We start from the raw sequence: 57671 nt of genomic DNA, 5'->3' as shown, positions 1-57671 counted from the left end.
ATCGAAGCTTAACTTTCGAACCTAGCTTATACTGTTAAAGCCCCGCCATTGGTGGGGCTTTCTGTTTTTTGTGCTTCTATTTACGCCGTGTAGATGCTTGAGTTGGTAAATGATTACCAAGAATGAGCATTGACAGGTAAGATTGGGAGCAAAGTATCTCGAGTTTTTTGGCGACCAATGAAGTTAGACGGTATAATTGCTTCATTCAGTGGTGCCAGGAGTAAGTATGAAGTTTGTCGATGAGGCAGTAATTAGGGTCGAAGCAGGCGACGGCGGTAGCGGTTGTGTTAGCTTTAGGCGCGAAAAGTATGTACCTGATGGTGGTCCTGATGGTGGTGATGGTGGCGACGGTGGCAGTGTTTTCCTGCAAGCTGACGAAAACTTCAACACTTTGATCGAGTTCCGTTTTGAACGTTTTCACATGGCTGAACGTGGCGAAAATGGTCGTGGCCGTGATTGTACTGGTCATAGCGGTAAAGATCTGATCTTAAAAGTTCCTGTTGGTACTCGCGCGGTCGATCATGATACTGAAGAAGTCCTTGGGGATTTAACAACCCACGGTCAAAAGCTACTGGTTGCCAAAGGTGGTTTCCATGGTTTAGGTAACACCCGTTTTAAGAGCAGTACTAACCGTGCCCCACGTCAAAAGACGTTAGGGACACCTGGTGAAGTTCGTAGCCTTAAATTAGAGTTGTTACTGCTGGCTGACGTTGGTTTGCTTGGCATGCCTAACGCGGGTAAGTCGACATTCATTCGTGCGGTTTCCCGTGCAACGCCGAAAGTGGCTGATTATCCGTTTACAACACTGGTGCCTAACTTAGGTGTGGTTAATCCACGTCCTGGGCAAAGCTTTGTGATTGCGGATATTCCTGGTCTCATCGAAGGCGCTGCCGATGGTGCGGGTTTAGGTATTCGCTTCTTAAAGCATCTTGAGCGTTGCCGTATTCTGCTGCACATCATAGATATTGAGCCGATTGACGGAACCGATCCGGTTGAGTCTGCGCGCGCTATCGTAGGTGAGCTTGAGAAATATTCTCCAAAGTTGGCGAGTAAGCCGCGTTGGTTAGTCTTTAACAAAACCGATCTGCTGCTTGAAGAAGAGCTGCAAGAGAAGGTTGATCGTATCGTTAAAGAAATGGGTTGGGAAGGCGATGTTTATACTATCTCCGCCTATAACCGCGACGGTACCAGTGAGTTGGCATTAAAACTCCTCGATTACATTGCGAGTCTTCCACCTGAAGACAATGAAGTCGACCCAGATAGTGAAGTTGAGTTCAAGTGGGATAATTATCATCAAGCAAACCTTGATTCATTGAATGAAGACTATGTTGATGAAGATGATGACGACGACTTTGATGATGACGACTACGACGTAGAAGTTATTTACCAAAGATAATAGTAATCTTTGAGTTTTGAGAGTTCTGTGTACGCTGATACTCAAAATGATATTACTCGGCAAGTTGTGCGTGCTGCACAATTGCTACTGGCCTACGGCGCGGAATCTGATTTAGTTGAAGAAATCAGCCAGCGTCTAGGCCAGGCTTTAGGTCTTGCTAGCGTAGAACTCTCTATTTCCTCAAATTCCCTCGTGTTAACCAGTTTGGTTCATGGTCGCTGTATCACAACTACTCGTCGTATTCGTGAGCATGGCATTAACATGACAGTCGTCTGTGAATTACAACGTATCTGTTTACTCGCTGAAAAAGGGCTGTATGGCCCAAATGAAGTGCGTAAACGCTTGGCGCGGATTGAACCTAAAACCTATCCTCCTAGCTTAGTGGTATTCATGATTGGCCTGTCGTGTGCTAGCTTCTGTCATTTATTTAATGGCGATCTCACTGCATGCGTGATTACTTTTTTTGCCGCGGCAGTGGGTATGTCGGTACGTTTAGCAATTGCTAAGCGGCATTTTAATTTATTAGTCAATTTTGCCATCACAGCTTTCGTCACCAGCATGCTGGCTCAAACGGGTTATTTGTTTGAGTTAAGTGAAACTCCTAAGGCTGCTATGGCCGCGAGTGTGCTGATGTTAGTGCCGGGTTTTCCGATGATTAATGCGATTTCCGACATGGTAAAAGGGCACATGAATGTCGGTATATCCCGCTGGGGTCATGCTACTTTGCTGACCGTTTCTTCTGTGATTGGCATTACGATTGCGATGCAGATCGGCGGAATTTTCCTATGATGGAATTACTGATAACGCTGCTGCACGATGCTTTTTTCTCTGCCATCCCCGCCGTAGGATTTGCTATGGTATTTAATGTTCCTAAACGATTTCTTCCTTACTGCGCTTTAGCGGGAGCCATTGGCCATAGTTCCCGTACTTTAATGTTACAGTTTGGTCTGCCAATCGAGTGGGCAACCTTCGCCGCCGCGGCATTAGTAGGGATTATTACCATAGGGTTTGGTAAGCGCCACTTAGCGCCACCTTTAATGTATGCTGTCGCCGCGATTATTCCTATGATCCCAGGCACTTATGCATTTAATACTGTGATTGCCTTAGTGCAATTGACCGCTCAATCTCAAGTCAGTCCTGAACTGACGGGGCAAGTGATTAGTAATGGCCTCAAAACTGTCTTTATTCTAGGGGCGTTAGCTGTGGGTTTGGCCATGCCGAGTTTGTTGTATTTCAGGACCCGCCCCGTCATTCAATAATTCTATTTCCATAAAACAGGAGTGAGCATGCGCATTGCTATGATAGCCGCGATGGCAAACAATCGAGTCATCGGAAAAGATAATAAAATGCCATGGCATCTTCCAGAAGATCTACGTCACTTTAAAGCGATGACTCTAGGCAAGCCTGTTGTGATGGGACGTAAGACCTTTGAGTCAATCGGTAGGCCCCTTCCTGGTCGACATAACATAGTGATTTCACGCCAAACGGATCTGGTGATTGAGGGGGTGACCTGTGTGACCTCGTTTGATGCTGCTAAACAAGCTGCTGGTGAGTGTGAAGAGTTAGTGGTTATAGGTGGTGGCCAGCTTTATGCCGAGTTATTGCCCTGCGCCGATATCTTATATTTGACGCAAATCAATCTTGAGGTGGAAGGCGATACATTTTTCCCCCACTGGGACGATGGGACTTGGAAGGAAACTGAATCTTTGGCGAGTATAAATGCGGCTGGTTTGGAATATCGCTTTATCAATTTGGTAAAAAAATGTTAAATTACAGCTTCTGTTGTGTACCCTGTGTGTATGGGGCGTCAGTTTATCTAACGTATTGCATCATATCGGACATTTAGTTTTCACGGAAAGAGATAGCCTATTTCGTTATCCTAGATTTCGAACGAGAGCTAAAGCCAAGAGGTCAATATCATTTAGACAATAGATGCAGCCCATACAGAATTGATAATAAAACTATAAGAAAGTATTAAGGAGTATCGGATGCGTCTTATGCCTGTGGCCTTGGCTGCGTTGATTGGATTTAGTTCTATTGCTGTACCAACCTCTGCTGTTGCGGGGGAAGATCCACTCGTAGCGAGTCTTTGTGATTATGTAAAAGCTAACGACAAAAACCGCTTGCGTAAAAAGTTAAAAGAAAGCCGCGTTAAGTTACGTCAGATTTACAGTGGTATCAGTTGCGATGGTGCAAGTCTATTGCGCACCGCTTACGGTGCGAGTGCGAACGATACCGGTGAGTTTGTGGCTAAGCGTTTGTCGGCGACTGAATTGAGTGTTGCTGAAGCTGATGGGATGACTATCCAAGCTTGGGCTGAAGCAAACGGTCATGGTGCTAGCCCAATTACCGCTGCAGTGAAAGAGCGCCTTGGCGCTGCTGCGGGCGGTGAAGAAGAGTAATGCGGATTTGAACTTAGCGGCACTTTAGCTCTATTTGCTGCTACGTTATATTAAGCGTCTAATATCAAGTATCTAGCATTAAGCTAGATAAAAATGCCAAACTTAAGTTTGGCATTTTTTATGGCCTTAATTTGTGCAAAGGCCGGACAGTTCGAGTCGTCAGTAAGATAGGCAAGTGAATTCGTCTCAAAAGAAAGGGCCGCTAAGCGACCCTAGGTTTTAGTGGTGATAAACATTAGACTCTAAATTCACCGACCGAAGCTTGGAGTTCTTCGGCTAATTTGGCGACTTGATGGCTAGACTGAGCCGTTTGATCTGCACCGATAGCGGTTTCTTCTGAAATTGCTGCAATATGCTCTAGTTTTTCAGAAACTTGCTGGCTTACTAAATTCTGTTCCTGCGCAGCATGGGCGATATGGGTGCCAGAATCATAGGCCTTATGCACAGATTGGCTGATGGTCTCGAGGGCAATGTTGGCTTGCTCCGTTTTTTCAACACAGGCGTTGGCTTGAGCACGCCCCATATCCATGGCGGCAACGGCTTGCTCTGCACCTTGCTGCAACACTTCGATCATCTGTTGGATCTCTCGGGTCGACACTTGAGTGCGTGAGGCTAAACTACGCACTTCATCGGCAACTACCGCAAAACCACGACCTTGTTCACCCGCACGGGCGGCTTCAATAGCGGCGTTAAGGGCGAGTAGGTTAGTCTGTTCTGCAATACCACGGATCACATCCAAAATTGAGCCAATAGAGGCGCTGTCCGACTGCACTTTATTAATCACAACACCCGCTTTGGCCACTTCATCGGCTAAAGCCAAAATAGTCAGTTTGTTCTCTTGTGCAATGGCACGCATGTGCTGAGTTTCTTGATCAGCCTGTTTGATTTGCTCAAGGGCTTGATTGGCACTTAAAGACACCTGCTGAGCACTAGAGCTAAGTTCAGTTGTCGCAGTAGCCACTTGGTCAACTTGGCTTTTTTGTTCTTGTATGCCTGAGGTGGTTTGCGCTGTGATTGCTGATGTTTGTTCGGCTGCCGCGGCAAGTTGATTTGACCTATCTAGAATACCTATGATTAAACTGCGTAAGCTATCGACGAGACGATTACAGTTTTTTGCTAGTTCGGCAAATTCATCGTGTCCAGAATCATCTAGTTTATGGGTAAGGTTGCCTGAGGCTAAGACGTTAAGGGCATTGTTCACTTGGCTGAGTGAGCGTTTTAACGGATTCACCACAGCAAAACTCACAATCACTGCGACAACGATTGCTATTAACACGACAATCATGGTTTGTATGCTGGCAGAGTCAATTTTGGCTATGGTGTCATTGCTCATGTTTGCGGCAACAAGTTCGATGTTATCGCTGACATCATTCATGTTGGAATTGATGACTTTCACATCATTTTCAATAATGCCAAGTTTTATCACTGCTTCTTTGGCGTGTGAGAGCTGACTCGATTTTAGCTGCAACATAGATTGCGGACCGGTGACGAGCGCTAATACTTTTTCAATATCTTTAGTGACCGAGCTTAAGGTATCCGCTTCGACAATACCTTGACCGTGACGATTCACATATTCAAGTTTGTTCTTGGTTTCGCTGATAATGTAGTCAAGTTCCTTTGAGATCAGTTCGTGCTTACTGTCTTCGTCATTCGTTACTAAATCTGCAATAGTAGTGATGATATTTCCGAGACTAGTATCAATAGCGCTGGCTGATGCAGCAAGACTCTGCTCATCGGGATTCTGACTGCTTTCTAAATCAACAATATCGAGCAGTTCTGATGAGGCATCATCGGCGGCATTTTCGAGCTTTTTCTTTAGTTCAACTAGCTGTTCTTGCTTGCTCAATGAGGCCTCACGTTCGGCGATCATGGCAATACTATCTCGCTCAAAGGTAGCAAAGCTGCCGCTTAATTGGGCAATTAAAGAAGATAGATTCTGCTGGCTCTTGACTAACTGAGTGAGGGTGGCAATTTCGTTTTTGAACTGAGTCCCGTGGTCTTCGAACACTTTACGAATATTCGGGATATTTGCCGATCTAGGAGTGTTATAGGCAATCAGGATTTGTCTTTGTTGCTCACTCAATGCTTCACTAAGGTGGTTTGTCGATTTTAGCGCGGGCAAGCTTAATTCTTGCATCATAGCAGAGCTGGCTTTTAGGCTATTGTTGGTTAAATAAGATGTAAATCCTAGCAACACGAGTAAAAGTGTGACAATACCAAATCCGCCAATCACTCTGGTGGCTACATTAAATTTCATAGGATACTCCGATTTTTATTATATTTTTCCAAATGAAAACAGGGTGATATTCAGGGTTAGGCGGCTCAGTCTGTTATCGACTTTAAGCTGTTTTAGTTTAACTCTTTTTTAACTTTTTTTGCGTAATTTTTTGGTCTTTTTCAAGATGCCATAAGGTTAAGTGTTCACCCCAGCAACAGCCTGTATCTAAAGCCTTTAATTTAGTATCATCGACCTTGCCCATCAACGCAGCCCAATGGCCAAATACTAAGGTATGACTCTGGCGCAGCGGCGAAGCAAACTCAAACCAAGGTTTGAGTTGTGGATTAGTACAGTTTTCAGGAGGTTGTTTGCAATCAAAATCAAGTCGGCCATCGACATAAAGATAGCGCATGCGTGTTAATGCATTGATGCAATAACGTAAGCGTTCTATGCCAATTGCACTTGGATCCCATTGCTCTGCGGTATCTGAATACATTTGGCTTATTAATGTCTCAAGATAATCATCGTGCTTGAGGGCGCGACTGACGAGTGCGGATTCTTCTCTTAATACCTCCAGCGACCACTGAGGTGGTACACCCGCATGACTCATAATGAGTTGGTGTTCAGGTAATTCACGCATAAGAGGTTGTTGTCTCAGCCAGTCAATTGAGGCTGAGATATCGGGGGATTCTAGAATTTCAGTGAGATTATCGCTGGGTTTAGCGCGCTTGAGCTTACCGTGTAATGCCATTAGATGGAGATCGTGGTTACCTAAAACCGTTTTAGCGGAATCACCTAAGGAGCGAAAAAAACGTAGCGTAGCTAAGGAGTCAGGTCCACGTGCAACAAGATCACCTACAGCCCAGAGTTCATCGCGGGAAGGATTAAAATCGACCTTAGCGAGTAATTTTTGTAACTCAGCGAAACAGCCTTGAATATCACCAACAAAATAATGCGCCACAGTACCCCTTTCCTAACGATATTAATGTAGTAAGCCTGGGGTCGCTAAACGGAAGGGACGGATTGTCGCCTGGAAACGCTCACCCGATTCGCTGACCATACCATAAGTGCCGTGCATTATGCCAAGTGGCGTATCGAGCACAGTACCACTGGTGTATTGATAGGCAGTATTCGGCGCAATGGTTGGCGTTTCACCGACAACACCGGCACCTTGGACTTCACTGGTGTTGCCATTGGCATCAGTGATTATCCAGTGACGAGTTTCAAGTTTAGCCGCTTGCTCACCTAAATTGATGATAGTGATGGTGTAACTGAAGAGGTACTTTTCATCCTCGGGCGAGGACTGCTGCTCTATATACTCAGTTTTGACTTCGACCCGAATGGAGGTGTCCAATGCGCTCATTCTTGTTCCTAGGCTCTGGTATAAGGGCACCTAAGTGCCCAGACATATTTATGCTTTCTTATCGCAAACCATGTTAGCCATAGCAACATACTGCTGCACGCTAATCTGTTCTGGGCGTTGACTTGAGTCAATCCCTAACTGCTCGAACTCATCGTCAGATAACATGTGCTTTAAGTTATTACGCAGAGTCTTACGACGCATGTTGAATGCGGTAGTACAAAGGTGGCGTAGTACGGTCATATCTTTACAAGGGAACGGCTTTACGGCGTATGGCAATAAGCGTACGACTGCTGAGTCCACTTTAGGCGCAGGGGTAAAGCTGTGGGGCGGTACTTCGAGAACCGGAACCACTTGGCAGAAGTATTGTGCCATGACCGTTAAACGGCCATAGGCTTTACAGCCTGGGCTTGCCGATAAACGCAGTACCACTTCTTTTTGTAGCATAAAGTGCATGGTTTCAATCTGTTCGGCAAATTCGAACAGGTGGAACATCAGCGGCGTTGAAATATTGTAAGGTAAGTTACCGAATACTTTCATTTTTTTGCCAGGCACACTCAGTTGGCCAAAATCAAACTGCAGTGCATCACCTTGGTGAATAGTCAGTTTATTTTTAAGGACTGGGTGTTGATGTAAGCGTTCAACCAGATCGCGGTCGAGTTCGACAACAGTCAGATTATCCACAGCATCGGCTACAGGTTCAGTTAAGGCACCAAGGCCAGGGCCGATTTCGACCATCACATGGTGATTATCGGGTGCAATCGCACCCACAATGCGGTCAATCACATTGCCGTCGGTAAGGAAGTTTTGTCCGAAACGCTTTCTGGCCGTGTGGCCTAAATGTACTTTGTTGCTCATTAATAATGTAATCGTTTAGTTCTTTGAGGATAACTCAATGGCTTTATTCAGAGCACAGACAAAACTGCCAATATCGGCCTTGCCTGTACCCGCGAGATCGAGCGCCGTACCGTGGTCAACCGAGGTACGAATATAAGGTAAACCTAAGGTGATGTTTACCGATTTGCCAAATCCTTGTGACTTGAGAACGGGAAGTCCTTGGTCATGGTACATGGCCAAGACGACATCGGCGTCCTGTAAATATTTAGGTTGGAACAGAGTATCGGCCGGTAATGGGCCGACAATATTCATCTGGAACTCTTCTCTCAACTCGTTGAGTGCAGGAATAATCACGTCGATTTCTTCACGCCCTAAATGGCCGTCTTCACCTGCGTGTGGATTGAGACCACAGACATAAATTTTCGGGGAAACTATGCCAAATTTGCTGATGAGATCGGCATGTAGAATCTTGATAATATGCTGTAAGCGTTGGCGCGTTATGGCTTTTGCAACATAGGCCAGAGGAATATGGGTGGTCACGAGTGCCACTTGCAAACCTGGTGTTGTCAGCATCATCACTACATCGGGGCAATTTGCTTGATGGGCAAAAAACTCAGTATGGCCACTAAAGGAAATACCCGCTTGATTGATAATGCCTTTATGCACAGGACCTGTCACGACAGCATCAAACTCGCCACTCATGTTTTTCTCGCCCGCATAACGCAAGGTTTCAACTACATAAGTGCTGTTTTGCTCATCGAGCTGACCGCAAATCGATTCGCTCACTAACTTAAAGGGCGCTATGGTTAATGTGCCCGCTTCTTGCGGTTTAGGAGCTTGATTTGGCTGGTAAGGGCGGAAAGTCACTTGCAAACCGAGTCGTTTCGCACGGCTCGCAAGTAATTCTGGATCCGCACAAACGACTAACTCAGCAGGCCAAGCCTGCTGAGCGAGTTGTACGACTAAATCGGGGCCAATACCTGCGGGTTCGCCTGGGGTAACGGCAATACGTTTAGTGCTCAATTAGAATTAACCTCGATTGGTCTCTGGCTGGAAGATTTCAATGTATGCGTCTGAACGCATTTCGTCTAGCCAGTTTTGCAGTTCTTCGTTAAATTTGCGACGGAAGATCAACTGGTGCGCACGGTTGCTATTGAACTGATCCGTGGCGTCGGTTTTTCTGCGTTCTTCTAACTGAGTGATATGCCAACCGTGAGTCGTACGGAATGGCTCACTAATTTGGTCGTTTTTCAAACTGTTGAGCGTTTGAGCAAACTCAGGTACGTAAATGCTTGGTTCTGCCCAACCTAATTCACCACCTTTTGTGGCCGAACCGGGATCCTCTGAGTACTGACGCGCTAGGTCTTCAAACTTAGCTTCACCTGAGCGGATTTGCTTCAGGAATTGCTCAAGCATGGCTTTAGCGCGGTCTTCTGACAGGATCGGCGATGGCTTGAGCAAAATGTGGCGCGCTCTAACTTCTTCGATTTCTTTGGTTTGTAGGCCGCGAGCATCCATGATCTTAATAATATGGAAACCTGCGCCACTCTTAATCGGGCCGATAATGTCACCCATTTTCGCACCGTTGATCACTTCGGCGAACAGAGTTGGCATTTCGTTGATGTTCATATAATCCCAAATACCGCCTTCGAGTGCTTTAGGACCTGAAGAAGAAGCGATAGCGGTACGACGGAAATCCTCACCACTCTTCAAACGTTCTAATACGATATTGGCGCGTTTGCTTGATGCTTCGAGTTGTTCACTGGTGGGGTTATTAGGCACGTCAATCAGGATGTGGCCAATTTGGTATTCCACATCTTTCATCCCTTGTTCTTGGATGAGTTTGACTAGGCTAGTAATTTCCTGTGGTGATACTTGAATACGGCGTTGTACTTGAATACGTTGAATTTCACCTAGAGTGATTTCTTCGCGCAATTGTTCGCGGTATTGACTGAAACTTAAACCTTCGCTTTCAATTTTTTGTTGCATCTGCGCGACAGACATTTTTTGTTCACGCGCGATGTTTTCAATCGCTTGGTCTAGTTGTAAGTCACCAATATTCAGCCCTATACGACTGGCCATTTGCAATTGTAGGCGAGTTAAGATTAAACGCTCAATCACCTGAGTGCGCAGGGCACTGTCAGAAGGTAACGATTGGTTTGCTGCTTTGGCATTCGCTTTAACAGTGTCAATCATGTTAGTGATTTCACTTTCGAGCACTATGCCGTCGTTAATTTGGACTGCAACGCGGTCGAGCGGCTGGGGGGCGGCCAATGTAGGTTGGCTGATCGCGAGTGCAAATAAAGCAAAAATCAGATGTTTACTGGGTTTCATCCACAAAATCCTTGGCACGTTCTAAGGTCAGGTTCGACGGCTTAATTGAAATAACTTTACCATTTATATCGAAATTACAGTGAGTTGCCCTAATGTAATTTTTTGGCGACGCATTTGAGTGCAAGGTTAGACCTTAAGATCCGCTTTTATTCGCTTTAGCAAAAGGTGAACGGTAAAGCACTCATTAATCTGTTTGGACTCTGAGTCCTTGTTGAGGTTCAGCAATCTATCACAATTCTTTGCTAATTCCTCAGATAAAGCGGTTTTCTGTAGTTAAACAGGCCGTCATTGAGCATATCGGATACGCCTAATGGGCCAGAACCACCGAGTCCCTTAATGATTAAGTTCAGGTAGATACCACTATCAAACTGTTCGCGAGGATCAATTGTGGCAGAACCTATATTGTCGTCATAGTTGGTTTTAATGCGGTAATGATAACTAAGTCTTACTGCGTAACAGCATGATTCGTACTGGATACCTGTGTAAGTTTCAATACTGCGACTTTCGTTAAGGTCATAATACCAATTACCAACAAAGTAGAGGTCGTCACTGATTGGCCAAGCGCCACGAACGCCCGCTTGGGAGATGTTCACTGTATCATTGGTATTTGAGTTCAATAAATCTGGGACATAGCGATAGCTAAATTGCAGCAATTTATTCGCTTCAGGTCTGAAATCTAAGGTGACTTCAGATTTTTTATTGTCACTGGTGTTGGTATCGTACTGAATCGCAGCCCCCATATACCAATCATGGGACAAGCGGGTATCTAACTCTGCAGCAAGTACTGAAGTTGATTGATTAGACTCAAAAATACTGTCTTCGTAACCGACTTTACTGTCTTGCAGGTAAAAAATTTGTCCTAGGCTGAATTTAGTGGCTTCTTGGTTGTGACTATCAAACAGGCGTGTAGTAACACCTAGAGTGACTTGATTTGCATCGGAAATCCGATCCAGACCCGAGAAGCGACGATCACGGAATAGACCAAAGTAGTCGTCCTGTAATTGAGCCGTATCATAAATGCCTATGTTGCGTTGATCTTCGTAGCCGACATAAAGATATTGAAATTGTGGCTCGAGCGTTTGGCGGTAGTTTTGATCGAAAAGCTCAGTAAAACGTTCGAAGTTGATTTGACCATTAATCCGTACCTGCGGGATGGTGCGATTCACTGTGTCGTCAACAACTATGTCTGGATCTTCGTTATGCTGCCAATAATTGGTCTGCATCAACTTAACTTGACTGGTGAGCGAGCCTGAAGGCCCATGTATTGGCAGAGTTACGCTTGGTGACATGTACAAACGAGTCGCCGTATTAACATTGTTGTCCTGATGGGCAAAATTCGTTAGCTCCGAATTGAAACCAAAATCTAAATTGTTCCAAAAATCAGCAGCGCGATAGTTAAAGTTAACCTGAGGCATGACTTGATATGGTTTTTCATCCTCACCCAGTACTTTAATATCTTGTACTCGGGTGCTTAGATCCCAGTTACTTTCGAAGTAGCTGATTTCACCTATGCGTGATAACTGGTTATCGGTTGCACGGTTAACATCTGACTTTAAGTCATTGAAATAATTGTTATCTGATACATCGGTAAAATTCGCTAATACGCGCCAATTTTTGTCGATCGCCCCTTGATGCTGCCAGTTATATAAGTAGCGATTCGGGCTACCATCGATCAATTTGTCATTGCCTAGATATTCTAAATTGACTCGGCCATTTTGGGCCTCACCCGCCAGATAACCAAACTCTGTTTTAGTGAATAAACCACGGTTTGACATATAGCTAGGTGTAAATGTTAAATCGTACTCTGGGGCAATATTCCAATAATAGGGTGCGGAAATTTCGACACCATCAGTAGTGCTAGTGCTAAAACTAGGGTAGAGAAAGCCAGATTTACGTTTGTCTGAAACGGGGACTGTCATGTAGGGGATATAGAATACAGGTACACCACCAATTCTTAGTTTGGCATTCCAAATTTCGCCCCATTCTTCTTCACTGTTGATCTTGATCTTTTCGGCCTCGAGTAGCCAAGACACATTGTCAGGAGGGCAAGTAGTGAAGTTGGTATTCGTTAAAATTAAATTGTTATTGATAGTAATTTGCAGTTTTTCGGCATCACCGTGAACTTGTTGTCCATGGATCCAATATTGTGCGCCTTTAAGGGTGGCACGGTTTGTCCGCATTTGAGCTTGTAAGGATTCGGCTGTAACGGTGAAGTTACTGTCTTGAAAGACTAAATTACCATTGGCATCAAACTGTTCAGTAGCTTGATCTAAAATCGCCTCATCGGCTGCTATGTGCCTATCGCCTTGGCTAAAAACCACATCGCCACGGAAAATCGCCTGCTTCCCCATTTCGGCATTGGTGTTATCAGACGCAATACGAATTTTGTTGAGTTCAGCCGCACTCATCCCTTGGGTTTGAGATACGATACGGGGTACTGGCGGTTCGATTAAGCATTGGGATGCTGAAGCGGTTAGAGAGTCGTCTGCCAGGACTAATTGCGGTAACAGGCTCAGGGCCAGAAGGTATCGGATCTGCATCTTTAGGTCAGTAATTATGATTTCTTATTCTGGACAAGTATGGATGGGGAAAGTTGCAATTGACAAACGCAACATCGCTTAATAAATCTCTCAATTTCTTAGCTGTTTCCAAATTCTATGCCAGCTATAATAAAGCAATTTTTCTTTAAGAGCCATGAAATGACTTTATCCGATCCGAGATTTCTTTCCCTTAATCAGTGGCTGAATGCTTATTTTTCCTGTGAGGTGATGCCTGTATTGATTTCTGGAGACGCAAGTTTTAGGCGTTACTTTCGGATTTCGATGCCTGATGCTACCTTTATCGCCGCCGATTCACCGCCTCAGTTAGTGCCTATCGCCCGCTTTATTGCACTGTCGAATGCTTATTCAGCCGTGGGACTGACAGTTCCAAAAGTAATCCACGCCGATGCCGATTTGGGTTTTATGTTGATGAGTGATTTGGGCGATACCCAACTCTTATCTGTATTGACGGTACAAAATGTGGAAGGGTTTTACCGTCAGGCGCTCGATTTATTACCGCAAGTGGCCGCTGTGATTGAGTGTAAGAATTTTGATAGCGGTTTAGTACAGGCATTACCTAACTACGATGAAGCCTTTGTGCGCCGTGAATTACACATTTTTACTGAGTGGCTGTTAGGAACACATCTTAATTTGTCTTTGGACGCGGCAGAGTTGCAGTTGCTGAATGATACTTTTGATCGCCTCGTCGGCAATGCGCTGTCTCAACCTAGTGTGGGAATGCATAGGGATTTCCATAGCCGTAATCTTATGCTGCAAGCGGACAAGCTGTGCGTGATTGATTTTCAGGATGCTGTCGTTGGTCCTGTGACTTACGATGCGGTATCACTACTACGCGATTGTTATATTCGTTGGCCACAGCCGTTAGTCGCAGACTTGATGCTGTATCATTATCAGCAAGCATTAGCGCTTGGTTTTATTCCCGCACAGACTCCTTTTGAGCAATATCAAACTTGGTTTGATCTCATGGGCTTACAGCGCCACATTAAGGCGGTGGGGATTTTTGCACGGTTAAACTATCGCGATAGTAAACCTGCGTATATGGCGGATATTCCACTGACATTAACGTATATTGTCGACATCTCGCTGCAGTATCCCGAACTCGTGCCATTTGCACACTGGTTAACTCGTCGTGTGTTACCTGCGTTTACTGTGAGTCAGTCTTCATCTGAGGTTAAGCAATGAAAGCCATGATCTTGGCCGCTGGACGAGGGGAAAGGTTACGGCCGTTAACGGATAGTTTGCCTAAACCTATGGTGCCAGTGTTAGGTAAGCCGCTGATTGTTTATCATATTGAAAAACTTGCCGCGATAGGCATAGTCGATATCGTCATCAACCATGCTTGGCTAGGGCATAAGTTAGTCGAAGCTCTGGGCGATGGCAGCACTTTTGGGGTGCGCATTCGGTATAGCGCCGAAGAGAGTGCGCTTGAAACCGGCGGCGGCATTAAACGCGCTTTGCCTTTATTGTGTGAGGACGGAAGCGACGAACCTTTTTTAGTGATTAATGGTGATGTGTTTATTGATGCTTTACCGCCAATCACGCAACTGGCTGCGGATAGGCTCGCTCACTTATGGTTAGTGCCTAATCCTGAGCAGCATCCAAATGGCGATTTTGCTTTGAATGGTCATCAAGTGCAGGAGCGTGGCGATGTTAAGCACACGTTTTCGGGCATGGGTATTTATCACCCAGCGTTATTTCATGACACGCCGCAGGGCGCCTTTGCACTGGGGCCGTTGCTCCGATCGCAAATGGCTCAAGACAGAGTTAGTGGTGCCTTGTTTAATGGATTTTGGTGTGATGTCGGTACCATTGCACGATTGCAAGCGCTTGAACTAAGGTTACAAAGTAACAAGTAAATTTCGGTGCTGGCATATCCATAGGATTAAGCTAGTGCATCAAATACATAATAGAAATCAGGAAATAAGATGCGGCTTTGGGGTAAGTTTTTTGGATTTGTCATTGGCTTTATGTTCGGCCGTATTTTTGGGGCACTGCTAGGTTTGTGGCTCGGTCATCTTTACGATAAGCGTGCGGCATCGGGCGTGGGTTTTCGACAGATTCTAGGGCAGGCTAAGAATCGCCAAGCCATTTTCTTTAATACCACATTTGCAGTAATGGGGCATGTGGCGAAAGCATCAGGACATGTTACCGAAACCGATATTCGCATTGCGACCTTATTAATGGATCAAATGCGTTTAACGGGGGAAGCCCGTAAAGAGGCGCAACAGGCATTTCGTGAGGGTAAATCGGCGGATTTTGATTTGCGCAGCAGCTTACAAGCTTTCCGTGTTATTACGATGGGACGCAAAGAGTTAGTGCAGATGTTCATCGAAATCCAGATCCAAACGGCACTGTCTGATGGTGAATTGGATCCTGCTGAGCACGCTATCTTGATGACGATTGCTCAAGAGTTAGGTTATGGTCGAGCGCAGTTAGATGAATTACTTAAACGCTGGCAGGCGGAGTTTCGTTTCCATCAAACATCGAGTGGCAATAAAACATCGATTACTGATGCCTACAGTTTACTTGGCATTACGAACGAAGCTAGCGACCAAGAAGTTAAACGGGCTTACCGTAAATTGATGAATGAACATCATCCCGATAAGTTAGTGGCGAAAGGGTTGCCACCGGAAATGATGGAGCTAGCTAATCGTAAGGCTCAGGATATTCAAGCAGCCTATGACAGAGTCAAGTCTGAGCGCGGTATGCGTTAGCCTTGATTAAATTGGTTTTTGTAAAAGATAAGGAATTCATTATGAAAAACACTTACCGTTTGTTGCTGTTGGCGAGTTTGTTACCTGTGGCTATGTCTACGCAGGCCGAGGTATTTATCGCTCCTTTTGGTGGTTATAGTCTGGGGGGCGGTCAATTTGATGTGAATCAATATGAGGTCAACACAGATCAAACGGGTAATAAGGCTGATGTGAAGGTCGAGGAGTCGAGCCATTACGGTTTGATGGTGGGTATTGGTACGAATGATCCCGGTAATATTTATCTTTTATATAGTCATCAAGCCTCTGAACTGAAAAGTGGCGGCTTGTTTACGCCAGACTTTCTTACCTCGTTAGATTTAGATTATATCCATTTGGGTGGCACTTTATATTTCCCCCGTGGCGATATCCAGCCCTATGTCACCGCCAGCGCGGGAATCACCCGCATGCTGCCCAGCGGTTGGTCGAGCGAAACGCGTTTCTCCATGGGGATTGGTGGCGGGGTAGAGTATCAAGTGACGCCACACTTTGGCTTGTTTGCGGATATTCGGGGTTATGCGACGTTTATCAACAGTGACACTTCGCTGTTTTGCAATGAAGATGAATGCCTATGGCACATTACGTCGGATGTGATGTGGCAGGCTCAGGCTAACCTTGGGCTCAAAGTCAGTTTTTAGATCTAACGCATCGTCTTAAAAGGAGATTTAGTGGCATGAAAATAGTCGTACTTGATGGTGAAACCTTAAATCCTGGCGATCTCAGTTGGCAATCCTTAAATGAATTAGGCGAGTTTGCGTGTTTTTCCCGCACAAGTGGCGCTGATATTGTCGCGCGAGCCCAAGGTGCTGAAGTCATTCTCACCAATAAAACGCCGTTGACTGCAAAGACGCTAGCACAACTTCCTAGTCTCAAATACATAGGCGTATTGGCCACGGGCACGAACGTTGTCGATATCGCGGCAGCTAAAGCGCAAGGTATAGTGGTCACTAATGTGCCCGCTTATGCTCCTGATGCCGTTGCGCAAATGGTGTTTGCCCATATTCTGCATCACACCCAAGCCGTGGCCGCCCATCATCAAGCTGTGGTCGATGGTCTGTGGGTGAACTGCCAAGATTTTTGTTTTACTTTAATGCCGTTGCAATCTTTAAAAGGCAAGACTTTAGGCTTAATAGGTTATGGCGATATCGGTCAGCAGGTGGGAACACTCGCCCTCGCATTCGGGATGAAAGTTCTTGTCAATACTCGCTCAGTTATCAAGGATTTACCCCAAGGCGTGACGTGGGCGCAACGTGATACTGTGCTTAGCGAATCAGATATTATTTCGCTCCATTGTCCGCTTACTCCAGAAACTGAGCAATTTATCAATCAACAAACCCTCGCCTTGATGAAGCCTAATGCGTTGCTGATTAATACAGCGCGCGGTGGATTAATTGATGAAGCCGCGCTTGCTGCTGCGCTGGCTCAAGGCAAGTTATTTGCCGGCGTGGATGTGTTATCGACTGAGCCGCCCACTGCAGATAATCCCTTATTGCGTGCGCCTAATATCAGCATCAGCCCCCATAATGCGTGGGCGACGAAGGAAGCAAGGCAAAGTCTACTCAATATCGCAGTGGCGAATTTGAACGGTTATTTGAAGGGGGAAGTGATTAACTGCGTGAACAAGTAAAGCGGTATGCGTCTTCCTCTCTTTTCATCATATCGACGTTGAGAGAGAAAGACGTAAATGGTTATTTATTATTGAGTCTTTCTTCTACGCATCCACCACACACCCAATAAGCCTGTGATGGCTAATATGCCAAATACGACGGGCTTTTTCAGCTTGTGGTACAGGGCGTTCCATTCTGCCATTTCATTCGCCTGCGCTCGTTTTACTGCACTGTCAAAATCGGGCGCTTCACATTGCAAACCAAAGTTCTCGGCCCAAGGCACAAAGGGGCCGTTGGCGACGTATTTTTTGTAGTAACGCAGGGCAAGCTCTTGATCTCGATACAATACCCAACCTGTGGCTTGGCAGAGTAGCGCTGCATAGGCTTGGCTGTTGTGGGGCACATGATCCGATGCCTTGTTGGCTAGTTCTGCCGCCGTGTAGCGATAATGGAAGCGTTTATCGGGAATTGCTTGGCTGGCGCTGATCCGCAGCTGTTCTTTCTCAGCCAGTTTGCTCGGTTCATTCCAATCACTTAGATCGAACACACCTTGGTAAATAGTGTAATCCGGGGCTAATTCAAACCCTAAGAGTTCCATGCCTTGGTGGCGGGCAAGTTCGGCAACAGCCCAATAGGCTTTCGCGCTATCAATGCCTTTTGTTTTTTTCGCTGCATTCAACTCTGTGCCATAGGCAAGGGCGCTGGCATTCAGTTTAGGATTAGGGAAGTAAACCGGCGCTTCAGCTATCGCGCCTTCGCGTAATAGCCTGCGACCTAACAAGTAGCGCAAGCGGTTGTTAATTGGCTCAATATTATCGTACCAGTCGCTGTCTTTAGGGTATTCAAAGGCGATAAATGGCACATGTTCGTCGACAAATAACTTAAGTTCAGCCGTAGTGAGTACGCGCTCCGCCACATAGGCGATGTCTTGCCAGTACTCATCACCGCTGGCGAGTAAGTGACTGAGCGCATCGACATATTCGCCACGCTCTAGTGACAACACCCCTTGCTCTGCACGAATACGACAGTAAGTGGCTGTATCTTCATCGGCATTAATGGCTTGTTGCTGAGTTTCTTTAGCGTCAACTGTGGTCGAGATCTTATTGAGTTGCTCAGGGAAGTGACGCGCTGCCTGAGCATAGGCCTTGGCAGCTTCTGCTTGATCGCCCTTTTGTAGCATTAATTTTGCGTTGAGCCACCAAGTGAGGCCGCTCGGTTTCGCTAGCGTTAATAGGCGCTCAGCACTGGCATAATCCCCTAACTGGTAATAAATCGCCGCTAATTTATCGCCATGGTTGAGCTGTAAGCCATCGGTTGGAAATACTTTAAGGAGCTCAGCAACCTTTAATCCCATTTCTGAAAGCTGGCCATTGTAGGCGAATTCATTAGTGCTGCTTTGCCAATAGGCAATCAATAACTGCTGCACGCTCGCCTGTTGCAGTAGCGGCTTAAGTTCAGCAATCTCTTTACCCATCAAAGTGCGGCTTAACATCAATAAGGAATCATAACCGCCGCTATCGCCCTGTACCGATTGGGTGGCATAGAGCTCAATAGCTTTATTCAGTGCATCAGGGGAGAGAGCCATTTGCAGCTCTGACTCAGTTTCACCTGCCCCTTGATTGGTCAATTGCGGGAGCGGCTGGCCTTGGTGTAGCAGGATATAGGCTTGCTCACCTAAGCTCGCTAAACTCAAACGCAGGGGATCGGCGGCGCCTTGTGCGACTTCGGTTTGTAATTGTGTCAGGTAAGCATTGGCACGATTAAAATGTTCAGGATCAGCCGAAGTCTTGCTTAAGATAAGCTCAATACGCGACAGCGAATAGAGTGCCCACAGGCTGCGAGATGCGCGTTCACTTTGTGGTAATTTAATGATTTTGCTGAAATAGTTACTCGCCCTATCATAATCTTTTGCTTCAAACGCTACGGCACCTAAGGTGTACCAAGTTAGCGCTTGTGGTAGATCTTTGTCTAACTTAGCGGCCATTTGCTCGGCTTCAATGGGGCCAGTTGCATCCCGCAAAGTGTTCACTAAGGCCAAATGGGCGTCACTTAACTCGCTGTTTTCAAAGGCGCGAGTTTGTGAAAGATAACGGCTATGCACTTCATCCCAGAGATATTCCTGCGCAGCGGGTGCATCTTGATACTGCCAAGGCAAAGGTTTTGCGAGGGCGGTAAGCTGTTGGCTAAAGGAGGTTTGCGGTAAATAACTGAGATTGCTCTGCCTATCCTGAGTGAGTTGCAAAGGAAAATCGGGGCCGCAGGCCAATAGCATAGGGGAAAATAAGCTTAAACAAATGAGCGTGGTCTTTTTAAGCATAAAAGCCCGATTGGGTGTTGCCATGGTAAACGATAGTTTTGGCTTATGGCGCATAAATTCCCTGTAAATATAATGACTCACAACGTGCCCAGCCTATCACTTTTTGGCCGCCAGGGTTGAGCATGTGTGTTTGAATGTCTCTGTTTGATTGCGGCATAGGCATGATTGCAGTGCGTGAAACTGTTTTGGTTGGTGTCAACGCTGCTGTATTCTCAACTCGCCATTGCCACGTTAACAGCCCATCTTTTTGTATTACGCTATAGCCATTTTGCGCATCATACCCGCTGCAAGCTTGTCCCGCTAGCGACAAAAGAGGAGGAATTTCACCTGCAATATTACCGTGATTCATTAAGCTCAGTTGGAATAGCTGTGGCTTGTGGATTTCCAGATTTTTTGGCTTATTTTCAGCGGTTAATGTCGTTTGGGTTGTGGCCTTATTATCGCTTGAGATCACTAATTCAATCTTGGCGGCAAGTTCACCTTGCTGTGCAACGGCGATTAAGGTGTTGAGTGGCCAAACCCTTTTATCCCCTTCCAGCGGCAGCCGAAACCAGATAATGCCTCTGAGTTTGGCATCTTTTTGAGTGTGTAGTTTTTGCACAAAGGCTTGTAATACTAGAGGGTCGGCCATCAGTTCCTGTACTACATTGGCTAATTGGAGTTGATCGCGCAGCGGTGTTTCACTTTCAACTTTATAACCTGAAGCTGTACTGATGACCGCCGAACCATAGGCGGGGAGCGCAATAAGGTAAGGCACAGTGCTGATATTTGAGAGTTGCTGCACCCACTGCCAACCTTGAGTCGCATCGAATAGTCCGAGGCGAGGATCGCTTACGCTGTGAATTTGTAGCACCAGTTCATCAATATTGGTGAGTAACACGGGAAAATCGGCGCTACTGAGCCAAGCGGGCAGTGCAGTAATGCTGAGTTTGAGTTCTGTGGGTAACTGCGCTTTAAGCTTTTTAAGAAAATCCCGATAGGCTGGCAGTTTACTGTTGGCACTGTCGTGGTCGATTTCAACCCCCGCGATGTCCGTGCCTTTTGCCTGCCAATCTGCTAGTACTTGGTTGATTTTATTAATAACTTGTTCATCATTTAAATGCACGAACTGACCATCTAAGCGAATCACGGCAATTTTGGGCCTAGGATCTGCCTGCAACCAAGCATGATTGACCGCAACTTCAAACCAAATATCGGCACCATTGGGTTTGGGGTGTGCCTGCAGTGCTAAAATACGTAATCCTTGGAATGCACCTTGGCTTTGCACTAATGCCGTTTGATTGGCGGGGCGCCATTGGCGCTGCCAGATATAGACTTCCTGCGCGAGTGGAGCACGAGGCATTACGGTTGCGGAGGTGATTTCTGCTGTATGACTGGCATTTGGGTTTGCCTTGAGTTCACGGGGCTCCGATGCGGGCTGGCAGGCGCTCATAAATACGGCGGCGCTCAACAAAGCAAATAAGAACCATTGATTTCGGCTTATGTTTTTAACCAGATTGCCTATGCCCATACTACTGCTATCGATTCCGTTTTGAGTGAGGCATTACTATGCCCGAAAAATGCCACTTATACATCGCGGTCAAACTTCTGATAATGCCCACTAAGCTTGGTTTTCCTTTTGGTGCCTTGTTAATCAATATCAGAACTCAGATCTCAAAAATCAGGATCGACTTGAAAGCGCATCTGTTCACGGGTGACGGGATGTTGAAGCATCAATAAATCGGCATGCAGATGCAGGCGATTGGCGCGAGTGCCGTACAGATCGTCACCTACAATGGGCGTATTTAGCCCTTCTGAGTGGGCGCAGTGAACTCTGAGTTGATGGGTTCGGCCCGTTTTTGGGGATAGATATACGCGGGTTGTACGTGCCATTTCATCGATATGGCTCAATTCCCAATAGGTTTGGGCCGCTTTGCCAAATTCATGGCAAACGAGTTGCCTCGGTCTATCGTCTAAATCGCCACGCAGGGGTAAAGAGATTTGTCCCGCTGCCTGTTTATCTGCCATTGCTGTAGGGATCCCCGCTAAAAGTGCCACATAACGTTTAGTCACTGTGCGCTGGATAAACTGTTTTTGCAGTTGTTTATGGGCGTCTTTTGTCAATGCGATCACCATTAATCCCGAGGTCGACATATCGAGCCTGTGGACGATAAGTGGCCCAGTGGCATTGGGAAACATTTGCCGCATGCGCGAATACACTGAGTCTTCAATCTCTTTGCCGGGCACTGATAAAAACTCGGCGGGTTTGTTCACAATCGCCATCGCCTCGTCTTGGTAGAGGATGCTTAAGGTTTTGCCTTCGGCGGGGTTCGTCAGCAGCGGATTATCATCGACAACAAGCCCTTCGAGCATATGCCCCAAGATAGGTTGGCATTTACGCAGACAGGCGGGATAAAACTGTTTGTGTTGGCGAATTTCCGATTTTGGCGGCGCCCCCCACCAAAATTCGGCAATCGCCAATGGTTTAAGACCGTGTTTAAAGGCGTAATGTAGCAACTTAGGGGCGGCACATTCCCCTGAGCCTGCGGGCGGTGTTAACTCAACCGTCCCGTTAAATATGCCGTTAAGGCTTTTTTCTGCACCGCGAATATTCAAAAAACGATACTGCTCAAACAGCTTTTGCTGCAGCGCCGCCGAGAGCTGTTTACGCTGTTGTCGTAACGCATCGCGCTCATCTGTCAGTTGGCTTAACGCTTGGCTGATGGCATGGATACGTTCATCCCAATAGCGTTTAATATCTCTTAACTGATTCTTTTCGTTAATGCTTTCTTGGCTGAGTTTAGCTTCGATTGCATTATTTTCACGTAAAGTCTCATCAGTTGGATTGGTAGTCCATTGCACTGCGAGTTGATTGCGCTGCGTCTTGCGGGATTGACGGCCATCAATCATCACTTGCCTGTGGGCGGCAAGCTTGGCTTGTGCTTGGGCTTGCTCAGCGTTGAGTTCGCTCGATAGCCGAGGAATATCGGGGTGATTTTCTACTGCAAGTAGCTGCTCGTTAATTTGGTTGATTTGCAGATTTTCGGCGTGGAAAAAATTGTCCTTAGCCAGCATGTCAAACACAGGTGGAACGAAGCGTGGCCAATGGTTTTGCTCAGCTAACTTGCCCGAAAATGCCGACAAATAGCCCACTTTCCCCTGCGGGTCTTGCACTAAAAGCACACCAAACATTTTACCAATGGCACCGGTTAACTCCCCTGTGAGGCCAAAGTTATGTTGCCAATCGTTTTGAGTCTCTAGGTGGCGTTGTAATTCGTTGGCAGCGATCACGCACAGTGGATGCGGTTCGTAATAGAAAGGAAAGGTAAAACGTTGCGGCAGGGCATAGGCATCAATGGCTTGTGTGAAAGAGGTAAAGCAAGAAGGCTGAAGATGCATATTGGGGTCTACTGTTGGTTTTACTTATCTGGGTTAATTATCGGAGTTAATTATCTGAGTTAAGCCACAACTTAAGATGAGGGCTAGTAAGAAAGGGCGTTAGTTTACTCTGTCGATTTGGGACTGTCGATTTGGGGCCGTCACTTTTTATTAGTGTGGCTCTGTGTTGAAAAAGGGAAATGGCATTAAAGCGCATTTCCCTTTGATGTGTCGCTTGTACTTAAAGCCAATTTTAAACGGTTAAACCCGCTTAAAAGATGACTTTCACTTTACTGGCGCTATCGAGTGCTTTGCTGATTGCGCTGTCGATATCGATATCACGGGCAAGCGCGACACCTAAACGGCGGCGACCATCAATATCGGGTTTGGCGAATAATCTAAGCTGAGTGTTGACCGCTTCTAATGCCGCACCAATCCCTTGGTAGCGGATATTGCTTGAGGTGCCTTCGGCCAAAATTACCGCTGAGGCACTTGGACCATGCTGATGGATATTGGGAATAGGTAGGCCGAGAATCGCTCTAACATGCAGGGCAAATTCCGATAAATCTTGGCTGATGAGTGTGACTAAGCCTGTGTCGTGGGGTCTTGGCGAGACTTCAGAGAAATACACTTCATTGCCTTTAACAAACAGTTCTACGCCAAATAGTCCATAACCGCCAAGGGCTTCGACGACTTTGCTCGCAATCGCTTGGGATTTTGCTAACACTTCATCGGACATGGCTTGTGGCTGCCATGACTCGCGATAATCGCCATCTTCTTGCCTGTGGCCAATGGGCGCACAAAAATGAATGCCGTTGACTGCGCTGATGGTTAACAGGGTGATTTCATAATCGAAGGGAATAAAGCCTTCGACTATCACGCGACCGCCGCTGGCGCGTCCGCCTTCTTGGGCGTATTGCCATGCTTTATGGCTGAGGGCGATATCGCGAATAACGCTTTGGCCTTTACCCGAGGAACTCATGACTGGCTTCACCACACAGGGCACGCCAATTTCACTAATCGCTTGATTAAATTCGGTTTCGGTATCACAGAAAAAATATGGCGAGGTTGGTAAACCTAAGGTTTCAGCGGCGAGGCGACGAATACCTTCCCTGTCCATAGTGAGCTTTGTTGCCCGAGCAGTCGGGATAATATTTACCCCTTCGGCTTCCATGTCCACTAAGGTTTGGGTGGCGATGGCTTCAATCTCTGGGATGACTAAGTGCGGTTTTTCTAACTCGATAACCGCACGCAGGGCATTGGCATCGAGCATATTGATCACATGGGAGCGATGCGCGACTTGCATGGCGGGGGCGTTGGCGTAACGGTCAACGCCAATCACTTCAACGCCTAAGCGTTGTAGTTCAATGGCAACTTCTTTGCCAAGTTCACCGCAGCCGAGCAACATGGCGCGTCGTGCGCCCTCAGTGTAGGGAGTGCCTATCATGTGTGGGTACCTTTGAGATTGTAGGGATGATGAGTTTTATGCTTGCGTTCTATGCCGCAATGATGTGGCTAGTTTAGCCTGAACAGGCTTTAGGATCATGGAGTAAATCGACAAGTGTGTCCCGGATCACTGGGGGCAAAAACGAAACAGCATATCTTTGGTTAATATTGGGGCTGAGGTTGAGAGTAAACTCAAATGTTAATGTCATGTTGGTGGCATGTTTGGAGACCATCCACTAATCTTTGGGATGGAATACATATTATTAATACAAGGAGATGCAGATGTTCTTAGATTACTTTGCGTTAGGTATTTTGTTTTTTGTCATCATTATTATGTTTTATGGTGTCATTGCCATTCATGATATCCCCTATGAAATAGCCAAAAAACGTAATCATCCCCAGCAAGATGCATTGCATATCGCCGGGTGGGTGAGTCTATTCACCCTACATGCTATTTGGCCATTTTTATGGATCTGGGCGACTTTATACCGTGAAGATCGCGGTTGGGGGTTCAATACTGTAATGAAGCGAGAATTAGTTTTAGAGGAGGATGTGAATTCATTGCGCGAGACGGTCAGAGGGCTTCAGACTCGGCTTGAACAGTTAGAGCAAATAACTCCCATGAATATAGCGCCTGCTGTGGATGCGATAAAAACAGACAAAGTTGAGGTATAACATGGATTTATTACTCATACTCACCTATGCGGCCGTGTGTATTGCTATCTTTAAAGTCTTTAAAATTCCGATGAACAAATGGACGGTTCCCACCGCAGTGCTGGGTGGGGTGTTCATTATTGGTACCTTATTGCTCGTGATGAATTACAACCATCCTTATTCTCGTTTTGCCCGTGAATATTTTGTCACTATCCCTATCACACCCGCAGTAAAAGGCTTAGTGACTTCGGTGGAAGTGCAGCCTAATATGCCTGTTAAACAAGGGGATGTGTTATTTCGTCTCGATCCTATTCCCTTCGAGGCCGTTGTTAAACGTAAACGCGCAGCTTTGATGGAAGCAGAGCTCCAAGTGCCACAACTCGCCGCGGCGTGGGAGTCGGCTAAGGCTAATGTAGAGCGCGCTAGGGCCGATAAAGACCGTAATAAATCTGCCTTCGAGCGTTATGAGTTAGGCCGCAAGAAAGGGGGCGCGAATTCGCCTTTTACTGAACTGGAACTCGATAATAGGCGTCAATTGTACTTAGCCTCAGAGGCACAACTGACCGTCGCGAATGCTGAAGAACTGCGTGTCAGGCTGGCCTATGAATCTAATATTGATGGTGTTAATACCAAAGTGGCTGGCTTGCAAGCTGATTTAGCCAGTGCACTCTACGATTTAGAACAGACAGTCGTGCGGGCACCTGCAGATGGTGTGGTAACGCAAATGGCACTTCGTGCGGGAGCGATGGCAGTGCCTTTACCATTACGTCCAGTAATGAGCTTTATTCCCGACGAGCAACGCTACTTTGCGGGGGCATTCTGGCAAAACTCGTTAATGCGTTTGCAGGAAGGTGATGAAGCTGAAGTGATATTGGATGCCGCTCCAGGACAAATCTTTAAGGGAAAAGTGGCGAAAATATTACCCGCTATGGCTGAAGGTGAAGTTCAAATGGGCGGCGCGCTGCAGTCATCGGCTCGTTTATTTCAAAATGGTCGCGTTATTGTGCTGATTGATATCGAAGATGATGCTATCCGTACGCAATTTCCTGCGGGTGTTTCTGGGCAGGTTGCAATTTATACTGAACATTTCCATCATGTCGCTGTGATGCGTAAAGTATTGCTGAGGATGCAAGGTTGGTTGAATTACTTGTTTTTTGATGGACATTAACCCTTAATCGGTTAACTTTTGTCTGTTGTATCAAGTCCAGTTCGCTGGACTTTTTTGTGACACATTTTTGGGTGAATAAAAAGGAATTTGAAAGCATGCAAGATATTCACGATTTAACCTCAGTGCTGCGCTCCAATACGCCAATTGTAGTGATTGAAACCTATGAAGAATATCGCGTGGTTGAGCTGCTTAAGCGGGTCGCCAGTGTGCTCTATCAACCTGTGTTTACATGGAGCATCACCCAAGGCCTAGCACGGGTCGATAAGCCCTTGGCGGCGCAAAAGTTTAATAGCGAACCCACAGATCTGCTCGGGCAAATTAAATCAACCTCGCAGCAGGGAATTTATGTGCTGTGCGACTTCCATCCCTTTGTGGTTGACGCGCCAAAGAACGTACGCTTACTCAAAGAGATAGCCCTTGAGTATGAGACGCTGCAACACACATTAGTGCTGGTGAGCCATGCCTTTGAAATCCCGCCTGAAATCAAACGTTATTGTGCTTATTTTCACTTAACTTTACCAAGTACTGTGCAATTGCAAAATCTGATTTATCTTGAAGTTGATAAAATTCGTCACCAAGGTACGCCGCTACAGGTCGATGATGATGCTGTGGTCAAATTAGCCGATAATCTGCGGGGCGTGACTTTAGACGATGCCCGTCGTCTCGTACGCAAAGCCATAGTCAATGACGGTGCTATTACCTTGTCAGATATCGACGCCATCAATAAAGCCAAGTTTCAGTTACTCGACTTAAATGGTGTGCTGCAATTTGAATACGACACCAGTGATTTTTCACAGGTCGCAGGACTACATAACCTTAAAAAATGGCTCAAGCAGCGCTCGCCCATAGTGGCTGTTAGCGCCATTGACCAAGGCGGCCAGCCGACTCCAGTTCAGCACGTCAAAGCGCTCGATGCGCCCAAGGGGATTTTACTGCTGGGCGTTCAGGGCAGTGGTAAGAGCCTCGCGGCTAAGGCGGTTGCGGGCGTTTGGCAACGACCTTTGCTTAGGCTCGATATGGCAGCCTTATATAACAAATACATAGGCGAAACCGAGAAGAACCTGCGTAATGCACTGGATCTGGCTGACATGATGTCGCCCTGTGTGCTTTGGATAGATGAAATTGAAAAAGGCTTAAGCGGGAGTCGCAGTGATGAGGGCACATCGACGCGGATACTCGGCACCTTACTCACATGGATGGCGGAGCGTAAATCTGAAGTGTTTGTGGTGGCTACCGCTAATGATATTCAAGCTCTGCCGCCAGAGTTGATGCGAAAGGGCAGAATGGATGAAATCTTTTTTGTCGATTTACCCGACGAAGCTATACGCAAAGCCATCTTCTTAATCCACTGTAAGCGCCGTGGAATCGATGTAGCGAGCTTAGATCTCGCCCAGTTATCGGCGCGTAGCCAAGGATTTTCCGGCGCCGAAATCGAACAAGCAGTTATTGCTGCCATGTATACCGCAAGAAGTGTCGAGCGCAGTGTCGACCAAGTGCTATTACTTGAAGAACTTAGTAAGACACGGCCTTTATCTGTGGTCATGAGCGATAAAATCAATGCGCTACGACAATGGGCTGCAGGCCGAACCGTGAATGCCCATGAGTAAGATTTTTGCTTGGTTCCATGGGCGCTAACTAGCATTTTTAAACGCTATATTGGCTTAGTTATTTTCGAGATTCCCAAGGTACTGTTATGAATGATGAGTCGTTTTGCTGGATATTAGTGGTATAAGGATAAGAGATTGAAAAGTATATATGAACTGATTGATATCGAAGACTCTGGCATAAAAGTAGTCAATGAAATGGTTGCTGGTGCTGAGCATTGTGTAGAGATACTGCCGCCTTCAAAGGATCGGGTTGAAGTACTTGAATCCCTTCAGGTATCGACTCGTTCGGTATTAGGGGCTATTGCCTACGAAACCGGTGGGATTTTGATCGACAATGGATGGATTCGATTTTTCGGCTCTGGACATGAAAGATTGTCTAGAAAGCTTACTGATTGGAATAGAAGTGCACATTATCTTTTAGTGGCGAATGACGTAGTTGGTGGATTTTTTGCTATCAACGGCGGCGGTTTAGGTGCAGATGTTGGGAATATATACTATTGGTCGCCAGACTCAATTCATTGGGAAGGGTTAGAAATCGGGTTCACAGATTTTTTTCAATGGTCAGCTACAAAGAGAATCAATGAGTTTTATGCGAGTTTAGGTAAAGATCGCTTTCAAAAAACCTATTCACAGATAGCTACAGATAAATGCCTGAGCTTTTATCCATTTTTATGGGCGAAAGAAGGTTCTATTGAAATAAGCAGCGTGAAAGTGGTGTCAGTTGATGAAATGTATAGGCTGAAATTGGAATTATTAACCTCGGTTAGTTAATTCGTTTACCCGCTGATTTTATGAGTACTTCTGCAATAATTATTTGTTATAAACATCTAATATATTGATTGTTAGATGTAAATCTGCTTATCAGCTCTATTGATTCAACATGGATGGGCTGTATATGCCATCCATGATTAATCACTTCTTCGGAGGGGACAGCACCAAGATCTAGCTGACGTTTTTGGCGGTATCTTGGGCTTTCTCGTTACCGCTTGCATCAAAAATCAAAGCTGTCGCTATCACCAAAAGCTGTCGCGGCAATGCCTAATGAGTGCTTTAGTGTTGGCGTGACAATATCTCTTTAAATGGTTTGAATCTTAGCGGTATCCACTCCCTGTGGTACCGCTAATGCTGCTTATTCCTTTCATGATGACATTAGATATCAAAGGCGAGACTGCCCGGAGTCAGGAATGGCCAACTTAGACGCGTCGGTGAACTCTCACCCTGCGCACCAAAGAAGTAAGCTGTTCTTGGGGTGGCGTAAACCACACTGCCTTTTTGCAACCCGAGTTCCTGCAGATTATGGTGGGTGAATTTGGCTTCCCACAGCTCTTCGCTATGCCAGCCGTGTGGGGCCAATTCCAGTCTAACTTCGGCGCCAATGGGGGTCATGGCGACAATATTGAACGGCAAATTGGCCTGACTATTAGGCTTATTTGACAGCGCTAATTCGTGACTGCGTACATAGAGAACACCATCTTGCTGCAGTGTTTGCTGTTCTGGAGGTGTTAAAAATGCTTGACCATTTTCCCAACGTTTTTGTTGCCAACTGGCTTCAAAGACATTGACGTTACCAAGAAAATCAAACACAAAGCGACTATTGGGGTGTGAGTATAGCTCAGCAGGTGTATTAATCTGCTCTATATGACCATTGCTCATCACTACCACTCTATCTGAGAGCTCAAGCGCCTCATCCTGATCGTGGGTCACAAACACGCTGGTGAATTTCAATTCATCATGCAGGCTGCGTAGCCAGCGGCGTAGTTCTTTACGCACTTTAGCATCCAAGGCGCCAAAGGGTTCATCCAGTAGCAAGACTTCTGGTTGGGTCGCGAGTGCGCGGGCCAATGCAATGCGCTGTTTTTGTCCACCCGAGAGTTGTTCAGGATAGCGCTGTGCGAGATGGCCTAGTTGTACTGTTTCTAGCAGTTGTGTCACTCGCTTATGAATTTCTGCCGCCGAAGGCCTTTGTTTTTTCGGCATCACTTCGAGTCCAAAAGCGACGTTATCGGCGACCGTCATATGGCGAAACAGCGCGTAGTTTTGAAACACAAAACCCACGCGTCTTTCACGCACATGCACTTGGGTGACATCTCTGTTGCCGAATTGAATTTGGCCGCTATCGGCTCCTTCAAGACCGGCAATAATCCGCAGCAGTGTGGTTTTGCCTGAACCTGATGGTCCCAGCAGACCAATCATTTCCCCTTCTTGAATATCGAGATTAAGTGGGGAAAGCGCCTGAAATTGGCCAAATTTCTTGGAAATATTAGTAAGACGAATACTCATAGTTGGCTCTGCTCTTTATTGTCATTGGCGGTTAAACTGCGTTGTTGCCGCCATTCCACTACGGCTTTTAACATTAGGGTAAATAGGGCGATCAGGGCCAGTAATGATGCGCTCGCGAAGGCGGCTTCGGCCTGATAATCTTCGTACAATAATTGCACATGTAAAGGTAAGGTATTGGTTTCGCCGCGAATGTTGCCAGACACGACAGCAACGGCACCAAATTCTCCTACGGCTCTGGCATTGGTGAGGATCACACCATAAATCAGTGCCCATTTGATGTTGGGTAGGGTCACGCGGCGAAAGAGTTGCCACCATGACGCTCCAAGGATCACTGCGGCTTCTTCTTCCGATGCGCCCTGTTGTTGCATCAATGGGATCAGTTCTCTGGCTACAAAGGGGCAAGTGACAAAAATGGTCACTAATAGTATTCCCGGCCAAGCAAACATGATCTGCAGATCGTGCTCATATAGCCATTCGCCCAGCCAACCACTGTTGCCATAGAGTAGCAAATAGAGCAAACCTGCGACGACAGGGGAGACAGCAAATGGAATATCAATCAGCGTGATCAGTAACTTGCGACCGGGGAATTCAAAGCGAGTCACGCTCCAGGCCAGCATGATTCCGAACACTAAATTGATCGGTACTGTGAGTGCTGCCACCATCAGTGTTAAGCCAATCGCATGCAGCGAATCCGGTTGAGTTAAGTGTCCAATATAACGCTCCCAACCTCCGACAAACGCCTGCTGAAAAATACTCACCAACGGCAATAGCAACAATAGCAAGCCTAAGAGCACGGCGAGGGTAATAAGGCTCCATTTGATCAGGGGCGCTTCACCGACTCTTAAGGGTTTAAATGAGTTCATATTTGCTCCTTATCGTCCATGAATGCGGCGCAGATAACGCGCCTGCCACAGGTTTATCAGCAGTAATAGCAGTAACGAGGTCATCAGAACCACTGAGGCAATGGCGCTGGCACCTGCAAAATCAAACTCCTGCAGGCGCACAAAGATCATTAACGAAGTGATTTCACTGATATAAGGCATATTGCCAGCGATAAAGATCACGGCACCAAACTCACCCAGACTGCGGGTAAAAGACAGTGCCGTTCCAATCATTAATGCTGGCCAAAGAGAGGGCAAAATAACCCGCCAAAATACCGAACGATCCGAGGCGCCAAGCGTCATTCCCGCTTCTTCTTCCTCGTGGGATAACTCTTCGAGAACGGGTTGTACCGTACGAACCACAAAGGGAATACTGGTGAAAATCATCGCGACCACTATGCCTAGCGGGGTGTAGGCGACTTTTATGCCCCATTCAGCTAATAGACTACCGATTTGGCCGTTTTCCGCATAAAGGGTGGCTAAGGTGATACCGGCAACGGCGGTCGGCAAGGCAAAGGGTAAATCTACCAATGCATCTAAAATGCGTTTGCCGGGAAATTCATAACGCACGAGTACCCATGCGAGTAATAATCCGAAAAGGCAGTTAAATAATGATGCCGCGAGCGCCGATAGTATGGTGACTCGGTAACTGGCAACCACTCTGGGATCGGCAATCACGCCCCAGTATTCGGACCAGCTCATTGAACTGGTCTGCATGATTAGGCCTGTGGTCGGCAATAATAGGATTAGGCTGACAAATAGTAGTGACACACCTAAGCTGATGGTAAAACCGGGAAGAACCCGCTTATGGCGTAAACGCCCGTTATTAAAAATCACAGAATAATCACCCGATCAGGTTAATTGCGTTAAACCAATACTATTTATACGGTTCGCTCGTTGTTGGCTCAAGCCATTTGTTGGATGCAATCTTTATGGCTAACACTGATTGATAAATGCCAATTAGCGATAAACCCGAGACTTTGCTCGGGTTCAATGTTGATATCTTACTACATTAAGGACGATATCAGCGCTTTAATAGCTCATCGAGTTTTGCACCGTTAGCAAACTGCGTTTTCATGGCATTATCCCAACCACCGATGATTTGCTCAACAGTCAGCAGGTCAACGGTAGGGAACTGCTTAGCAAACTCAGCTTTTACCTTTTCGTTGTGTACACGATAGCTGAATCCTGCCAGTAGACGTTGCGCTTCTTCGCTGTAGAGATAATTCAAATACTCAGTTGCGAGTTCCTGTGTACCGTTACGCTTAGCATTTTTCTCAACCACAGCGACGGGGAACTCTGCCAGAATCGAGGTTTTTGGTACAACCACTTGGTAATCGTCCGTACCATACTGCTGGCGGATATTGTTCACTTCCGATTCAAAGGTAATTAATACATCACCGATCCCACGTTCAACAAAGGAGGTGGTCGCACCGCGGCCGCCAGTATCAAATACTGCGACATTACCGAGGAATTTTTTCAGGAATTGATCCAGTTTAGCCTGATTATCCTTACCATAGTTTTTCTGAGCATAACCTAATGCGGCTAAATAAGTGTAGCGAGCATTACCAGAGGTTTTTGGGTTAGGAAAGATCAGTTTAACGTCATCTCTCGCTAAATCGCCCCAGTCGCTGATCTGCTTTGGGTTACCTTTGCGTACCAAAAATGCGATGGTGGAATAGTAAGGTGAACTGGCGTTAGGGAGTAATTGTTGCCAATTTTCTGGGATCAATTTACCGCGGTCATGGAGGACCTGAACGTCTGTTACTTGGTTAAAGGTCACCACATCTGCGGGTAATCCCTGCAGAATAGAGCGTGCCTGTGCAGATGATCCTGCATGGGATTGTTTAATTTCGACGGTTTTACCTGTTTTCTCTTCCCAATGTTTGGCAAAAACGGGGTTGTAGGCATTGAATAATTCCCGTGCGATATCATAAGAGGAATTAAGCAGGGTTTGATCTGCGGCAGTCACATTGAGTGAGGTTCCCAGAATGAGGGTTCCTAGCAGGGCCTTTATCAATTTTACGGACATTTTTAACTCCTTAATCTGGCAATTTTGTCAGCGTTATGGCACCTAGAGTAATAGAATTAATTGTTTATAAAAAGCCAGTTGAATAGAACTTTTTTGAATAACTATGAGCGATTTATTTTATGTTATAAGCAGTATTCACCGTGTTTGTCAGTGGTAACCGACTTAGAATAGGCTATCGCTTAGTTGTTTTTATCAAGTAAAGGATAATCCTAGTGTCTGACTTCCCGACAATTGAAGCCTGCATCGGGCAAACTCCGCTGGTTCGCTTGCAGCGGCTTAACTGTGGTACTTCCACTGTACTATTAAAATTGGAAGGCAATAACCCCGCGGGTTCAGTAAAAGATCGTCCTGCACTCAATATGATTATTCAGGCCGAACTTCGCCAAGAAATAAGCCCTGGTGATACGCTTATTGAGGCAACGAGTGGTAATACTGGGATTGCGCTGGCGATGGCGGCGGCAATCAAAAGATACAAGATGATCCTGATTATGCCGAATAATTCGACTCAGGAGCGTAAGGATGCGATGCAAGCCTATGGCGCAGAGCTCATGCTAGTGGATAACATGGAGACTGCGCGGGATTTGGCGCTGCAGTTACAAAGCGAAGGCAAAGGTAAGGTGCTGGATCAATTTAATAACCAAGATAATGCTAATGCCCATTTCCTCACGACAGGCCCTGAGATCTGGCAACAGAGTCTAGGCAAAATTACCCACTTTGTGTCAAGTATGGGGACGACAGGTACCATAATGGGTGTGTCAAAATACCTTAAAAGTTGTAATCCCGACATCACTATCGTCGGCCTTCAACCCGCCGATGGCAGTGCTATTCCAGGGATTCGGCGTTGGCCGCAGGCATATTTGCCTGGGATTTTTGATGCTTCTTGGGTTGATTTAGTTATGGATATTGAAGAGCAAGATGCAAAAGCCATGGCGAGAACTTTAGCGCGAGAGGAAGGGATTTGTGCAGGAGTCAGTTCGGGCGGTGCCGTGTTTGCTGCGCTGGAGATTGCTAAACAATATCCGGGTTCTGTGGTCGTGGCGATTGTCTGTGATAGGGGCGATCGTTACCTTTCGTCAGGGCTTTTTTCCTGAGTCCTAGATTTTTACTTTAAGCATATTGAGCGATATGAATATTTGATGGGTGAAAATGGGCGAGATACGCCCATTTTTACCCTTTAAAACGTGATCATTTTTTCGGTGGGAATTGCGCCAAAATTCGGTTGACGGCTTTGGCGGTATCTTGGGCTTTCTCGTTACCGCCTGCATCGAAATCATAGCTGTCGCTGCCACGCCAAATAAGAGCTTTGGTCTTAGGATCGACAATATCTATCTGAATGGTTTGAATTTTAGCGGTATCACTCCCCAGCGGCACGCCAACACTGGTGCCTATTCCAATCCCGCCCGAATTTCCGAATGTGCCTGTGCCTAATCCAATGGATAGCCCTGAATCTTTGGGCTTATCTTGGGTGAGTAAGGCGTAGGCGACGTTAAAGTCGGGCGACGCTGTATTTTCTACAAACCCTTTTTGAGTCAATTGGTTGTTAATTTCTACTTGAATACGCTGGGCGCTTAACGGGTCATCCGTCGGCTGTGGTGTTAACTGGGTAAAGCTGCGTAGTGCGGTGAAGTCGTAATTGAGATCATAATCGTTTTTCGGTTTACTGCTGCAAGCGCTTAATAAGGCAACAGCGACGAGCAGACTGGCAAAGTGACGGTATCCCATGATAGTGCTCCAAGTTGTACAAACTCTGTTCAATGTGCCTTGATTAAGGTTGTTTCTGCAAGTACTTTAGATAAGTGTGTTGTATTTGAATCGCTTTGAATGCAATCCACACGCTTTGTTTTTTAGCACGGATCGTTTTGAGTATGGTTTATTTTTAGATAGGAATAGCGGCGGGTTATGGAACAGTTAGCTTTTTTTGATATCCCGAGTCCTTGTGTCGGTGTGTGTGTTACCGATGCGCGCGGTTACTGTAATGGTTGCCTGCGAAGCCGTGACGAAAGATTCAATTGGTTAACGTTTTCAGATGCGCAAAAGTATGATGTCATTCGCCTGTGTACTCAACGTAAACGTCGTCGCCAGTTAGCGATGATGAAAGCAAGGCAAGCACAAATAGAGCAAGAAAGAGCAGCGTTAAACCCACAGTTGAATTTTGAGCCTGAGCCTGAAGCCGATCTGGATTTTGGTGGCTTCGAGCTAGACTAATAGGTTGAATTGACTTGTTTAACTCGTTTTTATATTCGCGAGTGGGATTCATGACTGACTTGTAATAGTCTCATCTCGATTCCTATTACAGCTTACGTTTTTTCGGCCAGATTAAACTAAATCGAGTATGTTGTGTATCACTGGTAACACTCACATTCCCTTGATGTCGTTGCATAATCCGTTTGATGATCGCAAGGCCTAAACCATGTCCTTTATTGCCATTCTGTACCGATTGGCTGCGATAAAAAGGCTCGAACACTTTGGGTAAATCCACTGCAGGGATAGGTTCGCCGTCGTTACTCACACTTAAATTGACCCTGTGCTGGGTCTGCTTAACCTCAATGATGATTTCAGTGCGGGCAAAGCGTTGTGCATTGGTCAGTAAATTCTGTAGCGCCCGTTCGATTAATGCGGGTTCTCCGAATAAGGGCAGTTTTTCGACTTCGGCTTTGAGCGTTATAGGCGTTGGACTTAAGGTTTCTAGGCGCTTAATACTTTGATTGATGAGATTAATTAAATCGTACTCATCCAACTGGATACCTTCTCGCTGTGACTCTAAGCTGGCATAGGTTAGCAGTTCCTGAAGTAAGTCTTCCATTTCTTTGATGTCGAGCTGCATTTCGTCGAGAAAGTCTTGTCGCTTCTGTTCGTCCGAATCTGGCTGACAATACATAGGCATAAGTGCAAGAGCAAATTTGAGCCTCGCCAGTGGCGTGCGGATCTCATGGGATACCGCATTAGATAGGTGTTTCTGGTTCTCAATCAAGGCGCTGATATGTCGCGCCATTTCGTTAAACGTATTGGCTAAGGGCTTAACTTGGGAGCGATTTGACAGGGTAATCCGCGTGTCCCATTTGGCTTCGCCAAATTCTTTGGTGGCCTTACGCAGTATGCTCAAATCCCGTGAAAGCGGGCCGACCCAAATTAGCGCAACGAGGGCGAGCGATAAATAAAAGAACAGGGTGAACAGGCTGCGAAGGTTGGCTCTGGGATCTATGTCCAGCGGCCCTGCCATTAAGACTTGATCGTCTACTCGAATAAATTGCAGCAGGCTATCATCATTGGCCGTGGTGGTGAACACCTTGCTTGTGCTTAACGCTTGATTATCTGCCAGCGCGACTTGATCTGCATTGAGTAATTGCAGTGGCATCACAGGGTTCGCTGGGATCGCCTCCAGATACCGTTGGCGGGCATCGGGAGGTAATTCCGCTAATAATTGCGCCAATGCCACTAACGGCGCATCGAGGGCATTATTGTCATCAACATTCTTCTGCCACAGGCTGTCGAGTGTCCAGCCAATCCCAAGCACGCTGAGACTGAGTAGCAGATATAAACTGATAAAGAGACGTTTCACTGTATTTGTGCTTAGTTATTCCAAGCTTCAGGAGCAAAGAGATAACCTTGTCCCCAAACGGTTTTAATTCTGAAAGGTGTCTCAATATTATCGTTGAGTTTTTTACGTAATCTAGAGATCCGCACGTCAATTTTTCGATCTTTACCATCGAAATCAATATTGAGTAACAACTGATAAATATACTGACGGCTGAGCACTTGGCCCGCTTGCGAGGCCAGTAACCACAGCAATTCGAATTCATGGCTGGTGAGATCAATTTCAGTTTCATTAAGACGAATCGCATGGGTATGCGGGTCGATACTCAATTTACCGAAGGTTAGACAGTGTGATTCTGCCTGTGGTGGCTGATTCTGACGGCGAAGTAAGTTGTTGATCCGCGCAACTAACAGAGCAGGATCGACGGGCTTGACTACATAGTCATCGGCACCGAGTTCTAGTCCTTTGATTTGATCTTCACTTGAACCAAGTGCGCTCATCAATAGGATTGGACCTGCGAAATAATCGGGCAGTTTCTCACACAGAGTGAGGCCATCCATGCCCGGTAACATAATGTCTAACAGTATGATATCTGGCTTGTAATTGATTAATCGTGTTAGCACTGTATCGCCACGGCGTTCAACTTCAACATGCATACCATGGGATTTTAGGTAATCTACAATCAAGTTTGCTAGGCGAACGTCGTCTTCAACCAATAATACTCTGTGGTTCGATTGTGGGCTTGTCATTAAAATAAACTCCAAGGGTTGCGGTAACGTCTGCGAACCTGAGGTTGTGATGCAGAAGTGATTTTAAGTTTGGCACCTGCCAAAGTTTGGTTACTGTCTTTACTTACCATGACAAATTGAATATCCGTCATAGTGTGGATTTTCATGCTTAACGTATGGGTTGAAACTGAATCACTGCACCATTTGGGGTAGGCAGCGTTGTCGGACAAGATACAGATAAGCTCATCTTTAGCGAGTTCCCACTGTAGTTCTATATAGACGTCACAGGCCTCAGTTTCTGAACTTGTGATGCAAATTTCGGGTGTGAGTTTGAGTGCCGAGTCGCGAGTTTTGGCTTGTGCTGAACTTTGGCCCATCAAGCCGAGGCTTAGACCTATAAAGCAAAGCAAGCTTAACTGAGGCTGTGTCACTAACGTTAGAACCTATAGGCTGCGCCGATAAAGTAGGTGCTGCTATAGTCTTGGTCTAACAAGGGACTGGCGGCAATCTCATCGGCAATTAGAGTGTAACGAACTGCCAACAGTAGATCCCAATTGTCAGTTAATATGTAACGGGCCGTCATTTCCGCACCTTTATCCCAACCTGATTTTGCTTGATATCTTTCGCTCCAATAGGCGTTTTCACTGGGTCTAACGCTGTAATAATAATCCACTACGGCTTGGCTTTTCCAATCAAATACCAACGCAAACTCAAAAATGAAACGATCGTAATCCCAGCCATAGGTCCATTTTATTTGTGCTTCTGAACCTTGATGAACATTAAACATATCATGAGTGTACGCCAATCTAATAATACCGAGCCGCGTATAGATGAATGCTTCGGCACCGCCAAGTAAGGTGAAGTTCCGAGTCTCTAAGGAATTAAACTCAGGCTCTGGCTCAGTCGACAAAGCCATACTATTTATGGCTTTGGCTTCAACTTGAGTGCCACGATTCAAAAAGATATTCGATGGGTCCCATTGATAGAAGTAGGCCCTATCTAAGCTATAACTTGTTACTAAGTTAATTGTAAAGCTTTCTTGCTCGGCTAAGGTATAACCTAAATTACCATTGTCGAAGAACCAGTGTTCGCCGTAATAGGCCACAGTTGGAATAAAGAACAATGGAATATCGTCAAAATCCCTGAGTGGATTGCTTTTTTGTCCCCAGCCTATGGCGATGCCTAGATCCCAGTTGTTCATCTCAATACATTGATTTTCTGGTGCACAGGCTTCTTTCGCCATTCCGATTGCAGGCAAAATACTTAAACTTGTAATGAGGACAAAAAGAATACGATACATGATTTAACGATTAAGGGCTGAGGTTAACAATACAGGAAAACAGATTAGCATTTTATGCTCAATTCAACAGTGGTTTCATTCACGCAGATGCAAAATGATACAGCTATCAATTAAATAATAAATTTATGGATTGCACAATATGTTGATAGTCATGCTAAAAGCTTATCTTGGCAGCTTTCGTACGGTTAATTGTGGATGTTAAATTTTGTGTTTTATAAGTTTCGAGTGTAACTGAAATGATGTTAATTATGATGTAAAAGCTGTGTTGCTTGGAAATAATAATGCCATTCGCAAGTGTGAATGGCACAGACTGAAGCCGAATAACCTACTTTGCGGTAATAACACAGAGATTAGAATGAAGATTAATTGACCTCAGTAACTGACTTGTAGCCCATTTCTGTCAATTGATCGTTTACACAATCAAGCACATATTGTTTTAGCTCAGCATTTTCGACTTGATCTTCAGAGGCCATCTGCTGGCACACTTCTTTCAGCTGAGCGAGATCGGCTGCTGGTGCAGGCGGTAAAGAGGAGTCGTCAGCAAAGGAAGTGAAACTTACTAATGCCAATAGAGTAAAAACAGCTGATAACTTATTCATTTTATTTCCTTTAGTTATGTATTGCCAACCACAGATTAAGAAGCATTCTCTTAATACCACTGTGCCAACATCAGCAATTTATCACTGCTATTCTGTTTTAGATATAAATAATTTTCACCTTTCTTGATTAAGGTTTTTTACCTTGTTTTCCCTTGATTCGCTTCAAGTAAATGGGCTGGCTGAGTGTACTTTATTTGCTCTAGTTTGATTCATTCTCAGCATCTTTTGCTGCTTGAGTTAGGTTCACCCCCCCCCACTCTGAACTCATGCGTGCTAAGTTGGCTCTTCTGAACTTGTGTTTGAAATTAATTGATGAAACTCTGCACATAAACTTATGTGCTTAACTTATGCGCTTAATTGTGTGTACAGTAGAACTTGGATTTCTTTCAAAAGTGCTACTTACATCACTTTAAGGACTTATTTGCGATAAAGTGCATTATTATCACTGTTTATGGTCGATTTTTAATGAAGGTTTAATCGCCGCTGTTAACTGAATTATGCGGTAGTTATAAGAAGTCATATAAAATGAGATATGACGCATGTTGTAGGCCGTTTTTTTCTAGAATATTGAATTAAAAAGAATTAATTTTTATGTGTTTTTTAGTTTAAATTTTATTTTACAGTTTATTATTTTAACTTTATGTTTTTATTGTTTATTTTTATGTGTTCGTTTGTTTTTGATGATTACATTGCTAAGATTATAGCTATCCTCTAGAATGCGCCGCTCTCGCAGGTGCGCGTGCATAAGATTAATGGCAAATGCTATTGATTTTTATTGAATTGTTGATTTTTCTCTAGGGGAACTCTGTGTCTACAAAACTGGCTAATCCAGCGCCATTAGGTTTAATGGGCTTTGGTATGACAACAATTTTGTTAAACATTCATAATGCGGGATATTTCCCTATTGATTCTATGATCTTAGCCATGGGGATTTTTTACGGTGGCATTGGTCAAGTGATTGTGGGGATTATGTGTTTCATGCGCGGCGATACTTTCGGTACGACGGCATTTACCTCATACGGTTTGTTTTGGTTAACGCTAGTGGGCCTCATTTTAATGCCTAATGCTGGCATTGCGGCGAGTCCAACGTATTTTATGGGCTGGTATTTAACGCTTTGGGGCATATTCACGGCATTTATGTTTGTGGGTTCTTTGCGTTATCCAAGAGCCAAACAGTTTGTGTTTGCTTCTTTGACTATCTTATTTTTTCTGCTGGCGGCGCGTGATTTTACGGGTAGCGCCTTGATTGGCACTATTGCGGGCTTTGAAGGGATACTTTGCGGCGCAAGTGCGATTTATTTTGCGATGGCGCAGGTGCTTAATAATGAGTATGGCCGTGCGATTTTACCGGTGGGTGAATTGAAAAAATAACAATTCGGCAATGCAGAGCTGTAAAAAAGGCTGATGAAGATCAGCCTTTTTTATGGGTGTTAGCTGTACTAGATTTTAGTTTTAATATAGGCCACAGCTGCTTCATCTAAGCTACGAAGGGAAACATAACTCGTGCCTGCCTTGTGGGTGATCAAGAAGCCTTTTTCAGTTTCTTTAATTCGGTAAATGTCGGTCCATAAAATTTGGCTGGTCACAGACATAGATTGAGTGTGAATCCCTTGCTCATCAATGGTGAGTGTGACCTCATTGCTGGCCGCTTTACTCATCATCTGACGCATCAACCACCATGCTTTGTGATACTTCACATTGAGCGCTTCGATAACACCTAACCCAACAAAAAAGTAAGCTAAATAAAGGCTAATATCGGTGAAAATAAGCGCGATACCTATCAGGGTTAATCCAATGGCTTTGTAGTAAGGTTTGAGCGTGGGATCTGGTACCACTGATTGCGTATAGCATTCATCGAAGTGGGCTTTATCTAAAATATACGTTGTGGAATATGAATAGGGCGTTGGCATCATGTCATCTAATTGAGGTGGCACTTAATGCGGGCTAGTGTAGCGATTACAGTGATGAAAGTAACTAACCTTGCTATTGCAAGCATGAATGAGCACTTTGGTGTTTTCAAATTCGACGTTCAAACCCGCTCGTTAATACAGGTCAAGATATGAGTTGGACAGAAATACGGCAACGGCTATATTAGTCTTGCCGTAAGCATTGTTCGATTTTCGTGATTTGACACAAGGAGTGCAAACATCATGGCCTTAGTCCCCAAAGATTTTGTAAATTACAAATCAACGCCGGTTTTCAACCATGACAACGTCCCTAAAATGTTGCTTCATATGCACAATACTAAGGCTGGCGTATATGGGCAAATCCAAGTGTTAACGGGTAGCTTAAAGTTTTACGGCTTTACGGGTAGCAGGGGCGAGTTAGATAAAGAAATTATTATTCGCGCAGGTGAAACCGCCATTTCACATCCTGAATATTGGCATAAAGTGGAGCTACTGACCGAAGATACTCAGTTTCGACTCCACTTTTATGCCCATAAGGATTCGGCCATAGTGGCGCAGCAACAATCCGAGCGAAGCGAATAGTGTCTAGCACCTAGCAACTAATACTCTGTCCAATTCGCGCGGTTAGCAGCTGCTGGCAACTTCTCGCTAATAACCGATTTACGCTAATAGCAAATGGCACTAATAGCGATTTCGTTCCGTTGGAATATCAGTTAAATACTCCACAAATTCCACTTCAAAACTATGGGCATCGAAGAAGTAAATATTGCGTCGATAGGGATCTTCCATGCCATCTTTGGCAATAGGGAAACCTGCCTGGGTCAGTCTTGCTATCACAGCATCTAAGTTGTCGGTCACAAAGGCAAAATGCGCCAGTCCAATTTGATGACCAGCCAAATCGCGGTTTTCACCTTCACCATTGTCACTAAAAGCAATGTATTGATAATCATCGCCAAAATGAATCCAATTACGGGGTTTGCCGTACCAAGTGCCTTTATCGCCACCGCGAACACGCCAATGGGGGAAAGCCGCTTGATAAAAGCGCAGTGCTGCGGGGATGTCGTCTACCACTAAATTGATATGCTCTAAATGAATCATAATGCGTTCCTTGTAATGATTTTAGTCTGTTGCTGGTGGTTAAAATCTCAAGCCGCTTACATACCGTAACAGTATTCCTGCTGCTTTGGGTACGCTTGATTGGCATGTTGTTCACGAATGGGGGCTAATGCTTGGGCGTATTGATGCAGCATATATAAGCTGTATTGCACTCTTTCCCTAAGCGCGATATCGCGGGCACTCTCAGGGATGGCATTGAGTACATGGCTGACATTGCGGATGATTAAGTGATCGGGTATGGGCACTAATTTATTGTTTTTAAGGGCATTCATCTTCACTTCAACGATAGGGTAAGTACCGCTAATACCATCCGATATTGAGACTAATAAGGCGGGTTTATGGGCGGTTTCTTCGCGAGTACACATCAACAAAAAGTTCTTCAGTAATGGTGATGCCATGCCGCCCCATTCTGGGGTGATCAGCACTAGCGCATCGGCTTCATCGACTCTGTGCTCTATTTCGGGCCAGTGTTCACCTTTGTTGTCTTCTTCTCCGTCCCAAAATGGCAGATTAAACAGGCATAGTTCTAAGTGATGTATCGTGTCGTAACCCATGTTGTGGGGAGATGAGAAACTGCTTTCCGCGATATAACGACCGACTTTAGCACTTTGTGAATCGGGTCTTTGGCTGGTGCTGATGATGAGTAATTTCATTAAGTAAACCTATTTGTTTATAAATTATTTGTAAGGTAATTGCTTTATTTAATATTGTAAAGGATAAAGTAAATAAAAAAGTTTATTTAATCTGTTAAAGCAGCAGAGATTGGGAGATAATGCTTCGGCTGAAATCGGGGAGACTCAATGAAAACTACTGATAAGATTATTCAATTACTCAAGTTGCATGGCCCGCTTACTGCTAAAACCTTAGCGGAGGAATTGGCGTTAACGACTATGGGGGTGCGTCAACATCTGCAAGCTTTGGAAGATATGGGCGATGTGGATATTGAGGATCGAGTTGAAGGCCGCGGTCGCCCAACACGTTACTGGGGATTGACTGAACAAAGCCGTACTCACTTTGCCGATCGCCATGAGGAATTGACGGTACAGCTGATTGACTCGGTAAAAATGATCTTTGGCGACCAAGGCTTGGATAAGCTTATCGGTCACAGGGAGCAAAGTGCGTTAGTCCAATATCGTGCGGCAATGGAAGGTGCTACTGATATTCCGACACGTTTGGCCATACTTGCGAAATTACGCTCGAACGAAGGTTATATGGCGACCATGGAACACATCGATGGCGTGTATTTTTTACTCGAAAATCATTGTCCAATCTGCGCTGCAGCGACTAAGTGTTTGAACTTTTGCCGCTCTGAGTTGCAACTTTTCCAGCAGTTATTCGCTGATATTGGCGTGGTGAGCCGCGAAGAGCATATCATCGAAGGTGCTCGCCGCTGTGCATATAAAATTGCGGTAATTAAAGTTGCGGCGATAGCCTAGTAGTGCACTTAAGTTGTTTGCTTGAGGCGTTTTATCTGTGGGATAAAACGTCACTGAAAGCTAACGCTATATATTAAGCATTCGTTCTGGGCTTAAACCTCGGAGCTTAGGGCTTATCAGGTTCGTGATAGGCCAATAAGGTTTCGAAACGAGGATGCCCTTTAAGTTGTGAGAAATCAGCTTCATCCAACGCTAGCTCTTTGAAGGATGCGCTGTTATGGATGGCGCGTTCCAAATCAGAAATTGCTCTATCTTCAACACCTAAACACGCAAAGGCGCAGGCTCTTTGATAAAAAGCATGGGCGTTAGTTGGGTCAACTTCCAAAACACGATTACATAGGCTTTGTGCCCAATTAAATTCGCGCATTTCCATTGCGGCATCGGCCTTGTAGGTCAGCGCTTCCAAGTCTCCAGGTCGAATCGTGAGGATTTCATCGTAGACTTCAATTTTTTGTTCGGGAGTCTGGGCACTTTGGGCGCGTAGCCACAGATTATGAATTTCATTAATCACTTCTATTTCACGATTATTATCCGTGATAGTACGACTCTTATGCTTGAGTTCTTGCTCGAGTAATTTGAACTTTTCTTCGTATTGTTCGGCAATACTCTGCAGCTGATTAGCGGCCAGTTTGGCGGTATGTGTCTTGATTTCCCGTAGGGATTGCCAGCCGATAAAGGCAACTAAAGAGGCGACGCCGGCGATCATATAAAAGAAGTAAGTGACAGTGACATTGGCGTAATTCATCGACTTGTCGGCAACGGCCAGTTCGCGATCTGTGATATCTATGGTGAGGCGCCGCTCAAGATCCTGTTGATCGTATCTGAGGGATTTGAGTTCATCGAAGACGTAGCGCTCTATCAGCGGTTTATCATGGATGGCGAAAGGTTGAGGCACTTCAGGGGGATTAACTGCATCGCTCGCTTGAGTGAAGAATGAGCTCGCGAGTATCACTAAAAACAAGGCTAAAAATAGCAGGTTCGAACGTATCATAACGGGACTTGCAGATAAGTTTTTGATGCGGTAACCACTCACAATAAGATGAATTGAACGCCTAGCTTAACAAATTTTGCCTAGTTTGATCTAATTTTGCTCTAAATAAGCTCTGTGATGCTTACAGTATTGGCTCGCTATGACCTGAACTCGCATCCTGCTAGAATGGCTATCCCATTCATATTTCGTCATTTGTGGTGTTATGCAGTCTAAGCGCGGCCGACTCGATCGTTATCTCTGTACCCAGTTACACACTCACCGTAAAGCGGTACGTGAACTGTTACTCTTGGGCCGAGTACGCGTTGATGGATTGATAGTGAAGGACATGGATAGGCAAGTGGATGAGTTTTCTCACATCCAACTCGATGGGCAAATATTACAGGCCAACACGCCAGTTTATTTGATGTTGCATAAGCCGATTGGCGTGGTGAGCGCGACTAAAGATACTCAGCATAAAACCGTGATGGATTTGCTCGATTGCGAAGCCCGTGATGAGTTACATATCGCGGGTAGACTAGATTTAAATTCTTCGGGTTTGTTATTACTGACCAATGACAGCCGCTGGTCTGATGCACTAATGTCACCGACGCATAAGGTCGATAAAGTGTATCGCGTTACCTTAGCTAATCCCTTAACTGAAGAATATATCGCCGCATTTGCCGAAGGCATGTATTTCAACTTTGAAGATATAATGACTCAGCCCGCTAAATTGGTGATCCTTGCTGATCATGTTGCTGAAGTGACTTTAAAGGAAGGTAAGTACCATCAAATTAAGCGGATGTTTGGCCGCTTTCGAAACCCAGTTGTTGGTCTACATAGATTATCAATAGGTGATATTGTGTTGGATGAAGCTCTGGCGTCGGGCGAAAGTCGTATGCTGACTGCCGCAGAAGTGGCTTGCATCCGCTGTAAACCGGTAGCTTAGAGACATAGGGCAATTCAATTTATCAGCCATTATTCTGCGTATTCTAAATATAAAAATGGACTTGAGAGTCAAGTGTCCCAAGCCCGTGACATGGGATTAGAGATCGGCGTGGGGGCCGAATACTTCATAGTGCATGTTTTCAGCTGAGACACCCAGAACGAGTAATTGTTGCTTGATGGCTGACATGAATCCAATAGGCCCGCAGAAATAGTAACGTGCATGGGGAAGCAGTTGATCTGCGACTTTGCTTAATTCCATTTGTCCTTCAAAATCATAATCTGTACCTACCACATCGGTTGAACTCGGCTTGCGATACCAAACATGGCTCTTCAGATTATGATGTTGCTGGCGCTTGGTGTGAATAGCCTGTTTGAAACCATGTACATCACCTTGCTCACAGGCATGTAGCCAAGTAATAGCACTTGGATGTTGCAACTTGATCAATTGATTCAACATGCTTTTCATCGGTGTTTGACCCACTCCTGCCGAAATGAGCACGACGGGGATGTCCGCCCCGACTTCTAAGATAAAATCTCCCGCCGGCGGCATAACTGCAATTTTGTCACCGATATGCATGGTATCGTGTAGCAGATTAGATACTTGGCCACCTAATTCACGTTTCACACTGATGCGGTAGCTGTTGCCATTCGGTGCATCGGATAGGGAATATTGGCGGATTTCTTCATATGCTAAATTGGGATGTTTTAGCTTCAAACTTAAGTACTGACCGGGAATGAAATCTTTAACTGGTTTACCATCTTCGGGCGTCAATATGAAGGAGGTAATGACTGTGGACTCAGTCTTTTTCGCGCTAATGATAAACTGACGCTCACCCAACCAACCGCCATCTTGTTCTGCATGTGCCTGATAAATTTGAGCTTCTCGTTGAATAAAGATATCTGCTAAAAATCCATAGGCCTGCGCCCAAGCTTCTAATACTTCTTCTGTTACAGCATCGCCGCCTAACTCTTTAAGGGTGGCCAATAAGTGGCTGCCGACGATCGCATATTGCTCAGGCTTGATCAGAAAGCCTGTATGTTTTTGGGCAATGCGCTCGACAGTCGAACTTAGCACCGCTAAGTTTTCAATATTTTTAGCATAAGCCGCGACGGCGTTGAACAGGGCAACAGGCTGGCCACCAGAATGCTGGTGTGCCAAGTTAAATACATCTTTTAGTTCAGGATTATGTTTGAACATACGTTCATAAAAATGGGTCGTCAGCGCAGGGCCTGCGGATTCGAGTAAGGGGATAGTGCTCTTGATAACTTGGATTGTACGGCTGTCCAACATAGAAAATCCTTAACGTGCAAATATTATGAATGTTAAATGAGTTTAAAGATCTATTTGATTTGGATCAATAGTGATGATCGCAATTCGTGCTACCGATAAGCGTGATTAAGGTCATTTGAAGTGCTTTATCAAAGCGGGTACGAGATAGGGGTGATGAATAAACGTATTATTTCAATATATTACAGATGGTTTAAGGGAGGTTAACTGCAACAGCAAAGCTTATTGCAGTCATAGTGTGGTTTTTTGACTTAGAGTTTAAATGCACTCACTTGATTGCGCATGCTGTTGGCGAGTTTAGTTAAATTAACCACAGATTCACTTAATTCAGCCGCCGATGCGGTGGAATGTTCGGCAATATCGCTGATGGCAATAATACTGCGATTAATGCTTTCGGCAACGCTACTTTGTTCTTCGGCAGCGGTCGCAATATGAGTATTAAGTTCTGTGATGCTATCTACTGAGGAGACGATTTCTTTCAGTGCTTGGCCTGCTTGATTAGCTTTATCATTAGCATCATCAACTTGATTTATACCTATTTCCATAGCGTTAACTGCTTCTTTAACGCCTTGTTGTAGTGTGGCAATCATGGCCTCAATTTCTTGGGTAGATTTTTGGGTGCGCTGCGCAAGGGTCCGCACTTCATCCGCAACGACTGCAAAGCCGCGGCCTTGTTCCCCCGCGCGGGCCGCTTCAATGGCGGCATTTAATGCCAATAGATTGGTTTGCTCGGCAATGCTTTTTATCACATCGAGTACGCGGCCGATATTTTGGCTCTCATTAGACAGAAATCCAATGACTTGTGCCGTTTTTTGAATTTGATCAGATAATTGCGACATACTGCTAATCGATTGCATTACAATATTATTGCCATTGGCGGCATAGGTATCGGCATCTTTGGCTGAATCTGCCGCCGCAGATGCGCTTTGGGCGACTTCTGCGACCGTTGCCGTCATCTCATTCATGGCCGTTGCAGTTTGCTCCGTTTCGGCTTGCTGCTGTTGCATACGTTTATTGGTTGCCTGCGTGAAGCTACTTAACTCATTTGCTGAACTATTAACGGTATTTGCCGCTTCGGCAATCGAATGAAGAATGCCTCGCAAGTGTTCAATAACTTGGGTGAGGCTAGTGGATATTTGTCCTAGCTCATCGTGATTAAAAGTAGTGAATTTGACGGTAAGATCTGAGTCTTGATGGATCAGCTTAAGTTTACTGAGAATGTCATTAATAGGGTTCATCACGCTGCGATTGACCCAGAGCCCAATCACAATACTGATAATCATGGCGGCACAGGCTAATGCTACAAAAATAGTGATTGAAGATTGGTAAATGGCATTCACACGATCTTTTTCTTCGCCTGCCACGCGAATTTGCAGTGCAATCAGTTCAGATATTTGGTTACTGATGGGGTCTATTACTTGGTAAAGCGGCAGGATATTGGTCGATAATTGGCTTGATACATCACCATTTAATCCTCTTAAGCGTGAGACCAGAGTGTCAATCTGTTGATTCGCGGGTGAGAACAGCACTTCGGCTTGTTTTACGAGTCGGGATTCTTCTGAGGTAAGTTCAGTGGCTAAGTATTTTTGCCAATGCTGGGTAATGGTAGATTTGGCACTGTCTAGCGCTTCAGCTGCTTGGGAGGCGGTGAAACCACCCGCGTTCGCCTTATTGACCGCATCGATAACATCGACCGCGTACTTATCAGCAATCACTTTTAAATCGTCTAGTGGCACAACTCTATCGCCATAGATACGTTCAACACCCGATTCAATTTTACCCATCATATTAATGGCGAGAAAACCAATCGTCATTAGCATTAAAAGGGGAACCAGAATGCCGATAAACATTTTTTGTTTTATTTGTAAACCGTTCATATGGATAGCCTCAGTGAACTAAAGAGTCCTTTAGGCAGAACTCTATCTATCCCTATGATGAGTCTGTAACAATAGGTATAGCAAATCTGAGGAAAGAGGGGGGGGAGTTACAGAAAATTTATTTTGCTTCAGATACAAAAAAACCTCGCTTGGCGAGGTTTAAATGTTGGTACAGATGAGAGGACTTGAACCTCCACGCCCTTGCGAGCACCAGCACCTGAAGCTGGCGTGTCTACCAATTCCACCACATCTGCATGGCTATTCGATATTTCATCGAATTGACAATCTTAACACTGTGAATCTTAACTTTTGAACTGCAATTTGGTACAGGTGAGAGGACTTGAACCTCCACGCCCTTGCGAGCACCAGCACCTGAAGCTGGCGTGTCTACCAATTCCACCACACCTGCACTGTACCTATCGCAGTTCTCTAACATAAGTCGCTATCGCAACCCATTTAAAGATGGTGCCCGAACCCGGAATCGAACCAGGGACACGAGGATTTTCAATCCTCTGCTCTACCGACTGAGCTATTCGGGCGACGGGCGCAATTTAAAGGCTTTTCGGGTTTTGAGTCAATAGATTTTTACTAAATAACGGAAAAAGTGACTCAGTTGGATAAGATTTACACGAAAGTGTCATTTGTGCTGGTATTGAGGATGTAAAAATAGCCAAACCACTATCCACACTGAGAACTTAGCGTTATCTATTTATGGCTTATTAGGGTAACCAAGCAAAAAAATGCCCCTATTAAAGGGGCATTCTCGGTTAGTTTGATAAGATTTCATTGTTTGGGAAGTTAGCTTGCATTACCATGAGCACGTTTTGCTTCAGCTTGCTCTGACCTAATTCGCCATAAGCTTCTATCATTATCTCTAATGCCCGTTCATTTGAAGGGGTGCCAGGGTATGTTTCCATTACAGATTGTGCTCGGATTGCTGCGGCGCTCCATGCATTCATCTTGAGATAATACTCGGCAACTTGAATTGAATATTTTGCTAAGCGATTCTTCAACGCTAACATGCGTTTTTGCGCATCGGCGGCATATTTGCTGTTAGGGTAGGTTTTGATAAGACGATCAAAATCTTTGAAAGCATCTTGAGCATTTTTAGGGTCACGATCGGTTCGGTCGATATTAAGCATGTCGTGGAACATGTAATTGTCGGCTTGCATGTTCACTAAACCGCGCATATAGAACACATAGTCTACATCTGGATGAGTTGGATTAAGACGGATAAATCTGTCTATGTTCGCAATACCAGAAGCGACATCGTCCATTTTATAGTAAGCATATATCAGGTCTAACTGGACTTGAGTTTTGTGAGGTCCGAAGGGGAAGCGTGAGTCTAACGCTTCCAAAGAACGGACAGCTTTAGAGTAATTGCCAAGCTCCATAGAGGTTCTTGCCTGAGTATAAAGTACATCAGGTGACGTTTTGGCGGCAATATCGTTATCATCAGGGCTGCTGCTACAGGCTGATAACGCTAGTGAAAATAGGACTAAGGTAACGCCTTTGGAAAATTTATACATACTTGAATTCAATTCTTTTTAAGTTGTAGTTAAGAATTTTTCCATTTCACTATAAAATAGAAAACATCCGATTGTAACAGATAGCACACATTTTTTGACCCCTAAATGGGGATACGGTTCCTATGACACAAGAGATTAATCTAAAAAGCGAGATTTCGGCAACACAAACTGGACTGAGATTAGATCAGGCCCTAGCAGAGTTGTTCCCAGATTACTCGCGCACGCGCATCAAGGAATGGATCCTATCTGATGCAGTTCATGTTGACGGCGTTGTCGTTAATAAGCCCCGAGAGAAAGTTTATGAGCTGCAACAGATACTCATAGATGCCACTCTTGAAGAAGAAGTTCACGCAGCGGCACAGGCCATTGATCTGGATATCGTCTATGAAGATGACGACATTATTGTGATCAACAAGCAAGCGGGACTCGTGGTTCACCCTGGTGCTGGCAATGCCGATGGTACTTTGATGAATGCACTGTTGCACCATTGTCCCGATATTGAGCATGTACCACGTGCTGGTATTGTGCACCGTCTGGACAAGGATACTACAGGTTTAATGGTTGTAGCCAAAACCGTTGAAGCGCAAACCCATTTAGTGGCCGCCTTGCAGGCCCGTGAAATCACTCGTGAATACGAAGCGATTGTGATGGGGACTATGACAGGTGGCGGTACTGTGGATGAGCCGATTGGTCGTCATCCAACGAAACGTACTCATATGGCGGTGCATCACTCAGGTAAACCAGCTGTGACGCATTATCGTGTGGCGGAAAAATTCCGTAATCACACTCGTCTAAGATTGCGCCTTGAATCTGGTCGTACTCACCAAATTCGTGTGCACATGGAATACATAGGCCACGTATTAGTGGGCGATCCTGTGTATGGTGGTCGTCCAAAACCGCCGAAATGGGCCAGCCCAGAGTTTTTTGATATTCTGAAAAACTTCAAGCGCCAAGCTCTGCACGCTGTGCGTCTTGAATTAGCCCATCCTGTGAGTTGTGAAATCATGAGCTGGCACGCGCCAATTCCTGAAGAGATGGTGATTTTGACGAAAGCACTGCGTCAAGACACGGTCGAGCATCCGATCGAGTATTTGTAAGTGTTTAATCACGATTGGCCTGTTCCCGCTAATGTTGGCATCGCTATGACAAATTGTCATGGCGGTGTGAGCGTGCATCCCTATGACAGTTTGAATCTTGGACTGCACGTCGGTGATGCGCCTGAGCTGGTGATGGCTAATCGTGAATTACTCTGCAAACAATTAGCGTTAACCGCCGAGCCTGTCTGGCTCGAGCAAGTGCATGGTACTCATGTGCTTAATTTAGATGCGCTGAGCTTAGCTCCTGCTGTGGATACACAGATTGCCGATGCCAGTTACAGCCGAACGGCTAGCCAAGTTTGCGCTATAATGACTGCCGATTGTTTACCTGTGTTGTTGTGTAATCAAGCGGGAACCGAAGTGGCTGCAGCCCATGCCGGTTGGCGTGGTTTATGTGATGGCGTGATTGAGGCCACCGCGGCGCAGTTTAGTTCACCTATGGATGAGTTGATTGCCTACCTCGGTCCGGCTATTGGTCCACAAAAATTTGAAGTCGGTGTTGAAGTACAGCAAGCCTTTTGTACTTTACATCCGCAGTCGGCAGCGTGTTTTATTCCAAGTGGTAACAAGTATCTTGCCGATATTATTGGCTTGGCTAAATTACGCTTGAGTTTACTCGGTATAAACCATATTTATAGCGCAGATATCTGCACAGTCAGCGACACGGATTACTTCTCTTATCGTCGCGATAAGGTGACGGGACGCATGGCTTCATTGATCTGGCTTAAGTCTTAAGCCAATTCCCCTACAGTTTGTATTTATTTGCGCGTTATTCTCTTGAATTTGGCTAAATAGCCCCCATCTTTTAACTAACGAAATGTAATACCAATCCTATTTAGATCTCTCCATTAGCGGTACTGATTTTAAAGCCACTAAATTGGCAAGATGTCTTATGGATTGGCATATCTCTACTATATGAGTGTTAGGAGGCTGTATGCGACTCGATCGTATGACCAATAAATTTCAGCTTGCCATCTCTGATGCCCAGTCACTCGCACTTGGGCGTGATCATCAGTTTATTGAACCGCTGCATTTGATGATGGCATTGTTGAACCAAGATTCAGGTTCAATCCATCCCTTATTGACCCAAGCTGGCATTCGAGTGAGTGCGCTGCGATCGCTCTTGAGTCAAGAGCTGGAACGCTTACCTCAAGTTGAAGGGACTGGCGGCGATGTACAATTATCCCAAGGTTTAATCCGTTTATTAAATCTGTGCGATAAATTGGCGCAAAAGCGTAAAGATAAATATATCTCTAGCGAATTATTTGTATTAGCTGCGTTAGAAGGTGCCGATGCTCTTGCACAAGCGTTGAAAAAAGCCGGCGCGACCAAAGAGTTGATGGAACAAACCATTGAACAAATGCGCGGCGGCCAAAAAGTGGATGATCCGAACGCTGAAGATCAACGCCAAGCGTTGAAGAAGTTTACTATCGATCTCACCGAGCGAGCCGAACAAGGCAAGTTAGATCCTGTGATCGGCCGTGACGATGAAATTCGCCGTACGATCCAAGTGTTACAACGTCGCAGTAAAAATAACCCCGTCCTTATCGGTGAACCGGGTGTGGGTAAAACGGCGATTGTTGAAGGACTTGCCCAGCGTATCGTTAATGGTGAAGTCCCCGAGGGCATTAAAAATAAGCGTGTCTTATCCCTCGATATGGGCTCATTGATTGCGGGTGCTAAATATCGTGGTGAGTTCGAAGAGCGTTTAAAAGCGGTACTTAATGAGTTGTCACAGGAAGAAGGTCAAGTGATCCTCTTCATCGACGAGCTGCATACTATGGTCGGCGCCGGTAAAGGTGAAGGCGCAATGGATGCGGGTAACATGCTCAAACCTGCGTTAGCGCGTGGTGACTTGCACTGTGTGGGTGCGACAACGCTTGATGAGTATCGACAGTATATTGAAAAAGATGCGGCGCTTGAACGACGTTTCCAAAAAGTGCTGGTGGATGAGCCAAGCGTTGAAGACACCATTGCTATTTTGCGTGGACTGAAAGAACGTTACGAGCTGCATCACCATGTGGAAATTACCGATCCGGCGATTGTGGCGGCAGCGACCATGTCGCACCGTTATGTGTCGGACCGTAAGTTACCCGATAAAGCGATCGATTTGATCGATGAAGCGGCATCGAGTATCCGTATGCAAATGGACTCAAAACCTGAGTCACTCGACAGGCTCGAACGTCGTGCTATCCAGCTCAAACTGGAGGAGCAGGCGTTAGCCAAAGAAAATGATGAGGCGAGTCGTCGCAGGCTTGACCATCTGCAAGAGGAATTACGTGACGTTGAAGCGAAAGCTTCAGAGTTGAACGAAATCTGGCGTACTGAAAAAGCCGCATTAGCGGGCACTCAGCACATAAAAGCCGACCTCGAACAGGCTCGAATGGATTTAGAAGTGGCGCGTCGTGCGGGTGATTTAACTCGGATGTCTGAGCTGCAATACGGTCGTATTCCTGAGCTTGAAAAACAGCTCGATTTGGCATCGCAAGCCGAAATGCAGGACATGACGTTATTGCGTAACAAGGTTACTGAGTTCGAAATCGCCGAAGTATTGTCGAAAGCGACGGGAATACCCGTATCGAAAATGCTTGAAGGCGAGCGCGAAAAATTACTGCAAATGGAAGTGGCACTGCATGAACGAGTGATCGGCCAAAACGAAGCCGTCGATGCGGTCGCGAATGCGATTCGTCGTAGCCGCGCGGGTCTGGCGGATCCAAATCGCCCGATTGGCTCGTTCCTGTTCTTAGGCCCAACAGGTGTAGGTAAAACTGAGCTGTGTAAATCACTGGCGAGGTTCTTATTTGATACCGAATCGGCTTTAGTGCGCATTGATATGTCTGAGTTTATGGAGAAACACTCAGTATCGCGTTTAGTGGGTGCGCCTCCAGGATACGTAGGTTATGAAGAGGGCGGTTACTTAACGGAAGCCGTTCGTCGTAAACCTTATTCGGTGATATTGCTCGACGAAGTCGAGAAAGCGCATCCCGATGTGTTTAACATTTTACTGCAAGTGCTTGATGATGGACGCTTAACCGATGGTCAAGGTCGTACTGTCGATTTTAGAAATACAGTGATCATCATGACCTCGAACTTAGGCTCCGACATTATCCAAGAAGGATTTGGTCAAGTGACCTATGCAGAGATGAAAGCAGCGGTAATGAATGTGGTGACTCACAGTTTCAGACCCGAGTTTTTAAACCGCATCGATGAATCTGTGGTGTTCCATCCATTGGATGCTGCCAATATCAAGCGTATTGCTTCGATACAAATTGCTTCCTTACGCCAACGTTTGGCTGAAAAGGACTATACATTGGAGATCACCGACGACGCATTATCACTGATTGCGGAAATTGGTTTCGATCCTGTGTATGGTGCAAGACCGTTGAAACGGGCATTGCAGCAAGAAGTCGAAAACCCGCTGGCGCAGAAATTACTGCGTGGTGACTTGTTACCGGGTAAACCGATCAAGGTCAGCTGTGTGGGTGGCGAGTTAGTGTTCGAGCAATAACCCGTAGCTAGTAACTTAGTGTGTTGTTTGAATGCGATACGTTAATCGCAAGCTTGAAGTTGAATACGTTGAAATAGGCGAACTGCAATAAGCGTTCTTGAATGAACGAGCTTGAAATAAACTATCTTGCAATAAGAGATAGAGCTGTTTTAGTCAGTATCGCTCCCGCTTCAAGCACTAAAACGAAAGGAGCCGAGTTTTTAACTCGGCTCCTTTTTTTATTGCATCAGCTTAATCGTTGTTCATTAATGTAGTGGCATAGTAAATTTGGCTACTTCTTATCACAGAAGAGTTTGATTCTTTCCTGCTGCTGGGCAATCGAGGCTTGGCGATCTTCTTCAGTCATAGCGACAGATTCACCCGAATCGGAAGTTTGGCGGATAAGCTTAGTATGCGTAGTGAGTATTTCTAAATTGTGTTTTGCACTCTCACAAATGGAGTTAGCCTGTTTGGCGTCTTTTTCTTTAATCAGCGCAGCTGACTTTTCTAATTCAGTGGCTTCAGAAGTTACTTCCGCTTTCTTTACTGGTGCGATAAAACCCACTTTCGCCTGCTCTAAATCTTCACTGTAGAGCTTTTCTGCTTTGATGTTTTCTTGTTGCGGGGCTTGTTGGCTGTAATGTGTCACCCCATTTTCATCGACCCAAGTATAAATAACGCCCGCAGAAACGGGGCCAATGAAAAGGCCGAGCCAGAGCCATCGATAAAGTATTGTTCTGAACATGTTCACTTTTAACATCGAAATCATCCCTAACTGGTCTCTCATCGACATGATAATAAAATATGTTATCTTGAAAGCTAACTTCTCTTCACTGAACTAGCGTAATAAGTGTATGCAAAATTCTTCAAATCAAACAGTAAAGAATAAAGGTATCTATTTATTACCGAACCTTTTTACGACAGCGGGTTTGTTTTCTGGTTTTTATGCCGTAATTGCTTCCATGAATGCTAACTTTGAAGCCGCAGCGATAGCCATTTTTATTGCCATGATTTGTGATGGGCTCGACGGCCGAGTGGCAAGACTGACTAATACCCAGAGTGATTTTGGTGCCGAATACGACAGTATGGCGGATATGGTGTCCTTCGGAATGGCACCAGCATTACTTGCCTATAATTGGGCACTAGCCGATTTAGGTAAAATAGGCTGGCTAGCGGCATTTATTTACTGTGCTGGTGCCGCATTAAGACTCGCTCGGTTTAACACACAAGTTGGCGTTGCCGATAAGCGCTATTTTCAAGGACTCGCAAGTCCGGCCGCCGCCGCTGTTATTGCTGGCAGCATTTGGCTTGGTAATCAATACAGTCTCGATGGAAAAAATATCAGTTGGATTGCAGCCCTTGTGACTGCGGCAACCGGTTTACTGATGGTCAGCAATTTCCGCTATCACTCCTTTAAAGAAATTGACTGGCGTGGCAAGGTTAACTTTATCGTGATCTTACTGGTCGTCGGTGTATTTGTGGTGGTGTCAGTTCAACCTGCATTGATCTTATGTGTCGGTTTTTACTTATATGCGATTTCAGGCCCAATCATTACTATCAGAACGGTGAGAAAACTTAAAGTCGCTCATATTGTCGGTGATGATACGGTGACGAATGTCGAGATCAATCACTCAACCCAAGCTGCAGCACAAACACAAAGCGCTACAAATATCGAAAAAGAGAAACAAGAAGAGCATAAATCTTAGGGCTCGTGCTTTTGAACAGTGCTTATCATTAACTAGGTGCAAACAAGAGTAAGACATCACACTGGGCATAACGCTTTTAGAGGTTTACTGATAGATATAGCGAAAAATCGCTATCAACTTCTGTTTATGCCCATTCAATCTATTAAAATCCCTGCAATAGGCGATTTATTTTGCCAAACTTATCAACCCAAACAGCAATATTGCTCAGTATTGCAGTATATTTCTGCAGTTTGGTGGTTATTCATTCGCTTGGCGCTGATTGTTAAAAAAGCCCTTGCACAAAAAGTTTCACTGCCTATAATGCGCATCCACTGACACGGCAGACAGCGAAAGCCAGCTGGCGAGTTAGGTTGAATTGAGTCGCTTTTAAGCACTTAATTCAAGTGCAGCAAGAAGTTGAAAATACTCCTTGACGCGAAACGGGAAATGCGTAGAATACGCAGCCCTAGCCAACTGGAAGCGTTCGACGCTCAGTGTGGTACTCAAGTTCTCTTACGAATATTGAGTTGCTCTTTAACAAGATAAAACAAGAAATCTGTGTGGACACTCACAGGTGTTGAGTTAATCGAAACTGCTTAGCCTTCGGGTTGGCAGTCAAAAATTTAAATCAATGTAACAATGAGTGTTCATAGTAATATGTACAGTTTGTTTCAGCCCTTCTTTTATAGGGAGTGCGAGAAACAAAAAATCAGAATTCATTGAGCCGCTGAAGTCGCAAGACGGAAGCAACAAAACTTTAATTGAAGAGTTTGATCATGGCTCAGATTGAACGCTGGCGGCAGGCCTAACACATGCAAGTCGAGCGGCAGCACAAGGGAGTTTACTTCTGAGGTGGCGAGCGGCGGACGGGTGAGTAATGCCTAGGGATCTGCCCAGTCGAGGGGGATAACAGTTGGAAACGACTGCTAATACCGCATACGCCCTACGGGGGAAAGGAGGGGACC

Annotated in this window: 54 protein-coding genes, 3 tRNA genes and 1 rRNA gene (1 of these 58 running past the window's edge); 26 read left to right on the top strand and 32 right to left on the bottom strand. The window is 45.4% G+C overall.

All coding sequences use genetic code 11. From position 1 onward, the window contains the following. The 6 genes from rpmA to KO531_RS02345 all read left to right on the top strand — a co-directional run. Window positions 1-12: the final stretch of a 50S ribosomal protein L27 gene (gene rpmA, locus KO531_RS02370; protein WP_006080527.1), read on the top strand. 243 nt of this gene lie to the left of the window's left edge; only the last 12 of its 255 coding nucleotides appear in the window; its start codon lies off the left edge, out of view; its stop codon occupies window positions 10-12. 214 nt (window positions 13-226) lie between these two features. Beyond that, window positions 227-1396, top strand: coding sequence for an Obg family GTPase CgtA (cgtA, locus tag KO531_RS02365; protein ID WP_105250000.1), 1170 nt, complete (start codon window positions 227-229; stop codon window positions 1394-1396). Window positions 1397-1423: 27 nt separating this feature from the next. Continuing rightward, complete coding sequence (locus KO531_RS02360; RefSeq protein ID WP_113939893.1) at window positions 1424-2185, top strand: threonine/serine exporter family protein; 762 nt, start codon at window positions 1424-1426, stop codon at window positions 2183-2185. Continuing rightward, entirely contained in the window at window positions 2182-2655 is a 474-nt protein-coding gene (locus tag KO531_RS02355) for a threonine/serine exporter family protein (protein WP_113939894.1), read from the top strand. Before KO531_RS02360 ends, KO531_RS02355 begins: the two co-directional genes overlap by 4 nt. A gap of 27 nt (window positions 2656-2682) precedes the next feature. Next, window positions 2683-3165 carry a type 3 dihydrofolate reductase gene (gene folA / locus KO531_RS02350; protein ID WP_028761532.1) on the top strand — a complete coding sequence of 161 codons (483 nt, stop codon included), beginning with the start codon at window positions 2683-2685 and terminating at the stop codon, window positions 3163-3165. A 219-nt stretch (window positions 3166-3384) separates the two neighbouring features. Next, complete coding sequence (locus KO531_RS02345) at window positions 3385-3798, top strand: DUF3718 domain-containing protein (RefSeq protein WP_105249997.1); 414 nt, start codon at window positions 3385-3387, stop codon at window positions 3796-3798. A gap of 235 nt (window positions 3799-4033) precedes the next feature. Here KO531_RS02345 and KO531_RS02340 read toward each other — a convergent pair whose 3' ends face one another. The 7 genes from KO531_RS02340 to lptD form a co-directional block, all read right to left on the bottom strand. Then, a complete protein-coding gene (locus tag KO531_RS02340) occupies window positions 4034-6055 on the bottom strand; it encodes a methyl-accepting chemotaxis protein (protein WP_173496948.1) in 2022 nt (673 codons plus the stop codon). Between the two features lie 97 nt (window positions 6056-6152). Then, a complete protein-coding gene (locus tag KO531_RS02335; RefSeq protein ID WP_113939897.1) occupies window positions 6153-6977 on the bottom strand; it encodes a symmetrical bis(5'-nucleosyl)-tetraphosphatase in 825 nt (274 codons plus the stop codon). A 21-nt stretch (window positions 6978-6998) separates the two neighbouring features. After that, window positions 6999-7379 carry a Co2+/Mg2+ efflux protein ApaG gene (gene apaG, locus KO531_RS02330; protein WP_028761528.1) on the bottom strand — a complete coding sequence of 127 codons (381 nt, stop codon included), beginning with the start codon at window positions 7377-7379 and terminating at the stop codon, window positions 6999-7001. Window positions 7380-7427: 48 nt separating this feature from the next. After that, window positions 7428-8234 (bottom strand): 16S rRNA (adenine(1518)-N(6)/adenine(1519)-N(6))-dimethyltransferase RsmA, encoded by an 807-nt coding sequence (gene rsmA, locus KO531_RS02325; protein ID WP_219250295.1) that lies wholly within the window; start codon window positions 8232-8234, stop codon window positions 7428-7430. A gap of 15 nt (window positions 8235-8249) precedes the next feature. After that, entirely contained in the window at window positions 8250-9236 is a 987-nt protein-coding gene (gene pdxA, locus KO531_RS02320) for a 4-hydroxythreonine-4-phosphate dehydrogenase PdxA (protein ID WP_219250294.1), read from the bottom strand. A 6-nt stretch (window positions 9237-9242) separates the two neighbouring features. Beyond that, window positions 9243-10547, bottom strand: a complete 1305-nt coding sequence (surA, locus tag KO531_RS02315) for a peptidylprolyl isomerase SurA (RefSeq protein ID WP_105249993.1) — start codon at window positions 10545-10547, stop codon at window positions 9243-9245. A 242-nt stretch (window positions 10548-10789) separates the two neighbouring features. Continuing rightward, window positions 10790-13087, bottom strand: a complete 2298-nt coding sequence (gene lptD / locus KO531_RS02310; protein WP_219250293.1) for an LPS assembly protein LptD — start codon at window positions 13085-13087, stop codon at window positions 10790-10792. A 159-nt stretch (window positions 13088-13246) separates the two neighbouring features. On the opposite strand from lptD, the gene KO531_RS02305 reads away from it, so the two are divergent. The 5 genes from KO531_RS02305 to KO531_RS02285 all read left to right on the top strand — a co-directional run bounded on the left by KO531_RS02305 (window position 13247) and on the right by KO531_RS02285 (window position 17485). Beyond that, window positions 13247-14290 (top strand): phosphotransferase, encoded by a 1044-nt coding sequence (locus KO531_RS02305; protein ID WP_251068818.1) that lies wholly within the window; start codon window positions 13247-13249, stop codon window positions 14288-14290. Further along, complete coding sequence (gene murU, locus KO531_RS02300; protein ID WP_219250291.1) at window positions 14287-14964, top strand: N-acetylmuramate alpha-1-phosphate uridylyltransferase MurU; 678 nt, start codon at window positions 14287-14289, stop codon at window positions 14962-14964. The genes KO531_RS02305 and murU overlap by 4 nt, the downstream gene beginning before the upstream one ends. Window positions 14965-15033: 69 nt before the next feature. Continuing rightward, window positions 15034-15822 (top strand): co-chaperone DjlA, encoded by a 789-nt coding sequence (djlA, locus tag KO531_RS02295; protein WP_113939902.1) that lies wholly within the window; start codon window positions 15034-15036, stop codon window positions 15820-15822. A 41-nt stretch (window positions 15823-15863) separates the two neighbouring features. Beyond that, a complete protein-coding gene (locus tag KO531_RS02290; RefSeq protein ID WP_198572993.1) occupies window positions 15864-16496 on the top strand; it encodes an outer membrane beta-barrel protein in 633 nt (210 codons plus the stop codon). Window positions 16497-16531: 35 nt separating this feature from the next. Next, window positions 16532-17485, top strand: a complete 954-nt coding sequence (locus tag KO531_RS02285) for a D-2-hydroxyacid dehydrogenase (RefSeq protein WP_219250290.1) — start codon at window positions 16532-16534, stop codon at window positions 17483-17485. Window positions 17486-17553: 68 nt separating this feature from the next. Here the strand turns inward: KO531_RS02285 and KO531_RS02280 are convergent, their stop codons facing one another. The 4 genes from KO531_RS02280 to purT form a co-directional block, all read right to left on the bottom strand. After that, window positions 17554-19836: a hypothetical protein gene (locus KO531_RS02280; protein ID WP_219250289.1), complete on the bottom strand. Its 2283-nt coding sequence runs from the start codon at window positions 19834-19836 to the stop codon at window positions 17554-17556. Next, entirely contained in the window at window positions 19826-21292 is a 1467-nt protein-coding gene (locus KO531_RS02275; RefSeq protein ID WP_219250288.1) for a DUF3142 domain-containing protein, read from the bottom strand. The genes KO531_RS02280 and KO531_RS02275 overlap by 11 nt, the downstream gene beginning before the upstream one ends. Window positions 21293-21435: 143 nt before the next feature. Continuing rightward, on the bottom strand, window positions 21436-23160 hold the full coding sequence (locus tag KO531_RS02270; RefSeq protein WP_219250287.1) for an RluA family pseudouridine synthase: 1725 nt from the start codon (window positions 23158-23160) through the stop codon (window positions 21436-21438). 250 nt (window positions 23161-23410) lie between these two features. Continuing rightward, entirely contained in the window at window positions 23411-24586 is a 1176-nt protein-coding gene (gene purT / locus KO531_RS02265) for a formate-dependent phosphoribosylglycinamide formyltransferase (protein WP_219250286.1), read from the bottom strand. A gap of 281 nt (window positions 24587-24867) precedes the next feature. Between purT and KO531_RS02260 the strand changes: the two genes are divergently transcribed. The 4 genes from KO531_RS02260 (at window position 24868) to KO531_RS02245 (ending at window position 28785) form a co-directional block, all read left to right on the top strand. Continuing rightward, a complete protein-coding gene (locus KO531_RS02260) occupies window positions 24868-25260 on the top strand; it encodes a DUF3302 domain-containing protein (protein ID WP_028759246.1) in 393 nt (130 codons plus the stop codon). A 1-nt stretch (window position 25261) separates the two neighbouring features. Beyond that, the gene (locus KO531_RS02255; protein ID WP_219250285.1) at window positions 25262-26407 is read left to right on the top strand and encodes an HlyD family secretion protein; all 1146 of its coding nucleotides are present in this window, start codon (window positions 25262-25264) and stop codon (window positions 26405-26407) included. Window positions 26408-26502: 95 nt separating this feature from the next. Further along, on the top strand, window positions 26503-28014 hold the full coding sequence (locus KO531_RS02250; protein WP_219250284.1) for an AAA family ATPase: 1512 nt from the start codon (window positions 26503-26505) through the stop codon (window positions 28012-28014). A gap of 135 nt (window positions 28015-28149) precedes the next feature. Continuing rightward, window positions 28150-28785, top strand: coding sequence for a DUF2625 family protein (locus KO531_RS02245; protein WP_219250283.1), 636 nt, complete (start codon window positions 28150-28152; stop codon window positions 28783-28785). A gap of 378 nt (window positions 28786-29163) precedes the next feature. Here the strand turns inward: KO531_RS02245 and KO531_RS02240 are convergent, their stop codons facing one another. The 4 genes from KO531_RS02240 to cysP form a co-directional block, all read right to left on the bottom strand. Then, window positions 29164-30294 carry a TOBE-like domain-containing protein gene (locus KO531_RS02240; RefSeq protein WP_131523841.1) on the bottom strand — a complete coding sequence of 377 codons (1131 nt, stop codon included), beginning with the start codon at window positions 30292-30294 and terminating at the stop codon, window positions 29164-29166. Continuing rightward, window positions 30291-31157: a sulfate ABC transporter permease subunit CysW gene (gene cysW / locus KO531_RS02235; RefSeq protein WP_028759251.1), complete on the bottom strand. Its 867-nt coding sequence runs from the start codon at window positions 31155-31157 to the stop codon at window positions 30291-30293. Before cysW ends, KO531_RS02240 begins: the two co-directional genes overlap by 4 nt. Before the next feature lie 9 nt (window positions 31158-31166). After that, window positions 31167-32012: a sulfate/thiosulfate ABC transporter permease CysT gene (gene cysT, locus KO531_RS02230; RefSeq protein ID WP_105249982.1), complete on the bottom strand. Its 846-nt coding sequence runs from the start codon at window positions 32010-32012 to the stop codon at window positions 31167-31169. Between the two features lie 187 nt (window positions 32013-32199). Beyond that, complete coding sequence (cysP, locus tag KO531_RS02225; protein WP_219250282.1) at window positions 32200-33207, bottom strand: thiosulfate ABC transporter substrate-binding protein CysP; 1008 nt, start codon at window positions 33205-33207, stop codon at window positions 32200-32202. A 212-nt stretch (window positions 33208-33419) separates the two neighbouring features. Here cysP and cysM point away from each other — a divergent pair, with 212 nt between their 5' ends. Then, window positions 33420-34298 carry a cysteine synthase CysM gene (cysM, locus tag KO531_RS02220; RefSeq protein ID WP_219250281.1) on the top strand — a complete coding sequence of 293 codons (879 nt, stop codon included), beginning with the start codon at window positions 33420-33422 and terminating at the stop codon, window positions 34296-34298. A gap of 94 nt (window positions 34299-34392) precedes the next feature. Here cysM and KO531_RS02215 read toward each other — a convergent pair whose 3' ends face one another. Next, window positions 34393-34929 (bottom strand): DUF4136 domain-containing protein, encoded by a 537-nt coding sequence (locus KO531_RS02215; RefSeq protein WP_219250280.1) that lies wholly within the window; start codon window positions 34927-34929, stop codon window positions 34393-34395. 177 nt (window positions 34930-35106) lie between these two features. Between KO531_RS02215 and KO531_RS02210 the strand changes: the two genes are divergently transcribed. Further along, window positions 35107-35412, top strand: a complete 306-nt coding sequence (locus KO531_RS02210; protein ID WP_219250279.1) for a DUF1289 domain-containing protein — start codon at window positions 35107-35109, stop codon at window positions 35410-35412. Between the two features lie 85 nt (window positions 35413-35497). On the opposite strand, the gene KO531_RS02205 is transcribed toward KO531_RS02210, so the two are convergent. From KO531_RS02205 to KO531_RS02185, 5 genes are all read right to left on the bottom strand, one after another. Beyond that, window positions 35498-36766, bottom strand: a complete 1269-nt coding sequence (locus KO531_RS02205) for an ATP-binding protein (RefSeq protein WP_219250278.1) — start codon at window positions 36764-36766, stop codon at window positions 35498-35500. Window positions 36767-36777: 11 nt separating this feature from the next. Next, window positions 36778-37491, bottom strand: a complete 714-nt coding sequence (locus KO531_RS02200; RefSeq protein ID WP_006080570.1) for a response regulator — start codon at window positions 37489-37491, stop codon at window positions 36778-36780. After that, entirely contained in the window at window positions 37491-37901 is a 411-nt protein-coding gene (locus KO531_RS02195; protein ID WP_219250277.1) for a DUF3019 domain-containing protein, read from the bottom strand. The genes KO531_RS02200 and KO531_RS02195 overlap by 1 nt, the downstream gene beginning before the upstream one ends. A gap of 5 nt (window positions 37902-37906) precedes the next feature. Next, entirely contained in the window at window positions 37907-38770 is an 864-nt protein-coding gene (locus KO531_RS02190) for a MipA/OmpV family protein (RefSeq protein WP_219250276.1), read from the bottom strand. 362 nt (window positions 38771-39132) lie between these two features. After that, window positions 39133-39369 (bottom strand): hypothetical protein, encoded by a 237-nt coding sequence (locus KO531_RS02185; protein WP_028759260.1) that lies wholly within the window; start codon window positions 39367-39369, stop codon window positions 39133-39135. Between the two features lie 807 nt (window positions 39370-40176). Between KO531_RS02185 and KO531_RS02180 the strand changes: the two genes are divergently transcribed. Further along, window positions 40177-40740: an acetate uptake transporter gene (locus tag KO531_RS02180; RefSeq protein ID WP_173496958.1), complete on the top strand. Its 564-nt coding sequence runs from the start codon at window positions 40177-40179 to the stop codon at window positions 40738-40740. 68 nt (window positions 40741-40808) lie between these two features. Here the strand turns inward: KO531_RS02180 and KO531_RS02175 are convergent, their stop codons facing one another. Beyond that, complete coding sequence (locus tag KO531_RS02175) at window positions 40809-41279, bottom strand: YcxB family protein (protein ID WP_219250433.1); 471 nt, start codon at window positions 41277-41279, stop codon at window positions 40809-40811. Window positions 41280-41519: 240 nt separating this feature from the next. Here KO531_RS02175 and KO531_RS02170 point away from each other — a divergent pair, with 240 nt between their 5' ends. Next, complete coding sequence (locus KO531_RS02170; RefSeq protein ID WP_219250275.1) at window positions 41520-41858, top strand: DUF1971 domain-containing protein; 339 nt, start codon at window positions 41520-41522, stop codon at window positions 41856-41858. Between the two features lie 99 nt (window positions 41859-41957). Here the strand turns inward: KO531_RS02170 and KO531_RS02165 are convergent, their stop codons facing one another. Further along, entirely contained in the window at window positions 41958-42374 is a 417-nt protein-coding gene (locus KO531_RS02165) for a VOC family protein (RefSeq protein WP_219250274.1), read from the bottom strand. Window positions 42375-42430: 56 nt separating this feature from the next. Then, window positions 42431-43045, bottom strand: a complete 615-nt coding sequence (locus tag KO531_RS02160) for an NAD(P)H-dependent oxidoreductase (protein WP_028759265.1) — start codon at window positions 43043-43045, stop codon at window positions 42431-42433. Between the two features lie 147 nt (window positions 43046-43192). On the opposite strand from KO531_RS02160, the gene KO531_RS02155 reads away from it, so the two are divergent. Continuing rightward, window positions 43193-43828 (top strand): metalloregulator ArsR/SmtB family transcription factor, encoded by a 636-nt coding sequence (locus KO531_RS02155; protein WP_219250273.1) that lies wholly within the window; start codon window positions 43193-43195, stop codon window positions 43826-43828. Between the two features lie 106 nt (window positions 43829-43934). Here KO531_RS02155 and KO531_RS02150 read toward each other — a convergent pair whose 3' ends face one another. Beyond that, window positions 43935-44861 (bottom strand): hypothetical protein, encoded by a 927-nt coding sequence (locus KO531_RS02150; RefSeq protein WP_173496962.1) that lies wholly within the window; start codon window positions 44859-44861, stop codon window positions 43935-43937. 160 nt (window positions 44862-45021) lie between these two features. Here KO531_RS02150 and KO531_RS02145 point away from each other — a divergent pair, with 160 nt between their 5' ends. Beyond that, complete coding sequence (locus tag KO531_RS02145; RefSeq protein WP_219250272.1) at window positions 45022-45744, top strand: 16S rRNA pseudouridine(516) synthase; 723 nt, start codon at window positions 45022-45024, stop codon at window positions 45742-45744. Between the two features lie 96 nt (window positions 45745-45840). On the opposite strand, the gene hmpA is transcribed toward KO531_RS02145, so the two are convergent. From hmpA to KO531_RS02115, 6 genes are all read right to left on the bottom strand, one after another. Continuing rightward, on the bottom strand, window positions 45841-47034 hold the full coding sequence (gene hmpA, locus KO531_RS02140; protein ID WP_168825053.1) for an NO-inducible flavohemoprotein: 1194 nt from the start codon (window positions 47032-47034) through the stop codon (window positions 45841-45843). A gap of 248 nt (window positions 47035-47282) precedes the next feature. Next, on the bottom strand, window positions 47283-48908 hold the full coding sequence (locus KO531_RS02135; RefSeq protein ID WP_219250271.1) for a methyl-accepting chemotaxis protein: 1626 nt from the start codon (window positions 48906-48908) through the stop codon (window positions 47283-47285). Between the two features lie 167 nt (window positions 48909-49075). Further along, a tRNA-Leu gene (locus KO531_RS02130) sits at window positions 49076-49162 on the bottom strand. A 68-nt stretch (window positions 49163-49230) separates the two neighbouring features. After that, a tRNA-Leu gene (locus KO531_RS02125) sits at window positions 49231-49317 on the bottom strand. Between the two features lie 54 nt (window positions 49318-49371). After that, window positions 49372-49447, bottom strand: a tRNA-Phe gene (locus KO531_RS02120). Between the two features lie 228 nt (window positions 49448-49675). Continuing rightward, window positions 49676-50437: an outer membrane protein assembly factor BamD gene (locus tag KO531_RS02115; protein ID WP_105249967.1), complete on the bottom strand. Its 762-nt coding sequence runs from the start codon at window positions 50435-50437 to the stop codon at window positions 49676-49678. Between the two features lie 122 nt (window positions 50438-50559). On the opposite strand from KO531_RS02115, the gene rluD reads away from it, so the two are divergent. The 3 genes from rluD (at window position 50560) to clpB (ending at window position 55042) form a co-directional block, all read left to right on the top strand. Then, entirely contained in the window at window positions 50560-51534 is a 975-nt protein-coding gene (gene rluD / locus KO531_RS02110; protein WP_219250270.1) for a 23S rRNA pseudouridine(1911/1915/1917) synthase RluD, read from the top strand. Continuing rightward, complete coding sequence (pgeF, locus tag KO531_RS02105) at window positions 51535-52269, top strand: peptidoglycan editing factor PgeF (RefSeq protein WP_219250269.1); 735 nt, start codon at window positions 51535-51537, stop codon at window positions 52267-52269. It abuts the gene before it with no gap. Between the two features lie 199 nt (window positions 52270-52468). After that, on the top strand, window positions 52469-55042 hold the full coding sequence (clpB, locus tag KO531_RS02100) for an ATP-dependent chaperone ClpB (protein WP_219250268.1): 2574 nt from the start codon (window positions 52469-52471) through the stop codon (window positions 55040-55042). Window positions 55043-55313: 271 nt separating this feature from the next. Here the strand turns inward: clpB and KO531_RS02095 are convergent, their stop codons facing one another. Continuing rightward, window positions 55314-55781 (bottom strand): DUF4124 domain-containing protein, encoded by a 468-nt coding sequence (locus KO531_RS02095; RefSeq protein ID WP_219250267.1) that lies wholly within the window; start codon window positions 55779-55781, stop codon window positions 55314-55316. Between the two features lie 94 nt (window positions 55782-55875). Between KO531_RS02095 and pssA the strand changes: the two genes are divergently transcribed. Together pssA and KO531_RS02085 are read left to right on the top strand one after the other, a co-directional pair. Then, window positions 55876-56727: a CDP-diacylglycerol--serine O-phosphatidyltransferase gene (gene pssA, locus KO531_RS02090; protein ID WP_105249962.1), complete on the top strand. Its 852-nt coding sequence runs from the start codon at window positions 55876-55878 to the stop codon at window positions 56725-56727. 737 nt (window positions 56728-57464) lie between these two features. Continuing rightward, window positions 57465-57671, top strand: a 16S ribosomal RNA gene (locus tag KO531_RS02085); the annotation flags it as partial.

The sequence above is a fragment of the Shewanella sp. NKUCC06_TVS genome, assembly GCF_019345515.1.
GTDB classification, from domain to species: domain Bacteria; phylum Pseudomonadota; class Gammaproteobacteria; order Enterobacterales; family Shewanellaceae; genus Shewanella; species Shewanella oncorhynchi.
Note: the sequence above shows the minus strand (reverse complement) of the source record. Positions and strands in the feature narration are given on the sequence as shown.

Bases quoted from the DNA above. Each gene is read 5' to 3' on its own strand.
- cgtA (WP_105250000.1), top strand. From the start codon at position 227: ATGAAGTTTGTCGATGAGGCAGTAATTAGGGTCGAAGCAGGCGACGGC.
- KO531_RS02355 (WP_113939894.1), top strand. From the start codon at position 2,182: ATGATGGAATTACTGATAACGCTGCTGCACGATGCTTTTTTCTCTGCC.
- folA (WP_028761532.1), top strand. From the start codon at position 2,683: ATGCGCATTGCTATGATAGCCGCGATGGCAAACAATCGAGTCATCGGA.
- KO531_RS02345 (WP_105249997.1), top strand. From the start codon at position 3,385: ATGCGTCTTATGCCTGTGGCCTTGGCTGCGTTGATTGGATTTAGTTCT.
- KO531_RS02340 (WP_173496948.1), bottom strand. From the start codon at position 6,055: ATGAAATTTAATGTAGCCACCAGAGTGATTGGCGGATTTGGTATTGTC.
- apaG (WP_028761528.1), bottom strand. From the start codon at position 7,379: ATGAGCGCATTGGACACCTCCATTCGGGTCGAAGTCAAAACTGAGTAT.
- rsmA (WP_219250295.1), bottom strand. From the start codon at position 8,234: ATGAGCAACAAAGTACATTTAGGCCACACGGCCAGAAAGCGTTTCGGA.
- surA (WP_105249993.1), bottom strand. From the start codon at position 10,547: ATGAAACCCAGTAAACATCTGATTTTTGCTTTATTTGCACTCGCGATC.
- lptD (WP_219250293.1), bottom strand. From the start codon at position 13,087: ATGCAGATCCGATACCTTCTGGCCCTGAGCCTGTTACCGCAATTAGTC.
- KO531_RS02305 (WP_251068818.1), top strand. From the start codon at position 13,247: ATGACTTTATCCGATCCGAGATTTCTTTCCCTTAATCAGTGGCTGAAT.
- murU (WP_219250291.1), top strand. From the start codon at position 14,287: ATGAAAGCCATGATCTTGGCCGCTGGACGAGGGGAAAGGTTACGGCCG.
- djlA (WP_113939902.1), top strand. From the start codon at position 15,034: ATGCGGCTTTGGGGTAAGTTTTTTGGATTTGTCATTGGCTTTATGTTC.
- KO531_RS02290 (WP_198572993.1), top strand. From the start codon at position 15,864: ATGAAAAACACTTACCGTTTGTTGCTGTTGGCGAGTTTGTTACCTGTG.
- KO531_RS02285 (WP_219250290.1), top strand. From the start codon at position 16,532: ATGAAAATAGTCGTACTTGATGGTGAAACCTTAAATCCTGGCGATCTC.
- KO531_RS02280 (WP_219250289.1), bottom strand. From the start codon at position 19,836: ATGCGCCATAAGCCAAAACTATCGTTTACCATGGCAACACCCAATCGG.
- KO531_RS02275 (WP_219250288.1), bottom strand. From the start codon at position 21,292: ATGGGCATAGGCAATCTGGTTAAAAACATAAGCCGAAATCAATGGTTC.
- KO531_RS02270 (WP_219250287.1), bottom strand. From the start codon at position 23,160: ATGCATCTTCAGCCTTCTTGCTTTACCTCTTTCACACAAGCCATTGAT.
- purT (WP_219250286.1), bottom strand. From the start codon at position 24,586: ATGATAGGCACTCCCTACACTGAGGGCGCACGACGCGCCATGTTGCTC.
- KO531_RS02260 (WP_028759246.1), top strand. From the start codon at position 24,868: ATGTTCTTAGATTACTTTGCGTTAGGTATTTTGTTTTTTGTCATCATT.
- KO531_RS02255 (WP_219250285.1), top strand. From the start codon at position 25,262: ATGGATTTATTACTCATACTCACCTATGCGGCCGTGTGTATTGCTATC.
- KO531_RS02250 (WP_219250284.1), top strand. From the start codon at position 26,503: ATGCAAGATATTCACGATTTAACCTCAGTGCTGCGCTCCAATACGCCA.
- KO531_RS02240 (WP_131523841.1), bottom strand. From the start codon at position 30,294: ATGAGTATTCGTCTTACTAATATTTCCAAGAAATTTGGCCAATTTCAG.
- cysW (WP_028759251.1), bottom strand. From the start codon at position 31,157: ATGAACTCATTTAAACCCTTAAGAGTCGGTGAAGCGCCCCTGATCAAA.
- cysP (WP_219250282.1), bottom strand. From the start codon at position 33,207: ATGTCCGTAAAATTGATAAAGGCCCTGCTAGGAACCCTCATTCTGGGA.
- KO531_RS02215 (WP_219250280.1), bottom strand. From the start codon at position 34,929: ATGGGATACCGTCACTTTGCCAGTCTGCTCGTCGCTGTTGCCTTATTA.
- KO531_RS02210 (WP_219250279.1), top strand. From the start codon at position 35,107: ATGGAACAGTTAGCTTTTTTTGATATCCCGAGTCCTTGTGTCGGTGTG.
- KO531_RS02200 (WP_006080570.1), bottom strand. From the start codon at position 37,491: ATGACAAGCCCACAATCGAACCACAGAGTATTATTGGTTGAAGACGAC.
- KO531_RS02190 (WP_219250276.1), bottom strand. From the start codon at position 38,770: ATGTATCGTATTCTTTTTGTCCTCATTACAAGTTTAAGTATTTTGCCT.
- KO531_RS02185 (WP_028759260.1), bottom strand. From the start codon at position 39,369: ATGAATAAGTTATCAGCTGTTTTTACTCTATTGGCATTAGTAAGTTTC.
- KO531_RS02175 (WP_219250433.1), bottom strand. From the start codon at position 41,279: ATGCCAACGCCCTATTCATATTCCACAACGTATATTTTAGATAAAGCC.
- KO531_RS02170 (WP_219250275.1), top strand. From the start codon at position 41,520: ATGGCCTTAGTCCCCAAAGATTTTGTAAATTACAAATCAACGCCGGTT.
- KO531_RS02165 (WP_219250274.1), bottom strand. From the start codon at position 42,374: ATGATTCATTTAGAGCATATCAATTTAGTGGTAGACGACATCCCCGCA.
- KO531_RS02160 (WP_028759265.1), bottom strand. From the start codon at position 43,045: ATGAAATTACTCATCATCAGCACCAGCCAAAGACCCGATTCACAAAGT.
- KO531_RS02155 (WP_219250273.1), top strand. From the start codon at position 43,193: ATGAAAACTACTGATAAGATTATTCAATTACTCAAGTTGCATGGCCCG.
- KO531_RS02145 (WP_219250272.1), top strand. From the start codon at position 45,022: ATGCAGTCTAAGCGCGGCCGACTCGATCGTTATCTCTGTACCCAGTTA.
- hmpA (WP_168825053.1), bottom strand. From the start codon at position 47,034: ATGTTGGACAGCCGTACAATCCAAGTTATCAAGAGCACTATCCCCTTA.
- KO531_RS02135 (WP_219250271.1), bottom strand. From the start codon at position 48,908: ATGAACGGTTTACAAATAAAACAAAAAATGTTTATCGGCATTCTGGTT.
- KO531_RS02115 (WP_105249967.1), bottom strand. From the start codon at position 50,437: ATGTATAAATTTTCCAAAGGCGTTACCTTAGTCCTATTTTCACTAGCG.
- rluD (WP_219250270.1), top strand. From the start codon at position 50,560: ATGACACAAGAGATTAATCTAAAAAGCGAGATTTCGGCAACACAAACT.
- clpB (WP_219250268.1), top strand. From the start codon at position 52,469: ATGCGACTCGATCGTATGACCAATAAATTTCAGCTTGCCATCTCTGAT.
- KO531_RS02095 (WP_219250267.1), bottom strand. From the start codon at position 55,781: ATGTTAAAAGTGAACATGTTCAGAACAATACTTTATCGATGGCTCTGG.
- pssA (WP_105249962.1), top strand. From the start codon at position 55,876: ATGCAAAATTCTTCAAATCAAACAGTAAAGAATAAAGGTATCTATTTA.